Source organism: Psychrobacter sp. SCQQ22 (assembly GCF_015864605.1).
GTDB classification, from domain to species: Bacteria; Pseudomonadota; Gammaproteobacteria; order Pseudomonadales; family Moraxellaceae; genus Psychrobacter; species Psychrobacter fozii.
In genome coordinates, this window is sequence record NZ_JADYWZ010000005.1 from 115,343 (window position 1) to 173,013 (window position 57,671).

Genomic DNA, 57,671 nt, shown 5'->3' on the forward strand with positions numbered 1-57,671 from the left:
AAGTGCTTTTGACTTTTTGAAATTTCACTTCAATTCTCAGCGTAAGATTGTAATCACTTATCTCGCTATCGTCATACTGAGATTCTGAGTTTTTTATATAATCTAAAACTTTCTTTTCACTTGAATTCAATGCCACTCCAGGAGCATCATCAAAATTTCTAAAAAAAGATAAAGGCATCAAGTAAAAATTATATTGCGCTAAAATGTCACCGAACCACGTAGATACTAAATGAAGATAGTTTTGAAGTGAGGCGCTTCCTAATTCCTGAACCTTCATCGATAAAAGAAGGTCATTGTTAACAAAATGGATTGAATTATCTCTAATTTCAGTAAGTGCTATAAGATTGTCACTTACTGCTCTATCAATCTTTACACCATAATCTTCAGTGACAACCCTATATGCTTCGAATAGATTAATAGACATTTCGTTACCTGACCTATTTCGCTTGGGTCGAAGAACTTTAGATTTTTTCCCACTCGTTAATGTTCTAAACTCCATCATATACAGTGATGTCATTTTGTTACTAGCTAGATTAAGTACTTTAGCTTTTAATAGAAGCTCCCATGAATTAATACATAAAACAGAAAATGTCTCCTCACGATATTTAAAGTCAGGTTTATTATATATTTCTATGGCTGAAAGCATAGCTGCAACAGACTTCTCTAGCATTAATCTAGACCTAGATTTCATAGGCTAATCTATCCTTAGAGTATTAATAGTTAAAAAAATACATCGCAATCTTAGCATGTATTGAAAAAACAGAACATATATCGAGATAAAAATATAGCTACAATAATAGCAGCTATCCTGCCATAACCGCTAGGTTCCATAAAATAGAAATACAACTTCATTCCTTAGACCCAAACAGCGATATCAAACCATCTGCTATTATTCCTCGCCAAGAAAAGTAATCATGCCCTGCACCATACTCTTCATAACGAGCGTAATATCCTTTTGCCAATAACACATCACGCAGATGACGATTGGTTCCCAATATACCATTGCTACTACTTTCCCCACGAGCTGTTTCAAACACGCCAGCACTCATAAAGAAACGAACGGGTGCCTTATCCATTCTTATGACTTCAGACGCTACAAAATGCTTATCATCTGCTGCCTGATCTTCTGGCTTCCACCAAAAAGAACCAGACATAGAGATAACATTGCCAAATATATCAGGATGACGTAGTGCGATAGTCGTGGCAGCCAATCCGCCATAGCTCGACCCTGCAATGACCGTTCTATCCTTTGGTATCGCTACTGGCAACCGTTTATTTACTTGCGGCACCAGCTCATTGGCCAATACATCTGCAAATACAGGATTGGCAGGCAATTCACGCGCACGAGCATCACCATCAGGATTACTGATAAACACCGCCGTCACCGGTGGAATCTCACCTTCTTCGATTAAATTATCTAATATCGTTGGCAATCCAACCGTATCGATATATGACTCGGCATCAAAGATATACAACAACACCGCATCGTCTCTATTGTTCTGGCTGTCATCAATAGCAGGAGAATAGATAGTGATGTCTCGGGTATTATCTAATATGCTACTGGTGAATTTAAAAGTAGAAAGCTCACCTTTGGGGGTTTCTTTTTGCACATCTAACCAAGGATTTTTTGGTGCATCTTTCAATGTGACAGTTGATTTTGTCGCGTACTTATCAATTGCTGAATGAGGCCATGGATGATGATTATAAGGATCTGCCTGAGCCACAGCTTTTATGGCAATTCTACGGGCACGCCCAGACAATGGTAGTTGAGGCACATTGGGTGCTATTTGATAAGATAAATGCGTGTTGTTTGGCACAATAAAGCTTTTGTACCATGTATCAGAGTCCGCCAATCGTTGCAATGCATCATGATTATTGGACGGGCCACCCATTAGCTTGATATTACGATAGTCGCCTCGCGCCAAAAACGTCATCAAGGTGCCCGAAGGTGTCTCTTCGATAAGCGGCGTACCTAATGCTTCTACATTTGCCCAAAAACCATCACTACTTTGTCCTTTTTGCAGTGATTCACGTAATGCCGATACTTTTGGACTGAGTAGCGCATCAGAACTTTCTAAATGACTTTCTAAAGAACCTTCTAAATCCTGCTCCGCTAAACTGACACGTTGTTCAAGCACTATCTGATATTCACCTATGCCAGACAGTCGCCATATCTCTGCGCAGTTTTCGGCCACTGAATAGAATTTTTGCTTGCCAGTTTTATGGTCAATCAAACGGCGCGATAATTTTCCTGTGGCATCGATGATATCCATCGTCATCGTATTATCACCACTGTCAACATATCCGGTCAGATAGTCACCCTTGTCACAGGGGACATTGATATCTAATGACTTATGCTGTGGCTTAGACTGTGACTGAGTGTGTGGCTGTGGCTGTGGCTCGATATTATTCTCGCTGTTGGAATAACTTAGCTCACCTTTCACAGGACTTCCCACTTTTAACACCGCTGTCTCCAAACCAAATGCCGAAAATGATGTTGAATATAACAAACAAGTAAATCCTGCTATCGTCCATTTATTAGAGAAAAATCGTGTGTATGGCATTCATTGCTCCTTATTCTATTCACTGACAAACATCTAACCTCCACCGTTATAAGATGTTAGGGCGTGTCATCAATTCAAACGAGTGCCCTCTAAATGGGCTAAAAATAGCTAAATTTTGCCAAAAATCGTCAAATATCTGGTTAATATCCCGATATTATCTGCACTATTTTCCTCGTTTGACTGCAATTTATCTTATTTTGATCATCATTTTTAAAATGAGGACACATCCTAGCAAATGATACAAAGCTGAAATACTACCTTATTTTCATTATTAATGATATTGAAAATCATTATCATTTAAATATTTATAAACTGAATACCTAATAATGGCTTAACATTCTCGCAAACCTTTGAACCTAAAATTTTGTAAAAAAAAGCCCCTCTGACTCAATAATAGTCAGAGGGGCTTTCGAACAGATATTACGACTAACTAGATATCAAACTCAAGTGCTCTATCGCCATTCTCGTCTTTAATACGAGTTGGCAAACCAATCTTATTCAATAGATTGATAAGTGGCTTAGCATCAAGCTCTTCGATGTTGACCATCTTGCCTGCGTCCCATTCACCGGTAGCAACAAGCATAGCGGCCGCGACAGGTGGCACACCCGCAGTATAAGAAATACCTTGGCTGCCCATGGCTTCAAAGGCTTCTTTATGGTCAGAGACATTGTAGATAAACACTTCGCTATCCACGCCATCTATCTTGCCTTTAACCTTGTCACCGATACAAGTTTTGCCAGTATATTCCGCTGCTAAAGAACTTGGATCTGGTAGTACGGCTTTCACCACTTTTAGCGGGATAACTTCTTGCCCTTCAGCCGTCATAACAGGCTGCTCAGACAACAAACCTAAGCTTTGAAGCACAGTAAAGACATTGATATAGTGCTCACCAAAACCCATCCAAAAGCGAATGTTTGGCACATCTAAGTTGGCTGATAACGAGTGAATCTCATCATGTCCGCTTAGGTAGCTGTTTTGCATACCAACCACAGGCAAATCATCCGTACGCTTCACTTCAAACATTTTATTTGACTGCCACTTACGATCTTGCCAAGAGTAAACCGTACCTGTAAATTCACGGAAATTAATCTCAGGATCAAAGTTAGTAGCGAAATATTTGCCATGGCTACCAGCATTGATATCGATAATATCGATGTCTGTGACTGAGCCTGCATCCATCATGTCATAGCCAAGACGCGCATAAGCGTTGACCATACCAGGATCGAATCCTGCACCTAAGATAGCGGTGATTTGATTGTCCGCACAGCGCTGCTTACGCTTCCACTCATAGTTGTTATACCATGGCGGCGTCTCACAGATCTTACGAGGATCTTCGTGAATAGCCGTATCAATATAAGCAACTTCCGTTTCGATACAAGCTTCTAACACACTCATATTCAAAAAAGGTGAGCCAACGTTGATGACGATTTGGATGCCTGTGTCTTGTATCAGCTGTATCAGCGCAGGGATATCCATGGCATCGATTTGGTGCGTATGCAAAGTCGCTGGCTGCTTGAAGCTGTCTTTCTCTTGCACACTTTGAGCGATGGCATCACACTTATCTACCGTGCGTGAGGCAATATGAATATTGCCAAGCACGTCATTATGCATTGCACATTTATGCGCAACTACTTGAGCGACACCGCCTGCTCCAATGATGAGCACGTCTTTTTTGTTGGTTGTAGCTTGTTGGTTTGTGTTCAATGAACAATCCTCCTTTGTGTCCCTGTCGATACCATTGATAGCGGCTATGCAAAACAGAAACGAGTGAATGATATGCGTGAATTAAAAAGGAAGACCGAGGAAAACCCACGCACCCGTCGGGCAAATACCATTTTTTACCAATGGATATTTGCCCGAGGCGATTATAACAATTTTTTAATCTCTTTTTGGCAAAAATTCATGAATAAACATCAATCTTATTAACAATGTAAGCATAATACTAGCCAACACTCATTTCTGAATGTTAAGACAAGCTCGCCTTATATTCCTGATAATCAAACTCACGCTGCACATCAATCGAGCCATCAAGACGGCGAATGACGATAGCTGGCATGTTAACACCATTGAACCAGTTTTTCTTAACCATGGTATAACCTGCGGCATTGCCAAAAGTAATCTGATCGCCTATCTGTAAATTACTTGGCAAGTCATACTCACCAAAAATATCCCCTGCCAAACAAGAACGACCATAAATGAGCGTACTGTCTACCTCACTGTCGAGAATAGGTTCTGACGTCTCAACCACTGAATGACCGATAGGAGCGACATCCATTGCTGTATTATTAATAGCGGCAATAGGTGCTGACTCGCGGTAAATCAGTAGATCAAGCATATGCGCCTCGATAGACGAGTCAACCACGGCAAGATGCTTTTCATTGTGCATGGTGTCTAATACGGTCGTGACTAGCGAGCCAGCACCATGAATGCTCGCTTCACCCGGCTCCAGATAGACTTGCACGCCATATTGTTCGCTAAATACTTTTAACCTTTCAGCAAGCTTTTCCAGTGGATAATCAGGCGCAATAAAATGAATACCACCACCTAAGCTTATCCACTCTAATTGCGCAAGGATATCGCCAAATCTGTTTTCAATATCTGCCAGACTTTCACTAAATGCTTCAAAGCTATCATTTTCACAATTGTTATGAATCATAACGCCAGTAATGTCACCAAGTACCGCAGTGATTTTATCTTTGTTATGCTCACCCAAACGGCTAAAAGGACGAGCAGGATCAGCGATAATAAACGACGAATTACTGGTTTTTGGATTTAAACGCAGGCCGACAGGAATATCTTGCGCACGTGCCTGCTCGCCAAAAGCATTAAGCTGCGAGATAGAGTTAAAGATGATTTTATCCGCGTATTTTAATACTTCAGGGATTTCATCTGCACTATATGCCACGCTGTAGGCATGCGTTTCTTTTTTGTCTTTGCTACTCGCATCATCATTATTGCCAAAAGTCTCATAGCCCAGACGGACTTCATTCAGTGACGATGAGGTAGTACCATGTAAATACGGCTGCATAATATCGAACACGCCCCATGTGGCAAAGCATTTCAGTGCTAATAATGCCTTTGCACCAGACAGCTCGCACAGTCGTGCAATGATTTGCATATTGGCAAGGATGGCCGCTTCATCGAGTAAGTAGTACGGCGTTGGCACGTTGATAGACTGGCTGGTAGATTTGGTAAAAGTTGGATTGGTAGACGATGTATTCATGATGGTGCACCCGATAGCATTTGATAACAGTAGCGAATAATATTTTTCGCTATAGTAGACTAAATTTATCATGATTAGAATAGTTTATGGCACTTTCAACCGACTACTCCACCTCGTCCAGTCAAGCCAACTCGGCTCAATTGGATCCAAAAAATATTGATCTGGCCCATCTAGATCCTAATGCGCGGGCCGTATTGGACTTTTGGTTTGATACAAACAATGAGCAATATTGGTTTGCACAAAATGATAATTTTGATAGACAAATAAAAAATAAATTTGGCGATATCTGGCAAGCAGCCAAACAGGGTGAATGTGCGACTTGGCGACTTTCAGAGTCATCATTAGACAGTAATAGCTCAATCACGGCTTTGGCTGGACGCTTGGCAGAAATTATCGTATTGGATCAATTCTCACGTAACTTATGCCGCGGGCAAGTCGGCGCTTTTTCTCAAGATGGTATGGCAGTCGCTTTAGCACAAGAAGCCAGCCAGCAACCCTATTTTGATACGCTACCAATGGCATGGCGTAAGTTCATTATCATGCCGTTTATGCACTCTGAATCGGCAGTCATCCACGAGCGCTATCTGCCATTATTTGAACAATTGGATGATGCGTACACTTTAGATTTTGAGCATCGCCATAAGAATATCATTGAACAGTTTGGCCGTTATCCTCATCGCAATAACACGTTAGATCGTGAGTCAACTTACGAGGAAGAAGTATTTCTGCAGCAGCCGAACTCATCGTTCTAAGTATTTTTGACCATTTAAACTTTATAGTGGTTAAATTACAAGAGCAAAAAGCCACCTGCTTATAAATAAGTAGGTGGCTTTTTGCATTCCAACGATAATATATTTTATGCTTAGGCTATTTTATAGGGACAGTATGACGGTCAAATCTACTGCCCTTTTCAATACGCCTCCATTAGCTTTCTAGCGCCTTTCTGACAGGTGCAAAGCTACGTCTATGCTCAGATAATACACCATAGGTTTCAATCGCTTCCATATGTGCACGCGTTGGATAACCTTTGTGTTTGGCAATTCCGTATTCTGGGTACTGTGTATCAAGCGCATACATGGCTTCATCACGGCTTACTTTTGCTAATATACTGCCCGCGGCAATACTAGTATGACGAGCGTCGCCCTTCACCCATGCTTGGCAGTCGATATTAGCCTGTTCGTCCCCGCATTTAGTAAGCTTAGCAAAGTCCAACTCTGGACAACGATTACCATCGAACAACACCTCAACTTGTAACGGTTTAGCAGCATCTGCCTCGATTTCATGAGCCATGGCAAATTGTTGAGCAACCACTTCTATCAACGTTTCGGTACATAGGCGCATCCCTAGCATGGTCGCTTGCAAGATATTGACTTGATCAATCACTGCTGCAGGTATGTCAGCGATGACATAGCCGATTGCATATTGTTTCACCAACGGATAAAGAATGTCGCGTTTTTTTTCACTCAACTGCTTGGAGTCTGTCAATATAGACAGCGGCGTACCTGTGAGTGGCTGCTCCTCAATCAGTCCTGACCAAGCGGCAGGCAATATCGCAGCGGCAACATTGACGCTCCCGAGCAAAGGCCCACGCCCTGCTTCATCGATGCCAATCTGTAGCATTGGCTGTGTTAAATCTTGCTGTCTATCTACTGAATATTGAGTGAGAAGCTCAGAGACATTGAGTCGCCCGGACAAATGAATGGGGGCTGCCAATTGGATATATTGACCTTTAATATCAATGCTCTCGATACTCACTTTAATTGGTGTCATTGAGCTGTCGGTACTGTGTTGTTTACTCATAGCGATGCTGTGTCTTTTTATCAAAATAGTGAAAATGTAGCGTGCGTCAATCTGCGGTATTAGGCTTTATGGTCTTTTTGAATAAACCATTGCTCAACCACGCTATTGGCGGGGCTGTGATTGCTCTGCTGTTGCAACGATTGCTTAGTGGCTAAGAGATTATTTAGTTGCTCAGCATAGGCCCGCGGTTGCAGTAAGCGCATGAGCGTACGGCAAATATTATCCCCGCTTGCCTGCTCCTGAATCAGCTCAGGAACAATGGCCGTACCCGCCAAAATATTAGGCAGCGCCACATACGGCACTTTTACCAAGCGTTTGGCTATCTGATAGGTCAGCTTGTTTAATTGATAAACCACGACCATCGGCCGCTCTAGTAGCATTGCCTCTAGCGTTGCCGTACCAGACGCTAGCATAACGACGTCTGATGCGGCCATGGCTTGCTGACTAAACGTTGGCTGGCTGTCATCATATACCACGACTATCGCGGCTCGCAGCTGCTCTGAGCGTTGATCAATCACATCTTGGACGATATATTGATGATTCTGATCCACTGTTGGAATGATAAAACACAGCTTTGGATCTAGTAGTATGAGCCTTTGAATACCGTCTAGCATCAACGGTAAAATAGCGGTTATCTCTCCGCGTCTAGAACCTGGCATCACACAAATAAGTTGGCTGACGTCATCAAATCGCTCAATAAAGAACTGCTGCAAGCCATCATTGTGCCAAACCAGCTCACTGCGGCGCTGATTAATCGGTGTCTCTAGTAATGTCTGATCAATAGTGCGTAGTAGCGGATGACCAACACATATCGCTGGGTGATTATGACGCTCATAAACAGGTAGCTCAAAAGGAAATAAGCACAGCACCAGATTGGTCGCCGCTTTAATATTATGAATCCGTGACTCGCGCCATGCCCAAATAGACGGACTGACATACTGCACACAAAACACACCTTTTGGCTTTAGCTTTTTAGAGACTCTAAGGTTGAAATCAGGGGCATCAATACCGATGAACCAATCAATATTAGCAGCTTTGAATGCGCTCAACAGCTCACGGCGGGCTTTAAGTAAATCAGGCAGTTGGCCCATCACTTCCACCAATCCCATCACGGCCAAACGCGACAAAGGAAAAATACTTTGTAGCCCCTGCGCCTCCATCATGCTACCGCCCACACCTATCCAAACAATATCATCACGCAAGTTGTTCATTTGTTGCATAAAATCTGCACCCAAACTGTCACCTGATACTTCACCTGCGACGATACCTATCACTAATGGCGTCGATTTTAACTCAGGTGTCTGCTCTGTGAGTTCAGTATGTTTATCAGGCGTAGAAAAATCTGTCATGACAAGCTCTCGATATTAAAAAACACAATGTTATAAAGAATAAAAAATAATTATTATGAAATAATACTTGGGAAATCTACACTAAAATACGGTGATTAATGAGTATTCTCAGCACGCACTATTTTAGCGTCCTATCGTTTATGTTGTCATCATACGTGACGATGATATAAATAGCTAAGTTAGCTGATAAAAGTAGCGTGATATACCTATGAAAAATGACTCAAAATTTCGGTCAATTTTTCATTATGGATAAGAATATTAAGCAGAAATCTTATGTCTATTACACCCAATACAAGACTGATAATAAACAAGTATAACTAAGTTTTGTTTTTATCATTCCAGTTATGAGTCAATAAACTCGCCGACTACCCTTGTCAACAGCCCGTTTTGTCCGCATAATGATTATTCCTATAAATTAGCTAGACGATATAATCATGACGACACCAGCTACCCATAATGCAGATATTGATGACGTGAACATTGAACAATTCATCCCCCTAATCACTCCAAACGAGCTCAAAACTGAGCTGCCTTTGTCAGAGAAAGCGTATGACACGGTTTTGAAAGGCCGTAATACTATTCAAGACATTTTGGATGGCAAAGACAAACGCTTATTTGTGGTCATTGGCCCTTGCTCTATCCATGATATCAAAGCCGCCCACGAATATGCCGATCGCTTAGCCATATTGGCAAAAGAAATCGAAGACAGCGTTTTCGTTGTGATGCGTGTCTATTTTGAAAAGCCGCGTACCACTGTCGGCTGGAAGGGTATGATTAATGACCCTGATATGAACGACAGCTTCGATATCGAAAAAGGTCTACGTACGGCCCGTAAACTGCTGATTGATCTGAACGAAAAAGGTTTGCCTTGTGCGACTGAAGCATTGGATCCAAATACGCCGCAGTACATGCAAGATTTGATTAGCTGGTCAGCGATTGGCGCACGTACCACTGAGAGCCAAACTCACCGCGAGATGAGCTCTGGTCTATCGTGCCCAGTTGGCTTCAAGAATGGTACTGATGGCGGCATGACAGTCGCAGTCAACGCTATGCAAGCTGTAAAAGCGGGTCATAGTTTCTTAGGTCTATCATCAGATGGCAAAGTCTCTATCATCAAATCTAAAGGCAACCCTTACGCGCACGTGGTATTGCGTGGCGGTAATGGCAAGCCTAACTATGATCAAACGGCTGTCTCTGAAGTTGAAGATGCGCTGGCTGCAGGCAAAACCAGTAGCAAAATTATGATTGACTCAAGTCATGCCAACTCAGGTAAAGACCCATATCTACAGCCTATGGTCATCAAAAACGTCGCTGAACAAATTCAGAACGGCAACAAATCAATCATCGGTATGATGATTGAGAGTCACCTAAAAGGCGGCAATCAAAAACTGACTGCTGATTTGAGCCAGCTTGAATATGGCAAATCTATCACTGATGGTTGCTTAGATTGGGACAGTACCGTCGTTGCGCTACACAATCTACGTGACATGGTAAAAGACGTATTGCCTAACCGCTAATCGTCATTGGCTTATAGTTAATAACTATTGAGCCAAGCATAAAAAAATCCCGTCCGACATAATAATGTTGGACGGGATTTTTTTATGCTTTCAATTCAGTCACAAGGTCATTTAACCTACTCGCTCGCTGCACCTAACACACTATTTAAACTCTCAAGCACATGCTTAGATGAGACTTGCTGCTGCAACTCAAGCAACTGATCATGCGCTATCTGGCGATGTGATTCAGCCAAAGTATTCCAACGTGCCAGCACTTGCAGCAAACGCGAGGCCAAGACAGGATTGGCATCATCTAGCTTTTTGATCACGCCTGTATAAAGGCTCAACCCTTCTGCTGTCCACAGCGCTGTTGGCTGTGACGTAAAGGCACTGATGACCGAGCGTACACGGTTGGGCGTATTCCAATCAAAATCAGTATGAGCAATCAACGACTCGATAGTATCAGCCGTGACAGTATCAGCGGACGCTTGCACACTAAACCATAAGTCGATAACCAAATCATTGCTGTTAAAGCGCTCATAAAAATCGGCTAAATAAGCATCAGCACTTGCCACTTGATGATTGACCATCACTTTTAGCGCACCGAAACGCTCGGTCATACAGCTGGCATTGTCATACTGCTGCTGCGCCCATACTGCTGCATCTTCAATTTTGGCCGTTAATGCCATGTCTAACACCACATTACGTAGCGCACGAGTACCACGTGCCTCAGGGCTGTCTTTATAAGACTGCATCGGTAGCTGTTTATAAAGCACTGCCCACTGATCTTTTAAGGTATCTGCTACCAATTGATACAAGCCTTCACGTTGCGCTTTCACCAATGCTGGATCGTAATCTTTGTGAATCGCAGACGCCAACTCTTGTGCTGATGGAATATCGAGCAAACGTGCTGCCAACATCGCATCTTCAGCTGCCAATTCAGGTAATGTCTGAGCCAGTGCGCTTAGATAGACTTGAGGACTGCTCTTCGATCCTTGACCTTGTAGCAGGATACGATTGACGAGCATCTGCGTTACTTGCCAGCGGTTAAAACCATTGGTTTCATGCTTAAGCAAGAATGCCAAGTCTTCATCTTGATAATCATAATTAAGCTGTACTGGCGCACTGAAATCACGCAGCAACGAGACTACTGGCTCACTAGACACGTTTTCAAAGGTAAATGATTGCGTTGCTTGATCGAGCAATAACATACGCTCGGCGATGATGTCGCCAGAGTCTTGATCAAACAGTGCCGTCGCTACCGGAATAGGTAATGGTTTTGGTGCAGAAAAACCACTGACATGGCGAGTTTGCTGACTAAGCGTAATGGTTAATGTCTGCGCAGCTCTATCATAGCTTTGATGGCCAGAGACCACTGGCGTGCCTGGCTGACGATACCAATCTATGAAGTTTTCAATCTTGCTATCAGTGATACTCAGCGCAGATAAGAAGTCTTCAACGGTCACAGCTTGCCCATCATAACGGCGAAAATACTCGTCAGTACCCTTGCGGAAATCATCAGGCCCTAACGTATTCGCAATCATACGGACAATTTCAGCGCCTTTCTCATAGACAGTCGTCGTATAAAAGTTATTGATCTCAACGAAACTCTCAGGACGTACAGGATGTGCAAGCGGCCCTGCATCTTCTGCAAACTGATGCGCGCGCAATGTAGCGACATCATCGATACGCTGTACAGCACGCGACTGCTGATCTGCTGAGAACGATTGGTCACGGTAAACAGTAAAACCTTCTTTTAGACACAGTTGGAACCAGTCACGACAGGTGATGCGATTGCCTGTCCAATTATGAAAATACTCATGGGCGATGATAGCTTTCACACTGAAGCTACGTGAGTCAGTCGTTGTCTCTGGGCTAGACAATACGCAGGCCGTATTAAAGATATTTAGACCTTTGTTTTCCATCGCGCCCATATTAAATTGGCTAACCGCAACGATCATATAACGATCTAAATCGTATGGTCGGCCATAATTGACCTCATCCCACTCCATGGCATCTTTTAGCGCTTGCATACCAACATCGCATTTATCGATATCGGCAGACTTGGCATACACTTCAAGCTTAACATCTCGACCTTCGCTCGTCGTATAAGAGTCTGTCAATACGTCTAAGTCAGCGACGACACAGGCAAACAGATAGCTTGGTTTGTTAGTCGGATCATGCCAGATTGCATAATGGCGGTCTGGCGCATTTACCAACTCACCAAACTCAACCAAATTACCATTGGCCAATAACGTTGGGTAGCGCTTATCTGCTTCTAGACGTGTGGTAAATATCGCTAGCACATCGGGACGATCTGGATAAAAGGTAATCTTGCGAAAGCCTTCAGGCTCACACTGGGTGACAAACATGGTATCGTCACCACTACCTGCCATATATAGACCTTCAAGGGCAGTATTGGTCTGCGGACAGATGCGAACTTGAATCTCTAAAACAACCTCATCAGGTGCATTCGATATTGTCAGCTTGTCATCGTCTTGCTGGTAATGCTCAGCAGTCAGTATCTCGCCATTCACACTAATAGAAATCAACTCTAACGCTTCACCAAATAATACGATATCTCCTGCCGTTTGACGTACCATTTTTAGCGTACTGTCTACCTGCGCAAACTCTTCAAACAACTTTATATTCAAATCAACCGTTTCGACATCAAAGCTTGGTTTTTTATAGTCCTTTAGGTTGATTTTACTCGGTGCTTGCGGTGGCACGTCTGGCATATCAGCATTGATGATTTGAGCATCAGTTTCAGCAGTAGACATATAAATTCCTATTATTTTTTATGATATAAATATACAAATGGTATTGGTACAAGAGCTTGTTAGACTTATAACTAAATTGACCTGAACGGCCAAATTTCAAGTGCAGGTCTAAAGATTATAGCATTCAGAAGAAATGCAGATGTATATGTGGTACTTCAAGCTAGGTTAAGACAACTTGTGTTAATCAACCATTGGATAATGATGCTTAAAATGATTTAATAGATTCACTACTGATCACTATTTAATTAACGGCCTATTATATGACAAAGCATACTGCCCGTCGTTCAGACATTACTTTACCATTACTTATAGATTACGTTGATGCCCTACTACCATCGTTAGTAACGCAAGAAGACACACCGGAAATGATTGAACAGCTCAACGATATCACTGAGTTATTATGGGTGGTACAAGACAAAAATGCACGCATGGCATTAAAGACAGAACTAAAAGAATATCTCAGTAATAAAGACAGCAATAATGAAATGGAACAGGTTGAAGCGCTACAGATAGTAACGTTATCAGAGCTTACACAGCAGCAACTGCCTGAACGGTATGAGCTCGCCTGTTTTTGGTTACCTGCATTGTCATCCGAGCTACTACAGCAATATATTCCACTACTGATGCGCTATCGTGATCTGTATGCTGCGCATCTGCTCATCGCACTTGAGAGCAGCATAAGCTTGCAAGCTTATGGCTTTACACCATTTGATATTTTGAATGAGCAACCTTCAGATATTAGCTTAATGGACCAAAAAAATTCGCCCGTAGCAACAACAGCCACTCTCTGGCAGTTTAATTTATATGACTATAAACAGCTACCAAATTGGCTCAATGCTGATTACTGGGCTAACCCTGAAAACTGGGGTAAGCATCGGTGGTAGTAAGCCTCATATCTATATGTAAATTCTAGAATTATTTACAGTAAAACTAATTACATAAAGTAACATTTAGTATATTATAGATAGCAATTGCCCAAGTTTTATCCTAAGCAGTTTAAAAAAACAATTTAATTAAAATTTTAGGAGCTCAGCATGTCAACTAACTTTTCTAAGATCGCCGTTCTAACTGTATTAGCAAGCGCAATCGCCATTACTACAGGTTGTGCTACCAAACGCACAAACTCTGAAGTTGTGGTTGCCCCACTAGGTATCCCAGGTGGTCAAGCTGGATATAATGGATCTGTTTCTATGAATAACTCTAGCGCAGTTATTGCTGGTGCTGAAAACCTACAAGCCGTTGTATATTTCGGCTATGATAGCAGCGAAATCACCGCACAATCAGCCAGTGTTTTGAATCAACATGCAAGCCTACTTAGCTCAAACCCATCAGCGGGTGTCGTTATCGCTGGTCACACTGATGAGCGCGGTAGCCGTGAATACAACATCGCATTGGGTGAGCGCCGTGCTCAAGCAGCGCGTAACTATCTTGCGGCCCAAGGTGTGTCTACAAATAACATCCGTGTCATCAGCTATGGCGAAGAACGCGCTGCTGCTGCTGGTAACACTGAAGCTGATTATGCACAAAACCGTCGTGCTGAGCTGTCTTACTAAAAGTCGTACAACCAATCAGAATCAGACAAGCTTAACTTGATTCATAAAAGCCCAGTAATATTGATATTGCTGGGCTTTTTACGTATTACTGGGGCGTGTCTTCAATTCACTCGATAGTCATCTAAATGGGCTAAAAATGGCTAAATCTTGCCAAACATCGTCAAATAGCTGGCTAATATCCCGATATTGTCTGCGCTATTTTTCTTATTTGACGGCAATTTATCTCATTTTTATCACCATTTTTGAAATGAAGACACGCCCTAAACAAAAAACAAACTCATACCAATCGATATAACTCATGATGCCAACCTTACGCCTGACGCATATTCAATTTACTCAGCTACAGCCTATGACGTGGTGTGCCACCGCACAGGTGAGTGAGTATCCACGCCTCAAACATCAAGATTTATGGGGCAAGTCGTTGGGGAGACCCATTGATCACGCTACATGTATAGGTACTGATGAATGGTACAAACGTAGTTGGCAATACCGCATACCACCAGATGATTTATCAGTGCGTGATATCGCTCGTGCCCAACGTCAGCGACAGCGTCAAGGCGTGCGTCTGTTGTTACAGCAGTTTCTGGATAAGCTAGCGCTCAGCGATACGTTAGATGAATCCGCATTCCCGTATCGCCTTGTCAAAAGTGGACATTACGTATGCTTCAGTCATACAGGTGGCAAAAGCAAGGCAGTCAATAAACTGTTAAGCAGTATCGTCACCGTGGTGATTAGTCCTCATCGCCCTATAGGTGTGGACGTAGAGGTCAATAATGTTGCATGGCATGTGGCAAAGCGATTTTACTCAGACAATGAGATTTCAATCTTGCAATCATTACCCGTGATTCAACGTGACACGATCGCCAAGTTGCTATGGCAGATAAAAGAAAGTTTTATTAAAATCCATCAATACAAACTGGCTCAAGGTCTAGGAATAGATTATTCCTATCTTATTGATGACTTAATAGATGCCAGTAGAGAGCCGTCAGCTTTAACCGTCATAACTGACCATAAGTCACCTTATCAAATTGCCGTTTTATCTATACAACAGACGGTCGTTATTTTTTAGATAAGTGATAATTATATTAATTTAGATGGCGATTACTGTTTTAAACAACGACTGCTACTTTATTTTAGACAAAAAAACGACCCTAAAAAGGGTCGTTTTTTTGTGCTTACTTTTCTTCTAATGACAGTATTTAAACTGTGATTAGATTAGAAACGGTAAGTTGCACCAACTTTAACAATTGGTAACCACTCTAACCAATCTTTATCTTCAAGCTCTTGCTCAGCTTTTTTAGCAACATCGCCTGCAGTAGTTGTTTGAGTATCACCATTTGAATCTGTATAGCTAACTACACTGTCTGCATTCACAGCTCGAACAGTTGCGTCAGTTTTACCCATGTAAGCTGCGCCGATTTCACCAAATAGACCGAAGTTATTTGTGATGTTAGGACGGAAACCGATAGTACCATAAGGCGCTAGCTTGTTACGGTGCTCGATAGTACCTTCAAGAGTACCAGTTTGAGCAGCATTGTATTGCTGGCCGTCAACTTTAAAGAAACCACCATCTGCATTAGCAGTTACATCAATATCGTTGTCAGGTACGATGATACCAGCACCAACTGTGAACCAGTTACCAGTAGGACGTAATTGTACGCCTAGGTAAGGGTTGCTGAAGTCTGCGTCAACATCATAGTTAACATCGCCAGCATCGAAATCACCGCCGAATAGGTCAGCGACATCGCCACCTGCCCAACCAGCTTGCAATTCAGTATTCTCATTTAGTGACCAACCGATGTTAGCACCATAACCTAAAGTACCAGCTTCAGCACTTACAGATGCTGGATTAATAGCGGTGTTGAATAGCGTTTTAGTGCCACCAACGACAGCGCCAGTAGTATTACGGACAGCACCAGCAGTTTTACCGATAACACCAGTGTTAGTAGGTTCTGCTTCATAGGCGACAGCAACTGGCTCAGCTTCATAAGCAACAGCAGTTGGCTCTGCTTCATATACCATTGCATCAGCTTCATCAACAACGATAACTGGTTCAGCAGCGAAAGCAGCAGTTGATGCCATGACAGCAGCAGAGATAGCCGTTAGTTTAATAAATTTCATCAATATTCTCCTAAAGAATGGGATAACTCGCCCGTAAAAAAATGATAATTCAGATTTTGATATCTATCATTTTTGTTGAGGAGATTAAAACAATTTTGGCTTTAAAAGTCATCCCTATAGATGCGCTTTTTATTTGCCATTATGTAAAGATTGCATAGGTATTGTAATAATTACTACACCAATCCGTAAAACTTCGAGTTTCTGTTACACAACACTCTTACAGCTACTGAATAGCGCAAACATTGATATTGGACAGCTTAATGTTTATGTAAGGGTATTACAAAATATGTCATTATAGTGAACGACCTTTCCATTAAACTCAGTGGCGGTTATATAGCTTATTACTACAGTTTATTGTACTTTGTGAGTTGTTGTAGCCACTGTTGCTTTAAATAAGTTTTTAGACACATGCGTTTATCATACAATTGTTTCTATATAGTATGAGCAGATAGCGTGCCTAAGACTTGTCTAAGCTTGATATTGTGCTAAATTAGAAGTAGTTAAGAATGTGTGATAAATCTACGTATTCACTGCTACCTATCTGATTGATTAAAACATTGTGATATTTCCTACTGTACTATTTTTATTATTGAGCCATCCATATGCCTAAAGTATCGTCGATTACCCGTGTGTTAGAGATTATCGAAGCCGTGTCTTATGCTTCTAAGCCTCTCTCTCCACTTGAGCTGTCACAGGAACTAGACATTCCTAAACCAACCATGCATAGATTGATCCAAAATTTGGTTGATGAGGGTTTTGTGACCGTCGATATTGGAGGTGGCATCATTCCTGGAAAACGAGTACGCAACTTAAGTGTTGAGCTGTGGCAGCAGCGCCAGTTCTTTAATGAACGACAAATGGTTTTGCATAAATTAGTAGAGGAGGTAAAAGAAACTTGCGGGATCGCAATTCCCTATTATATGGACATGCTCTATACCAACCGTGCACAAACCGCTCTACCGCTACAGATTTATCTGCCCGTAGGTGCCAAATCACCAATGTGGTGTACCGCTACTGGTAAGCTGTATTTGAGTCAGTTATCTGCTACCAGTCGCAACAAGATACTGCAAAGTCTGCCGCTAGATAAGTTCACGAAAAACACCATCACCGATATCGATGCGTTAAACAAAGAGCTAGATCATATTGCTGAAATGGGTGTGGGTATCGACAACGAAGAGTTTATCTCTGAAATGGTAGCTGTGTCTGTGCCTATACTGGATAAAAAGTCGCGCTATCTGGCCTCACTATATATTCATGCACCAACCGTACGCCTATCTTTGGATGAGCTGCTGACACATGTGCCACGACTACAAGCAGCGGCACAAGATATTCAATCGCTGGTATATGAGCTACAAAGCTAAAGCTGTGACCGTTAAATGACTATAATTAAATGGCTATAATCGAATGACTATAAAAAGGCCTGCACTAAGAGATTAGCGCAGGCCTTTTTATATGGTTGAACACATCTCTTATAATGTATAGCCGTTTAGTAGTTCTTTGACTGTATTAAACATACTATTTTGGAGCTAATACCATCCACAAAAATTAGAGAAGCAAGGAAAACGAGTGCAAGTACGACGCATTGTAGACTAAACAAGCTTGACACCGCTAATCGTACTTTTGGGGATTGGTGCTAAGAGAGTACCGAACTGTCATGACGCGCCATGATACTAGAAAAATCTCTATCGCCATTTTCGACTGTATGCGCTTCATATAACTCTGCAGCCTTAGCACCCATCGGCGTATCAACGTTTGTATTCTGAGCGGTTTGTAAAGCCAGATTGAGGTCTTTTTGCATCAGCTTACTCATAAAGCCACCTTGATAACCGTTGCTCGATGGTACGTTCTCCATGACTTGCGGGTAAGGATTGTACACTTCTAATGTCCAGTTACGACCTGAGCTTTGTAGCATAATATCTGATAGCACCTTGGGATCTAAACCATTTTTGACGCCCAAATTAATCGCCTCTGCCGTCCCTGCCATCAAGATACCTAATAGCATGTTATTACAGATTTTAGCCACTTGTCCGGCACCATGCTCGCCAGCATGAAAGATGTTTTTGCCCATGACCGCTAGTATTGGCTCCGCTTTTGCAAACGCGTCAGTACTGCCACCCACGATGAAAGTCAGACTGCCTGCGATAGCGCCGCCCGTACCACCAGAGACTGGCGCATCTAAGAAGTCTATACCCAGCTTGCTTGCTGCCTCTGCCACGGTCCTTGCATCAGCAGCAGCGATGGTACTGCTGTCAATCACCAATGTGCCCTGTGGTAACTCTGCCAGTAGACCATTGGTGCCATCTTCACCTAAATAGACAGAGTGAACATGCTTGCCAGCAGGCAGCATGCTGATGACGACTTGTGCATTGCTTGCAGCAGCTTTAGGACTGTCTGCCACACTGGCACCTGCTTGCTGTAGACGCTGGGTCGCATCCTCAGACAAATCATAGACAGACAATCCATAACCTGCTTTTAACAAGTTCTCCGCCATTGGCGCGCCCATATTACCCAGCCCGATAAAAGCAATGTTTGGCTTCGCACTGCCATTATCCGTAGTATTTACATCCTTTGTATTCATCTCATCATTCCTTGATGGTTATATAGTCAGCATGGCGCACGCTTGTGTTTTGTGTACGTCATGCCATTATGTCGTTCAGTGTGGTATGTCTAGTTCAAATACCAATCAAATGGATAATTCAAATGGTTAGCGCACAAACTGGTTGCCTGCTGCTTCAGTACCCAACCAACCGTCTAAAGGGTGCTCACCTGTCGCATAAGGATTTACAAAATGCTGTTGGATATATGCCTGCCCTTCTGCATTGAGACAATCAGCTAATGAACGCGACCACTGCGGATTTCTATCTTTATCAATCAACAGCGCGCGTACGCCTTCTTTAAAGTCAGGATTGGCTGCACAATGTACCGCCACATTGGTTTCTAGATATAAAACTTGCTCTAGCGACAGGTCAGCAACTTTGTGATAAAGCGCATAGGTCAAAGCGACGGTAACGGGACAACCATGTCGATAAGTGGCGACTGCTCGCTGCGTCCAACTGTCTGCTGCAAAGTCTGAATGTAAGGTTGCTAATGACTCATCATTTTGCAATATGGCATCGATATCGTCCAAGCCGCCACTATTCATCAACTGCTGGATAGGTTGCCAATATTTTGCTAAATTGCTAGCAGGCAATTCGGCGACTGATTGCGCGGCGAGTGCACGGCTAACGATACTATACGCACTATTGTTATCGCATTTGTCCATACTATTAACGGCTGGTTGCCAATCACTCTGTTTTAAACTTTGTATAACAGCATCATAGTCACTACTAGCGACGGCATACTCTGCTAGATTGGCCAATAGCGCATCATTACCATTACACATCGCACCTGTTAGCCCTAAGAACAAACCTGTTTTGGCAGGCATATTCTGCAAAAACCAACTACCAGAGGCATCAGGGAATAGTCCGATAGTCACTTCTGGCATCGCAAAGCGGGTACGCTCAGTGACCAGACGATGGCTACAACCTGCCATCAATCCCATACCGCCGCCCATGATGATACCGTCACCCCAAAGAATTATTGGCTTGGCATAAAAATGCATCTGACGATAGAGGCTGTATTCATGACTGAAGAACTCTGTTGCATAAGGATTCGGTAACGGTGCACTGGTCGACATACTGTCATACAGTTTACGAATATCACCACCCGCACAAAAAGCCTTATCGCCTGCGCCTTTCAACACCAAAGCGACTATCTGTGCATCACTTGCCCATGCATCTAACTGCTGTGCTAATAGTTTGCACATATCAACACTCAGCGCATTGAGAGATTTGGGGGTATTAAGTGTCATGACGCCAATCAAATGACCACAATCTGTCGATTCAGTGTTGAACAATACTGGCGCTTCTTGCTCTGTGACTTTTTGATTATTATCTGTTGTTGTAACTGATGTCATGGCGGCTGTCATAAAAAGTACCTGCAAAAATTAAAATGAATAAAGTGACTGTTAGCACATCCTACCTGCAGTCTATTTATTTTGCCAATTCGGTTTGCGCTTCTCTAAAAACGCTTGCACGCCTTCGCGCTGATCGTTGGTATCGAACAACTTCACAAACGCTTCGCGCTCATGGATAAGGTTTTGTGCAGGTGGAGTATTTCTCGCAGCTTGGATAAGCGCTTTAGAATAACTGACGGCAACAGGAGACTGTTTAGCAACTTTTTTCGCTAATGCTTGTGCCACTTTTAACCCTTCTCCTTTGGCAGCAACTTCTTCGACCAGACCAATACGCAACGCTGTCTCTGCATCAACGCGCTCACCGCATAAAATCATACGCTTTGCCCAACCTTCGCCAACGAGCCAAGGTAAATTCTGTGTACCACCCGCGCATGGCAGTAATCCCACACCAGTCTCTGGCAATGCCATCTGTGCATGCGCTTCTGCGATACGAATATCACAGGCCAACGCACACTCAAGTCCGCCACCCATCGCATAGCCGTTGATGACAGCAATACTGACACCACGATACGCTGATAGCGCTTCAAATGCTTCGCCAAAAGCAATTGCCATGCTGATGGCTCGACCTTTATCACCATCTGAAAAATTGTTTAAATCAGCACCCGCTGAAAAGAACTTCTCGCCGTCACCATGAATAATCAAAGCATAAATATCATCATTGGCATTCAAGTCAGTCACTAGCTGTTTGAGTGCTGGCAGACTGTCCATCGTCCACGTATGAGCTGGTGGGTTATTCAATGTCACCGTAGCAGTATGACCGTCAATCGATAACTGAAGATTGGTATAATCCGTCATAAATAATCCTTTATTTTATCTGAATTGGGTATGTTTGATCGGTTAGCCATTAGGGCGTGTCATCAATTAGATGGAGAAAATACCCTAATACAATTAACGTAATTGATCCAACGCATCGTCCTGTAATAGCTGACGCGAGACGATCACTCGCATAATCTCGTTGGTGCCTTCCAAAATCTGATGCACACGCAAATCTCGTACATGGCGCTCAAGTGGATACTCATTTAGATAGCCATAACCACCGTGTAGCTGTAAGGCTTCATTCGCAACATCGAAACACAGATCAGTGGAGAGACGCTTTGCCATTGCGCAGTAGGTAGACGCTTGAACATCATTGTTATCCACTTTGCTCGCTGCTAGATAAAGCATTTGTCGCGCGCTAATGGTCTGGGTCAACATATCAGCAAGTTTAAACTGTACAGATTGTAAGTTAGCAATCTGGCTACCGAATTGGCTACGCTCTTGCACGTAATTGGTCGCGGTCTCTAGTGCTGACTGCGCCGTACCAACCGCACAGATACCAATGTTGATACGCCCACCATCTAAACCCTTCATCGCAATACGAAAGCCTTGGCCCTTCTCGCCTATCAAGTTCTCTACTGGAACTTTCACATCCTTAAAACTAATCGTGCGTGTTGGCTGCGCTTTCCAGCCCATTTTATGCTCGTTTTTACCATATTCGATACCAGCACTATTCGCATCTACCACAAAAGCCGAAACGCCCTTTGCGCCTGCGCCGCCTGTACGTGCCATGACGACTAAGACATCGGTAGACCCTGCGCCTGAAATGAATGTTTTCTCTCCAGTTAGTACATAATGCTCGCCTTGCTTATCCGCTTTGGTACGCAGAGAAGCTGCATCAGAGCCAGCATTGGGTTCAGTTAAGCAATAACTACCCAACCACTCTCCGCTCACCATGTTGGGTAGATACTTTTTGCACAAAGTATCACTGCCATACTCACCGATCATCCAAGCAGTCATGTTATGAATACTCATATAAGCCGCAACGGCAGTATCACCCCATGCAAGCTCTTCAAACACCATCGCAGAGTCTAAGCGTGGTAATCCCAAACCATCATATTCTGGATTGGTATACAATCCTAAAAATCCGAGCTCGCCTGATTTTTTGATGACATCGACTGGAAAATGCGAGGTGCGATCCCATTCTGCTGCGTGTGGTTTTAGCTCTTTTTGGGCAAACTGCCGAGCGGTTTGGCGAAAGGCAATTTGGTCTTCGGTCAATGAAAAATCCATGAGATCATCCTTGTGCGTGCATCGCAAATATGGTGTAGAGAACTTTATAAATCGTCAGTCTAATATTGTTCATATAGTATTGGCTATACAGTATAGCAGCAGCATAACGACAATCATAAAATCAGGCTTGGCTGAAATATGCCCTAAACAGAATTGTCGCTATACCGCAAACATGTCGAACGAACGATTAAATTGAAATGGTGGTATTGACGCCGCGGCTAGCCTCATCATCAAACCAACGCGCAGTAACGGTTTTGGTTTGAGTATAGAACTGCACGGCTTGCTTGCCATAAGGACCAAGATCACCAAGCTTACTAGCACGTGAACCTGAGAATGAGAACATTGGTAGTGGCACAGGAATCGGTAAGTTAATGCCAATCTGACCGACTTGAATGTCTTGTTGGAATTTATGTGCGGCGGCACCTGACTGAGTAAAAATCGCCGTGCCATTACCATGTGGATTGGCATTGAGCATCTCAATCGCTTCATCAAGGTCGGCTGCACGCATGATACACAATACTGGCCCAAAGATTTCTTGTTGGTAAATCTGCATGTCGCTTGTGACATTATCAAAGATAGTCGGGCCGACGAAGTTGCCTTTCTCATATCCTTCAACGGTAATGCCTCGACCATCTAAAATCAAACTGGCACCCTCTTCTACTCCAGTACCAATCAAGTGCTCGACACGGGCTTTTGCGGCAGGAGAAATCAGCGGACCTAGGTCTTTATTATGCTTACCTGCTGATACGACCAACTTTTCTGCTTTGGCCTTAATGTCATCAATCCACTCACCTGCAGTACCGACCAATACCACCACTGACAGCGCCATACAACGCTGACCGGCAGCACCAAATGCTGCGCCTGCTAACTGATTAAGCGTCTGTTCTTTATTAGCATCCGGTAAGATAACACCGTGATTTTTTGCACCCATCATGCACTGGGCACGCTTACCAGATTGACTGGCACGCTCATAGACGTGTTTGCCAACAGCGGTAGAACCGACGAAAGAAACGGCTTTGATATCAGGGTGATCACAAATAGCATCGACGGTAGCTTTTCCGCCATGTACAACGTTTAGCACGCCTTCAGGTACGCCAGCTTCAATTGCTAACTCAACCAAACGCATAGTGACCATCGGGTCCTGCTCAGACGGCTTAAGAATAAAAGTGTTGCCTGTGGCAATCGCCATTGGGAACATCCATAGTGGAATCATCGCCGGGAAGTTGAACGGTGTGATACCTGCACACACGCCTAGCGGCTGCCAGATACTATAGGTATCAACGCCTGATGCGACGTTTTCAACGAAGTCACCAATCTGCAAGTTTGCAATACCTGCTGCATGCTCGACCACTTCTAGACCACGGAATACGTCACCGCGAGCATCTGCAATCGTTTTGCCTTGTTCAGCGGTCAAAATCCCTGCCAGCTCGTCCATATGCTCGCGTATCAATGCTTGATACTTTAAGAAGATACGGGCACGTGTGGTGATAGGTGTTTTGCGCCACGTTTGAAAGGCGGTCTGGGCAGCGGCAACTGCTTGGTTGATTTCATCGTCAGTCGTTTGTGGAACTTTTGCGATGACTTCTTGTGTGGCGGGATCGGTAATATCAATCCATTCGCTAGTATTAGAATCGACGAATTGACCATTGATGAGCTGCTGAACGTGGTGCATAAGATATCCTTATCTTTTTTGCAAAACTACCATATAGCGGTATAGTTAATCCTCTATAAATCAGATACGGTGTCAGCCTCGCTTAGTCTACTATTTGTAGTACTTTCACTCGGCTTCCTTGTATCCAAATTATATTGAACAAACTATATTTTGTATTGATAAAAAATTAAGAATTCATCAATAACTACCAAACATGGATAATTTTAAAATGATTTATTATGTATCGTTATTGACTATAACAATAAATCAATTTTAGGGTCAAGCGCTTTATTAAACTTTTATGTTAGGTTGTATTCAACAGTAAATATTATGGAAAATTTAAAACTAAAAAAGCCCATGATGATTCATGAGCTCTTGTACGATATTGAATGGCATTATTGATCAGCAATCAATAAATTTGTATTCCGCATTAATCAATAATCTTTCATAGACTGCTTAATTGCATCAATCGCAGGTGGATTATCGAGTGTCGACATATCCCCTGTTTCCTTCCCTTCTGCCAACGCACGAATGGCACGGCGTAATATTTTACCCGATCGAGTCTTTGGCAACGCTTGCGGGAAATAAATGGCCGCCGGTCTTGCAATACCGCCAAGGGACTTGACCACGGCACCGATGATTTGCTGCTCAATACGGAACCGATTTTCAGTCGTTGCCACTTGCTCATGATCTCTCAGCACACAAAATGCAATAGGCAATTCCCCTTTCAACTGATCTTGAATACCTACAACCGCACACTCTGCCATCTCTGGATGCATGCTAATCGCCTCTTCAATCTCTTGCGTACCAATGCGATGACCAGCGACGTTAATCACATCGTCTGTGCGTCCTAAGATATAGAAATACCCATCCTCATCAGTCACTGCATAGTCGGACGTTGAGTACTGCTGACCATCAAACAAACCAAAATAGCTACTGACAAATCGCTCATCGTTGCGCCATACCGTGGTCAGACAACCCGGTGGCAGAGGCGCCTTGATTGCAAGTAAGCCTTTTTCGCCAGCAGCACAGGGCTTACCTGTTTCTTCATTGATAACTTGTGCATCATAGCCATACATTGGATAACCAGGCGAGCCTTGCTTATGCGGTTTATGATTGAACTTTGGCGTATTACTTAGAATAGGCCAACCAGATTCTGTCTGCCAATAATGATCTAAAATAGGAACACCCAGATGCTTAGTTAACCAGTTGGCTGTTGATTCATCGAGTGGTTCACCTGCTAAAAAGAACGATTTAACGCTTGAGACATCGTAGCGTGTCATCCAAGCTTCATCTTGTTTTTTGAGCATGCGCACACCCGTCGGTGCGGTGAACAAAATATTGACCTTGTTTGCCTCGACAATCCGCCACCAGATACCTGGATTTGGGCGATGTGGTAATCCTTCATACATAACACTGGTCATGCCAGCTAATAGTGGCGCATAGATCGTATAAGAGTGTCCAACGGCCCAGCCAATATCAGATATCGCCCAAAACGTCTCTCCTGCCTTACCGTCATAAATATAATCCATCGATGTCGTCAGTGCTACGGCATGTCCGCCTGTATCGCGTTGCACGCCTTTTGGCGTACCCGTCGTTCCAGAAGTATAGAGAAGATACGATGGCGTATTGGACTCAAGCCAAACAGGCTCAACAATCGCATTGGCTTCACAACTGACACGGCGCTCGGTTGCATAGTCCACATCGATATCCTGTGGTACAAATGGCAATACGCCTCGGTTGACGACCAGCACATGCTCAGGCTTCACGTTAGCTTGTTCGACCCCTTGATTGACGAGGCTTTTATAGTTAATGACCTTACCACCGCGCAAACCTGCATCCACCGTAATGACCATTTTTGCTTCGGCATCATCCATACGGATCGCCAAGTTATGTGCAGCAAACCCACCAAACACGACCGAATGCACCGCACCGATACGAGCACAGGCCAACATGGCGTAAGCCGCTTCCAGAATCATCGGCATATAAATAATGACGCGATCGCCCTTGCCGATACCATGACGTTGCAATACATCCGCAAAATAATTGACTTCTTTATACAAGTCATTGTACGTCAAACGGCGCTTGGTATAGTCTGTATAAAACTCGACGTTGTTGCCTAGGTCTTTAAACGAATCAACGACGGCGGGGAATGTTTCGATCAGTTCTTGGTTAATCTCTGATGACAACCAAATGAATGCGTCTTGCTCTGCACGCTCTTCGAGGTGGCGATCCACACAGTTATAACAAAGATTGGTCTCACCGCCAACGAACCACTTAGCGAAAGGCAAATTACTGTCATCGAGGATTTGCTCAGGCTCTTTATGCCAGTAGATACGCTTGGCTTGCTCAGCCCAAAACTGCTCGCGATTATTAATGGAGTCGTGATAGATATCAGCAAAATTCTGAGTGGTATCGGATGGCGCTTGAGAGTTTTGAATAGAAACGTGATTGCTGCTTTGATTAGTACTTTTATTGGTGGCTTGCTCGCTCATAATGGCTGTCCTTAGCGTAAACGATGAGTAATAAGATACTACTTTATAATATAATACCATTCACAAAAATTAGAGTCGCAAGAAAAACGAGTGCAAGTACTACCTGTCGTAGACTAAACAAGTTTGACACCGCTAATCCTACTTTTTGGAAATTGCTATAAGCTCTTATTGTATATTCTCATAATACAATACTGGCTATCCTTGCCAAAACTAAAAAACCGATACATTACGTATCGGTTTAAAATGTAGCAGAGCTAATGATAAAGGTCAACTACATAAAATTATACTTCGGTCTGATCAGCATACATCTTACGCATGACTTTTTTATCATGTTTGCCAACGGAGGTTTTTGGCAGATCATCCACAAACTTAAACTGACTGGGCACGCCATACTTAGGAATCATACCTCGCTCTACCGCTTTTTCAGCAATGGCTTTGATATCATCCACATTCGTATCTTGCGCATCAGGTTTTAGAACTATCAAGGCCAATGGACGCTCACCCCACTGTTTATCACGAACACCAATGACTGATACATCCGCCACGGCTGGATGCAGTGATAAAATGGTCTCAATCTCCAATGATGATATCCACTCACCACCTGATTTGATCACATCTTTTAGACGGTCGGTAATACCAATGCAACCATCAGGACGTATGTAAGCGATATCTTGGGTATGCATGTAGCCATTTTCCCATAGCTCCTTACCCGCATCCTCATTTTTCAAGTAGCTTTGGGTCAGCCAAGGCGCTCGCAATACTAACTCGCCTGTATTTTCTTTACCGGTACCAACCGATTTATTGTCTGTGCCCCAAACTTGGGCCTCGACCATGAGTACAGGCTTGCCAGTCATACAACGACGCGCGATATCTTCATCATCAGACATCTCAGACTCATTGAGACTAAATTCGGTCAAGCTAATAAGCGGCGCGGTCTCTGACATGCCATAACCAGTATAAACTTCGATACCTTGGCTCATGGCTACTTTTGCCAAGCCTTCTGTCAATCGTGAACCACCAATGATCATTTTTAGGCCGTTAAAGCTCGCACCACGATCCTGTGCTTCTTTGAGCACCATTTGTAAAATCGTTGGTACGCAATGAGTGATACTGACTTTTTCATTAATAATCAAATCGAGCAAGCTGTCAGGGGCGTAACGTCCTGGATAAACTTGTTTCAAGCCCACCATCGTCGCGGTAAATGGAAAGCCCCACGCATGAACATGGAACATCGGCGTCATAGGCATATAGACATCACCATAGCTAACACCCTGCTTATCAGGGAGCATGCCTAAGGTCGCGGCTTCCGCTAAGCTGTGCAATACCAATTGACGGTGGCTAAAGAATACGCCCTTTGGATCGCCTGTTGTCCCTGACGTATAAAAAGTCGTCGCAATGGTATTTTCATCAAAGTCAGAAAACTCAAACTCACTATTAGCAGCTTCCAATAATGCTTCGTACTCACCTTTTACACGATTTTGGCTACCACCAAAAACGCCTTCATACGACACCCCATCATCATCAAGCCAAATGATGTGTTCAATGCTAGAGTTCTCAAACTGATAATCTTTGACCAATGGCGCAAACTCAGAGTTCAGCATCAGTACTTTAGGCTTGGCATGATTGATGGTATAGAGGATTTTATCTGGTGACAGGCGAATATTAACGGTTTGCAAAATATACTCTGACATCGGTACCGCAAAGTACGACTCCAGATAGCGATGACTGTCCCAATCCATCACTGCCACCACATCACCAGCATTAAGCTCTAGATCAGCTAAAACGTTGGCCAAGCGATTGATACGGCTAAACAGCTCTTTATAAGTGAAGCGTTTTTTATCTGCATAGACAATTTCTTGATCTAGCGATACCGTCTTAGCACGGTTTAATAGTTGCTTTACCAATAGTGGATAATCGTAAGCGGACGGCGCACTATTATAAATATTTGACATAAAATTGACTTCCTTGTTGATCAGAGATAAAGCGTTAACGACTCGCATTCTAAAAGTATTTTAATAAATTATATTTTTATGAGCAGCCATTACTGTTGCTCCATTTTTACTAATAGTATTTAAAAAACGCCATCATCGATAGTAAGAAAAAACCCATACTATGTAAAGTATACACGCATAAACACTATGACACTGAGCGTTCGTTTATTCTGGTTTCACGCCTTATCACGTTATGTTAGCGAGCCTATAGATTAGTAGCCCTTAGATTGGTAGACTTTAGATTAACATCACTTAATTATTAGCCTTTATATTAAGCGGCACGTGATTTGGTCTTTACCATACCAAAACTGGCAACGAGCAATGCTAAAACCTGTACAAACACTAGCAACCATACCGTTAGCGACCACTGCCCACGCGCATAGACGATGCCGCACAGCCATGCCCCTAAAGTCCCACCCGTATAATAGCCCAGATAATATAAACCCGATGCGAGTGAGCGGCCTTTCTTCACATTGACCGCGATATAGCTAATGGTCGCCGCTTGGGTAACGAACACACCTGAGGACATGATAGCAAGTCCTACCACCACACCCCATAATGGCGTCACGAGTGTCAACAACACGCCTATCATAGAGATAAAAATAGCAACTCGAACGGTACGTGCTGACCCAAATCGACGTAACAGGTTGGTCGATAACGGTGTAATAACGACCCCTATCAGATAGACCGCAAAAATATTGGCCAGTGCACCCGTACTCAGCTCATAAGGCGTATTGGCCAGATGTAGGTTAATAAAGGTAAAACAGCCCACTAGCGAGAATAACACACACGCCCCAAGCAGACAGGCTGTCACGACATAACGGTTGGTCAAATGCTCTCCAAGCGTCTGTATCGCTGCTCGAAAGTTAGGATTGGCCACAAATTGCTGTGATGATGGTAGCATTTTTCCGACCCACATCGCGCCGACCAGCGTCATCCCTGCCATCACATAATACCCTGCACGCCAGCCAACGATCTCATGCAAATGCCCGAGCAAAAACCGACCAAGGAACCCGCCTAATACACAGCCTGACACATAGAATGACATCAGATCCGTCACTGCTCGCCCTTCAAACTCCTCACCGATATAAGCAATCGTCACGACCGTAATACCTGGCACTGACAATCCTTGCATGAATCGCCATAACCCTAGCCAACCAATACTCGGACTCTGTGCGATTAACGCCGTTGGTATCGCCAAAAACAACAGCGCCCCAACGATAAAGGGCTTACGCCCCACTGCATCAGAGAGCATACCCAAAAATGGCGACATAATAGCAATCGCCATTATCGTCGCGCCAACGATCATACCTGCTTGTACTTCGGTCGCTGAAAAGTCCACCATTAATACAGGTAGCACGGCTTGAATAGAGTACACCTGCAAAAAAGCAAACATACCAATCAAGCCAATCGTGAGCTTTAGCACCCACGATGGTGAACTGGTTTGAGGAGATAACAATGGGGCATTATTTTGAGTCTGACTGACAGTATTATTCACAAGGATGCTAACTATATTAGGCGTCATGTGGCTGACGTGAGTGATAGAATTAAAATAGAGTCAATTCATTATAAACAGGTTACAGCGTCAACTTCGCTTGAGGGATGACATCTACCTCTGCGCTTGGTTGCTTTGTACCACAATTAAATTGAATTAACCCTATAAACGTCAGCAATGATAATTGCTTTAGGTTTGTAACGACAAGCACATTATGGTATCACAGCCAATCATACGTGCTGATATCAAAATCTAATACAAACAAAAAACGCCATTAATAACAACGTTAGGACATGTCCTCAATTCAAACGACATTCATCTAACTGGGCTAAAAATGTCTAAATTTTGCCAAACATCGTCAAATAGTTAGTCAATATCTCGATATTATCTACACTATTTTCTCGTTTGACGGCAATTTATCTCATTTTTATCTCCATTTTTGAAATCAGGACACACCCTAATCAAAGTTTCACCTTTGTAACAGACTTTGAGTGAGCAAATTGCCATAATCATAAAGCGCTATATAAAGTAGCTGTATAAAATAGCTATATAAAAATAATCTTATAAATTTAAAAATTAATCATTTAAGGAAGCAATTGATGAGCGATAAAATTCATAATTTAGGATCGGGTTTTTGGAACATACGCGGATCATTTCGCATTGGTGGTGTACTAAATATCGGTACGCAATGCTCACTAATAAAGCTAGCATCAGGACGCTTTATCTTCTTGGACAGTTATGCCTTAACAGGTGACGTTCGAGACGAAGTGATGGCATTGACCAATAATGGGGAAAATGTCGAGGCTGTACTGAACGTACATCCATTCCACACGGTACATTGTGCACAGATGGCAAAAGACTTCCCAAAAGCAACCTTTTACGGCAGTAGCCGACATCATAAAAAAATATCAGAAGTACAATGGGCAGATGATTTGGTCGAGAGTGATGCGGTCGCTGAACGCTATCCTGAGCTTAAGTTCTCTATGTCAGAAGGCGTCTACTATATCTCGCCTAATGAGATGATTCATGCCGGTTCATTATTGGCCTATCATCCTGCCAGCAAAAGCTTGCACGTCGATGATACCTTTATGAGTCCGCCAACAAAGTTACTAGAGGCGATATTGCCTGAGCTGATACTACATCCTACGACCAAAAAAGCATTGAAAAACGAACCCAGTGCTGGCAAGGAATATTGTGACTGGGCTACCAATCTCGCCCATGAATGGCGTGACACTCAGAACTTTTGCGCGGCGCATTCATATTTGGTCCAGTTTAAAGAAGGCCAGTTTGAAAAAGCACTACTAAAAGCGATTAACAAAGCCCGTCCTAAGTTAGAAAATGCTTAGCTTCTCACAGTTAAAAGTTGAAAAACAGGCTAGATAGGTCATCATTCCAATCGAAAACTACCCAAATGAACTAGAACGAATTTATTCCTCAAAGAAGAAGCTGCCATTTTGGTGGCTTTTTTTAGGATATTACTTCTGACTTAAAGTCACTATTTGCTAAGTAGACATAAATTTGTTATAAAATCCTACTTTCAGATAACACATAATAATCTTAATACAAGAAAATCAACTGTAGGCTTTATATAATTGCGGCATACGATTTTTACGCCGTATCTATTTGATTTTTAAGGTACTATAACTTTATTCAGGCCTATAATATGAATTGTCATTATTTAGCGTTTGCTACCGTAGCAGTAAGCACCCTCGGTTTTTCTGCCTGCACCTCTCAACATCAAGCTTCAAAAGAACAGCTGACTGACACTAGTGCGGCCGTAATGGTATCGCAAGATAGTCATAGTGTTCATCATCCTAAGTGGTCATACGAAGGTAGTACAGGTACTGAATATTGGGGTGACATCGAAGGTGCTAGTACCTGTAAAACTGGGAAACAGCAGTCGCCTATCAATATTACAAAAGTGACTGCCAGTAGCACAGCCACACCCGTCATGGATTATGCTAAATCTACTGACATTCGAATTCATGACAATGGCCATACTGTTGTTTATACACCGACGACCGAAAATAACGCTATTATATTAGACAATGAACGCTATCTATTGAAGCAGTTTCATTACCATACGCCAAGCGAACATCAATTCGGTAGTCAAAACTATCCAGGCGAGATTCATTTTGTTCACGCTAATAGCGAAGGCAATCTTACGGTAGTAGGTGTCATGCTGAAAATTGGTGAGGCCAATAACATGCTGCGCGTGTTGCTAAACGGGACTGAAATCACCACCCAAAATGATGACGAATTTACGGCTAATGATGTTGATTTATCCACCTTAGCACCTGTCATGGCTACTTTCTATCATTATAGCGGCTCGCTAACAACACCGCCTTGTTCAGAAAGAGTCCAATGGTATGTCAGTAAGCAACCTTTAACGTTGACTAGCGATCAGTTTGAGATTATGTCTGATTTATACGAAGGTAATAACCGCCCTATTCAGCCACAAGGCTCGCGTAAGGTAGAACAGCTTAGCAACTAAACTAACCATCATTAATATAATTAAATCAATATAAAAAATATACCGTTAGGGCCTGTCATCATTACCTCTAAATAGGCTAATTGATGATACACCCTAGATAATTATCCACACCATTCCCAAAACCATTATCGAAACAACAAATCTTTCAGCTCGTCTTCATTATTAATAATATCTGCCAATGTATAGCGCTCAAGGACGGTAATAAAAGCCCTTAATGCTTCAGAGAATACACTCTTAAGTTGGCATACTGGCGTAATCACGCAGCCTATCGGTTTATCTGTCTTTTCTTCGATGAAGGTAACTGGCAAATCTTTTGATTGAGAGCCTTCACCTTTACTCACTGGTACGGCAAAGCACTCTACCAAATCAAAATCAGGCTCTATTTGTTTAATCAATATACCCAAATTAATCTCTTTAGGTGCACGTGCCAGTCGTATGCCTCCATTTTTGCCACGCACACTTTCTATATATCCTAACTGACCCAGCTGATGAATAACTTTGGTCAAATGGCTTTTGGAAATGTCATAGCTATTGGAAATGTCACTGATATTAGCGAGCGTGTGCGGCTCCGGTTTGACCGCCAGATAAATCAATGAGCGCAGTGCATAATCACTATAATTGGTCAATCGCATTTACGAACACTCCCATTCTAATTCTCATTATTAATCATTTAACCATTAGCTGCTTAACCACTATCTACTTAACCAAACAGGCCATCCGGTCTAGGGCGTGCCAGCATCGGTAAGTAGCTGATGCAAAATAACACAAAGCAAGCAATCCATGCACCTTGAGCAATCATAATCCATAATAAGTAATGGCTCATATCTACCAAAGGCAATAGCACGCGACTGACAAACACCAAAACCATCAAACCATACATCAAAGTTGTCGTTTTGGGTGGATTATGAATACTTCGGCCAGTATGCCCAAGCGATACCCGTGTCATCATCGCTACCGTCATCATGCCAATACCCGAAATCGCGAGCCCATGTACCGCCAAACTATGAGAGTAACCCAACCACGGTTGAAATGCGTACAGCATAAAGCTCAAACACATGCCTAAAAACGCAATATACAACGACCAAAGCAGCGGCTTTTGCCAAATACCACGATGATACCAACCTACTAGACGAATGATGTTAACGATTGCCACACCGAGCGCCGTTATAGTCAGTAAATATGGATGAGGATAAAACAGATCAACGATAAAAAAGGCTAAAAATAATAATAAGCTTGCGATATCTTGTACTTTACTATTATACAAGGTGACGGTTTCTGCAACGCCTTTAGCGTTAGTCGTACTAAGACCTCGTTCAATAAAGAATGGTACCACGCGGCGACCAATGGTTAATACTAAGCCAATGATTAAATAAAATCCCAGATACATGCCTGTCTTCATGATGCTCATGTCTGCATTGATAATGCCCCAATAGCACAGTCCATTACCTAACATTAATAATGCCAATTTTGCTAAGATGCCCATCTGCTTATATTGCTTTACTTGCCATACTGCTCGGAAAATAACGAAGGCCATTGAGGCAATAAACAAAAAATCAAACACTGCGGCGGCGTATAGCAACAATGTGCTATTGCCCGCCACCACTATGCCCACGCCAAAAGCGATCCAGCTAAACCGTGCTAACAACCAACAGACAAAGATACCTAGCAATTTGTAGCCGTGCGGCATCATCACCCCTGTCCACGTCTTGACCGCCGTTAATAGAAACCCTGCGACCACTGCCAATGCATAACCATAAATCATCTCATGGCCGTGCCAATACAAGGGGTTTAATACCTGCGCGTCTATATCTGTATGCCCAGTGAACACAAAGGCCCATAACACCATCGTGACTACCGCGAATAATGCAGCAGCACTGAAAAACAAACGGAAGCTCAAATTAAGAATTGGGTGTGGCGAGCTTGGCGGCTTACTGGGTAGGTTAATAGATTGCATAGTGATCTTCTTAGAAAGTATTAATAAAACTGACCTTAAAGATTCATTTTATATGAATGTTATGTGTTACGCAACGTACTTAGCCAGCTATAGTCGGTGAACGACTAAACCGCTACGGCGTTACCCTCCTTAGATGCACTACTTGTACAATCTGCAGTCGGCTGACTTGTACCCATTTTAGAGCTCTTTGACTATATTGTATTGAAAAATAGTTTTGAGAAATAAAAAAGCCACCCATGTGGTCGCTTCTTATTTTTGGAATACTTAGGACATGCTGAGCGAGAAAGGCTATGAAAAAATGACTTAAATTCATCAGTAAATTTAAGGTGAGCTCAGTACATAATCATCAGTATTATCACCTTGCCATTTATGAATAAAGCTACCACTCGGATCATATTGCTGAGTTTGTTTGGCCAAATTAAACTGTCGGCAGCCTCTTGGATCAGCACCCACGCCTGCCAGATACTGCCAATTACCCCAGTTGCTAGCAACATCATAATCGATAAGGTACTGCTCGAAATGAGTCGCCCCATAACGCCAATCTAAACCCAACTCATGGATGAAACAGCTAGCAACTATTTGTCTGCCACGATTGGACATATAGCCCGTTTGCTTTAGCTGATTCATGCAGGCATTGACGATAGGATATGGCGTAGTACCCTCTTTCCACTGCTCCAGACGCCCTTTATCAAAGCCTGTCGTTGGTGACTGTTGGGCAATACCCTTGTACCAAAACAGCTTCTGCTGATGGGTCATGGCATACCAATAAAAATACTCACGCCACAGTAGCTCAAACCATATCCAGTAAGTGGATTCATTAGCCACCACTTCACGCTCATAATGACGCAAGCGGTTCAGCAGCACGTTGACCGAGAGTGTACCATTTGCGAGCCAAGCCGAGAATTTAGTAGAGTATGTCCAGTCATCCAGCGCATTGCGCGTGGTTTTATACGTACTAGGCGCATCAGAATTGAAATAATCGTTCAAATGGCTGATAGCATTGGTTTCTCCACCTTTAAACTCAGAAGGCAGTTGCACATCAAGATGACGTTTGTTGAAGAATAACGAATGGCTATCTGTTGTACCCTTTATTAAATTGTCTGGCATGGGTGGTAGAGATTCTGGCGCTGGACTAATAACTACGTCTGTTTTGGCATTTAATAAATCATGCTCTGATTCGACTTGTTTACGAAACTGCGTGAAGCTTTTAGGTAACGCTTCCATCGGCAAAGACGCAAACAACGTATTGGTTACTTGCTCATGCCAGCGCACCTGTGGATACTTACGTTGCAAGAAACTATAGGCTTGGTTTTGATTATAATCTGCCGTTTGACTGACACATATATCAGTGACCTGCTGCTGATCGATAAGCTGACACAGCTGCGTAAAGGTATCCAATGCGGTCGATGATGTATGCGGCGTTAGATGCAACAATCTATTGCCAAGACGTTGTAGCGATTCATCCAAATCAGACAGACTCTCAGATAAGAACTGCTGACGAGCATCTCCTATTCGATCGAAGTCGTAAGCTTGATCTTTATTTGTCTGACCAATGATATCCACTAAAGCATCCGCATAAACAAGTAACAGCTGCCTATGGTTGTCTTGGGCCAGCATTGCTGCTTTTGCCAATGTTGCATTATCATCTATACGCAAATCATTATAAAATAGTACCAACACTGCTTCTTTATCCGTTGGCTTCTTTGTTAAACTATCTAATTGCGGATCTGACATGTTTTCGACTCCCTAATTGTACTCATACACTTATTAGCTCAGTCCAAACTATAATATTTTAGAATATGATATACGGTACAAGGTATGTTAAATATCTCACTTAAATGTTTGTTATAGTCAAATTCATATAAGTCCGCTATATCGTTGACCTCGCCAGCTATATTAACGTATCAATATCACTGTAGATTGATGATACCTATCTGCGTTATTCTAACTATAAGCCTGACTGCCTACATGATTTATTCCTAGGAGAATAATATGACTGAAGAAAACGCACCAGAAGAAAAACGTAAGCTCATCAACAAGTTTTTGATGAGACTAACGAAAGATCAACCACAGATGTATTACGCCACGACATCCGAAATCTCTCGCAGCATACATACCATGATAAAAGAGCATACCAATCGCCTATCAGTAGAAGAGCAAGCACTTGTCAGGCGTATCACGATTGAAGAGATTGAAGCCCTACTTGGTTTTCATCATAAACAGAAAATTTAAATAAACGCGTGGTGTTTCGAGAATATAAACATTGATACCTACTAATTTTAGACAGTACACCCATAAAAAAGACCGCTATATAAGCGGTCTTTTTTATGGTTCAAATATCAGTTTACAACATTTAAAAGTTAAGCTCTTAGAATGGATATTCGCGTGGCTGATGCTGTACAGAGATCCAATGCAATCTGGTGAACTCTTCTAGTACCCACTCGCCATTGAAGCGGCCAATACCTGAGTTTTTCTCACCACCAAACGGCGCATTACTGTCATCATTCACTGAGATATCATTGATATGCGTCATGCCAGCTTTGATACCACGGGCAAAACGTAAGCCTTTGGCTAAATCTTGCGTGAATACGGCACTTGATAGACCATACATAGAGTCATTGGCAATAGACAACGCATCGTCTTCATCTTTGGCACGAATAATACCGACTAATGGGCCAAACACTTCGTTACGTGACAAATCCATCTCACGTGTGACATCAGTGAATATATGTGGCGGTACTACTTGACCCTTTATCTCACCACTTAAGATCATTTTTGCGCCTTCTTCTTGCGCTTTAGCAATTTTGTCTTTTAACGACTTAACTTGTTTTTCATTGATAATTGGACCAACTGCTGTTTCCATTTTGTCAGGGTCGCCAACTTGCAAGGTTTTGACATGCTCAAGGAAACGCGTCACGAAGTCATCATATAGTGCGTCTTCGACAATAATGCGGTTGATCGCAATACAGATCTGACCTTGGTGCAGGAACTTACCAAAGGCAGCCGCTTTTACTGCTTGATCGATATCAGCATCTTTTAATACGACAAATGGGCTATTACCACCCAATTCAAGGGCAACTTTTTTGATATAATCGCCACCGTTGGCCAGTTCGCCAATGTGCTTACCAACTGAGGTTGACCCAGTAAATGATACTAGGCTTGGCGTTTTGTGTTCAACAATCGCATCACCTATCTCGCTACCTGAACCCACGACTACGTTGAGCAGACCTTTTGGCAGACCTGCTTCTTCAAATACTTTTGCAAGTAGCAAACCACCTGTCACAGGCGTGTCACTAGCAGGTTTTAGCACCACTGCATTACCAAGTGCTAAGGCTGGTGCGATAGAACGCTGGGTCAAATGCAATGGGAAGTTCCACGGGCTGATGACTGCAACAACACCAATTGGCTCACGGTAAATGAAGTTTTCTTTATCAGGGGTATTAGATGGACGAATCTCACCGTGCACACGATTAGGGAAAGTCGCAGCTTCAAGGGTAATCGCACGCGTTGCCCCAAACTCAACCATGGCTTTGATACGGGTACTGCCCGACTCTTTGATTAGCCAATCAACGATTTCTTCTTGACGCTGGTCTAATATATTAACAGCGTTGTACAGTACAGCAGCACGTGCCGCTGGTGTTTGCTTGGCCCACTCTTGCTGCGCCTGACTAGCAGCTTCATAGGCTTCATTGAGCTGCTCTTCCGTCGCTTGTTGAATTTTTACGAGCTCATCGCCGTTGTATGGGTTTGTATTGGTATTGACGCTATCGTCTTTACCTTTTTGCCATTCACCTGCGATATATTGCAAATGAAAGTCACTGTAAGCACTGGTGTTGGTATTATTCGCTGACATAATGATCCTTATTTTTACTTAGTTATGTTTAAAATTTGGTTTTAAAGACAGTTTTAAAATTATTATCGAAATATTGCATGAGAAACTTACTTATAAAAGCTTATTTATAAAAAATCGCTTATAAATGGCCTCTTGTAAACAGCATCTTGCAAGAAGTGCCTCTAAACTCATTGTTAAGCGATATATCAGTCTAACGATTTGACTGATAAACGTCCTAATGACTAGTGAGCCTAAAACGTACCTTGATAGACGACTGGTCTAATGCTACCATAGCTATTAATAAAACAAGACTACTTTGCCCGTAAATATTGTTGATGAAACGTAACGCACATAAATAAATATTATTAGAATACGTCCTCAATATGACGCTTAAATGAATATTAACCACTCTATTACTATGAAGTTCCAAGGAGAACATCACCTCTATGTCTACTATTACAAATGCACCACCCGTACCTATTGCTACATCAGATACTAGAGCTCACTTGCTCGAAACTGGCTATCAACTCATCGCCAAAAAAGGCTTTACTGCCGTTGGTCTTAAGCAAATATTAGACACAGCGGGTGTACCTAAAGGCTCTTTTTACCATTACTTTGCGTCCAAAGAAGCGTTTGGTGAAGCGATTATTCATCATTACTTCAGCCTATATAAAACACGCCTAGACGTCATCGGCACGCAAAACGTTAGTGCACAGCAAAAGCTATATAACTACTTTCAAAATTGGTACGACACTCAGCAAAACGGCTGCGATCATGAAAAATGCTTGGTAGTTAAGCTCAGTGCTGAAGTAGCGGATATGTCAGAGCCTATGCGCATCGCGTTAAATGCAGGCTACCAACAAACTGTCAACTGGCTTGGTGATCAAATCAAAGCTGGCTGGATAGATGGCTCTGTACCACAGCCTGATAACATTGCTGCTGAGAGTATAGCGAAGCGTTGGTACTTTGCATGGCTTGGTGCTAGCTTAATTGCCAAAATCAGCCAGACCAATACCCCACTCGCAGAAGTTTGGCAGATGACGACGTCACAACTCGGACGCTAGACGCGTATTCTCCATTCGTAAATGACTATTCCTACATTAAAACCCTACGTTAGATAAATCATTGGTGTCTTAAAAAGCACACCAATGATAATCGCCAGCAATGAATCATTCTTAGTCTCTTGTAATTCTAGTCTCTTGACTGGTTTCTTGAATACCTCAAGCTATCAAGGGTCTAAGAACGATTCACATTCTAATACACAATCCTCATAACTCTTAAACTCCTACTTAACAATCAAGTTATGAGAGACTTTTGTAAAAAACACTAGACGACTGGTCTAATTGATGTACAATGCACGCAAATGTAAGAAACGAACTTGCCAATAAATAAATTTGCAGCTCGCACACCCAATCAATATTTAACAAAGTTTAGGAATATTATGAACAACTTCCAATATTACAACCCAGTACGTATCGTTTTCGGTGAAGGTCAAATCGAGCAATTATCAGATCTAGTCCCTACTGATGCCCGCGTCCTTATCACCTATGGTGGTGGCTCAGCGCAACGTAATGGTACATTGGACGAAGTAAAAAACGCCTTGTCAGCGAGCGGTAACCGTACCGTATTCGAATTCGGTGGCATCGAAGCCAACCCAGAATTCACCACGCTATTAAAAGCAGCAGACATGGTGAATGAGCACAACATCGACTTCTTACTAGCAGTTGGCGGTGGTTCAGTGATTGATGGCAGCAAATTTGTTGCATTGGTATCATCACTGACTGAAGAAGATGGCACTGTGTCACGTGAACAAGCGTGGGATGCATTGACTAGCTATTGTAGAGACATCGATTCTGCGGTTGATTTGGGTGCGGTACTAACCATTCCAGCAACTGGTTCTGAGATGAACTCGGGCGGCGTTATTAACTATAGTGAACGTCAAGCAAAACTACCGTTTGGTAATGCACTTGCCTTCCCTAAATTCTCAATTCTAGACCCAATCAAAACACTTACATTGCCTGAACGTCAAGTAATGAATGGTGTGGCTGATGCATTCGTTCATGTGATGGAACAGTATCTAACCTATCCTGTGAATGCTAAAGTCCAAGACGCTTTTGCTGAAAGCCTGCTCAAAATCCTTATCGATGAAGGCTTGGTTGTTAAGCAAGATCCAGAGAACCTAGAAACCCGTAAAAACATTATGTGGACGGCGACAATGGCATTGAATGGTCTGATCGGTACTGGTGTACCACAAGACTGGACAACTCATATGGTTGGTCATGAGCTGACATCTCTACACGCGATCGATCATGCACGTACCTTAACTATCTTATTGCCATCAGTGATGCGTGAGCTAAAAGAAAGCAAAAAAGAAAAATTGCTTCAGTATGCATGTAACGTATGGAACATTACCGATACTGACCTAGATGACGACGCCATCATTGAAACTGCCATTGTCTATACTGAAAACTTCTTCCGCGAACTTGGCTTGCCTGTTAGCCTAGAAGATGCCGATTTGACTGAAGCAGCGATTGATCCAATCATCAAGCAGCTTGAAGTGCATGGTATGGTCAAACTTGGCGAGCATGGTACAAACGACTTAGAAGTATCACGTCGCATCCTACAACGTGCTATTACTAGCAAAGCGTCTTAATAAGTAACATCGCCGTAATAAGAAATACATATAGTTATGCTATTTATAGTAGCTACTCAGCAATGGGTAGTTACTACATTCAACATCAGATTCAATATCAGATTAGACATCACATCAAAGATAAAAATCTTTAAACAAAGAATTTTGTACAAGAAAAACCTTTCATCGAAAGGTGCAAAGAGTGTAAATATAGACACTTAAAATCAATAATTAAAAAGGATAATAATATGAGCTTTGATAATACTCAAAACCAACAACAAAATCGTCAAATCAAACTGGCAAGCCGTCCTCATGGCACACCAACCAGCGACAACTTTGAGCTTGCTACTAGCGATATCCCTACCCCTAACGACAAGCAAATGCTCCTACGTACCGTTTACCTATCACTTGACCCTTACATGCGTGGCCGCATGAGTGATGCAAAGAGCTACACCGATCCACTACAAATTGGTGACGTCATGACGGGCGGCACAGTGGCACAAGTGGTCGAATCTAATGTCGATGGCTTTGCTGAAGGTGACTTGGTTGTATCAGGTTCTGGCTGGCAGGACTATAGCGTCAGCGATGGCGAGGGTGTCCTAAAACTAGATAAAGATATGCCTCATCCTTCTTATGGTCTTGGTGTACTTGGTATGCCTGGATTTACTGGCTACATGGGCTTAACTGATATCGGTAAACCACAAAAAGGTGAAACTTTAGTAGTAGCCGCAGCAACTGGTCCTGTCGGTGCAACAGTTGGACAAGTGGGTAAAAAGCTTGGTGTACGCGCAGTTGGCGTGGCAGGTGGTGCTAAGAAATGTGCTTATGCTGTCAATGAGTTGGGTTTTGATGTTTGTATCGATCATCATGCCGAAGACTTCGCCGAACAGTTAAGCAACGCTTGTCCAGATGGTATCGACATCTATTACGAAAACGTTGGCGGTAAAGTGTTCGATGCGGTATTACCTCTCTTAAACGCGCATGCCCGTATCCCAGTATGTGGTCTAGTATCACAATATAACGCCACTGACTTACCTGACGGCAAAGACCGTTTAGGTATGCTAATGGGTCAAGTATTGGCCAACCGTCTAACGGTCAAAGGTTTCATTATCTTTGAAGAGTATGGCGACCATTACCCTGAATTCTTAAAAACCATGGGTCAATGGGTTGAGTCAGGCGATATCAAAACCAAAGAGCACCAAGCAGATGGCTTAGCACAAGCACCGCAAGCGTTCTTTGACATGCTAGAAGGCAAAAACTTTGGTAAAACAGTCGTTAAGGTTGCTGACGTTAAATAGTTTATGGTGACTCATAATCGCTATAACTACTTAACAACATAAATACTGACTTTAACAACTGACTATTAAGTCTCAAACATAGATACTGTTAGCAGTCATCATTTACTACTACAATTTTAAGATGGTTGCTACTTATCTGATAACAGAATTTTTTCTCTATCCACACTAATTTTTAAAACTAATGAATAATAAATAAGGATAACTATGAATATTTTAATGGTACTAACGTCACATGACCGTCTCGGCGATACTGGTAAAAAAACAGGTTTTTGGTTAGAAGAATTTGCAGCACCTTACTATGCATTTATTGATGCAGGTGTGAATGTCACGCTAGCCTCTCCTGCTGGCGGTCAGCCACCACTCGATCCTAGTAGTGATAATGAAGACACGCAAACCAAAGACACATTACGTTTCAAAGACGACACTGATGCTCAAGAGCATCTTGCTACTACTAAAAAGCTCGCTGACATGAAAGCAGAAGACTTTGATTCAGTATTCTATCCTGGTGGTCATGGCCCATTGTGGGATTTGGCAGTGGATGAAAACTCTATCAATCTGATTGAGACTTTCGTTAAGCAAGACAAGCCTGTTGCTTTTGTTTGTCATTCTCCAGCAGCGCTCAAAAATGTGAAAATTGATGGCGAATACTTGGTTAAAGGCAAAAAAGTGACTGGCTTTACCAACTCAGAAGAAGACGCCGTTGGTCTTACCGATGTCGTGCCATTCTTAGTAGAAGATGCAATGATCGCTAATGGTGGTCATTATGAGAAAGCAGCTGATTGGGCATCATTTGTGGTAGAAGATGGTCTATTAATCACAGGTCAAAACCCAGCCTCTTCAGAAGAAGCGGCTAAACGCTTACTCGCTAAGCTTAAAGGTTAATACTATGATTCGTTTGCATCATCTTAACCAATCACGTTCGTTGCGTATTTTATGGCTTCTAGAAGAACTAGGCGAACCTTATGAGATCGTGAGTCATCAACGTGATGCTAAGACGCATTTGGCGCCTGATAGCTTAAAAGCGGTACACCCTCTTGGTAAGTCACCGGTCATCGAAATGGATGGTCAAACATACTCAGAGTCTGGTGCCATTACTGAGCTATTGATCGAACGCTTTGCACCAGATCGCTTGCGTCCTGCACCCGACAGTACTGACTATGGTCATTACTTGCAGTGGATTGACTTTGCTGAAAGCTCGCTCATGTTGCCACTTATGCTTGAATTGTTTACCAAAAAAGCAGGCATCGAGGATAACGAGTTTTTGAACGGTTATATCGAGATAGAAAAGACCAGATTGTTTAAGTATCTAGATACGTCGGTCGAAGGTAAGTCGTTCATCGTGGGTGACCAACTCAGTGGTGCAGACTTTATGCTATCGTTCGACTTAATCATTCTTGCTCAACGTCAGAAACTAGAAGATTATCCGCATATTAAGCAATATGCAGAGCAGTTGGCGAGCCTTGATAGTTATCAACGTGCCATGCGCCTTGAAGCTGAACATGACGAATCAAAACAAGCCTAAACGCACGCCATAGTAAACGTTTTATAAAAAGCATGATAAAATAGCTCAAGTCTATCTTGGGCTATTTTTGTTGTTTGTTCCTATAGTCGATTCAATTTAAAAGTAGTACAAGGCAACCGAGTGTAGATGTAATACTTCAAGCGAAGTTAACGCTGTCATACTTTGGTAGTGGAATGACTATACCTATAAAACATATTCTATTGTACGACTATACCGTTGACAGGCTTTATTAATTTAAGCTTAATACAATCAACCGTCCACCTTCAAAGACAGTCATTCATCCATGAGTACTGAGTATCAATTCAAGCCCCACGAACAGCCAATGATGGTGGGCTCTCCAGCCAATCCTGATCATCCTGCACGCCGCAAGGTTTTTTACCTGATTATTGGTATTATTATTGGGGTGACTGCCAGTTTTCAAAATGGTTTGCTGGTCGCGAACCTGACTCAAATTCAAGGTGACCTTAGCCTAACGCCTATGGAAGGCGGATGGATATCGGTTGCCTACAATATGACCAATGCTTGTATCACCGTATTGTTATACAAGATTCGTCAGCAATTTGGCATGGCATTATTCAGTAAAATCACCCTGTTTTTTTTGCTACTAGCAACCAGCATGCAATGGTTTGTAAGCAGTGGCTTGATGACGGCTGCTGATGGTATGTGGCTTGACCCGTATTACTTAGAGATTATAGCGCGTGGTTTAAGCGGTATGGTGGCCAGCGGTATGACCATCTTAGGATTGTTCTATTGTTTGCAAGGTATGCCAACCGTCAAGCGTACTAGCGGTCTAATTTTGGGGTTTGGCTTGGTGCAGTTTGGTATTCCATTGTCACGAATCATCTCGCCCTACCTCACCATCGACGGTCAACTTGAAAGCTTATTTCTATTTCAATTTGGTTTGGCACTGATTTGCTTTGGGCTGATTAATATATTAGAGCTACCACCAGGCAATACAGAAAAAGTATTTGAAAAACTGGATTTTTTAAGCTTTGGATTTTTTGCAAGCGGTCTGGCTGCATTGTCTGTCGTTTTAGTACAAGGTAGGATTTTATGGTGGACGACACCTTGGCTTATCTATCCACTTATTATTGCTATCGTCGGGATTAGCATCGCGCTATGGATTGAAACCCATCGCAAAAACCCAATGCTACAAGTGCGCTGGATGCGTAGCCGCAATATTATTGCCTTTATGATTACCGGCGCTGTCATGCGAATTTTGCTATCTGAGCAAAATGTCGGTGCGGCAGGATTACTTGCCAACTTAGGCTATGGTGGCGATCAGCTGATTACTTTTTATGCTGTCATATTAGCCGCCAGTGTATTGGCTTTGGTCATTAGTATTTTTAGTACCAATCCAATAGATTTACGCCGACCCGTTATTTTTGCGGTGGCGTTGATTGCCTTAGGTTCTTGGATGGATACTAGCGTGTCTATTAATTCAGCACCTTATATGTTTTATATCAGCCAGTTTTTGATTGCATTTGCCGCCGTGTATTTTATGGGGCCTTTAGTTTTTGAAGGGTTTTTGCGTGCTATTGCTAGCGGTCCTGCCTATATTATTAGTTTTTCCGTTATCTTTGGCATTTCACAAACGGTAGGCGGATTGGCGGGTGCAGCCGCTATTCAAGCATTTACCACGGTTCGTACGCAGGTTTATTATGCAGATATGGTCAGCTCACTCAATTTTGGTGATCCTGAGCTGGTGGGACAGATAGCCGCTGCACGCAGTACTATATCTACACAAATGACGGACGCCACTCAAACCAATACGGCTGCCGTGCTGCAAGTTCTACAAGGTATTCAGCGCCAAGCCACTGTTTCTGCTTATGGTGATTTGTTTTTCATCATGGCCCTTCTATCGACTGGTGCTACCGTTATTTTACTGCTCAATTATTTTTACTATCGTTATCATAAACGTAACCCATTGGCTAAAGAGCTAGCCGTTATCGCCAAAATGCGTGAACCAAAATAAGATATTTTTAACATCGCTAAAATTGAAGTAGCCTTTTCTTATATAAGTATCAAATTATCTATCATATTAATCCAAACACTTAGGAGCGCGTCATGAGCCAAGAAAAATCCAATGACCCTGACCAAAAAACTCAGACGCCAGCCGACAGCCTGTCTTCTAACAACCTATCTTCTAATGACTTATCTTCTAATACTGGTGAGACAGCAAGTGCTCAAGACAACGAGACCCAAGTTGCAGAAAAAGTAATGGAGAGTGGCGCTGATAATGAAACACCCATGCCACCAACCGAGCCTATTCCTTCTGCTTCAGGATGGAACCCTAAGAAAAAAACGTTTTTTAATATAGGGGTTTTTATTGTCCTCATCATAATTGGTGTATTTCTGATTCTTTATGCTTGGAAACTGCCGCCTTTTACCCCAACGGTACAGCAAACCAATAATGCCTTTGTAAAAGGTCAAACAACCATTATCAGCTCACAAGTATCTGGCTACGTGACCGATGTTGCCGTAGAGGATTTTGCTAATGTGAAAGCAGGTGACCTACTGGTAAAGATAGACGATCGCACTTTTCAGCAGCAGCTTGAACAAGCACAGGCCAATATCGAAGTGGCGTTAACCAATCGATCCAGTAATGCGCAAGACACTCAGTCTAGCCAAGCTCAGATAGAAGCGCGTGAAGCCGATTTATACAGCGCGAAAGTCAGTGTTGATAGTGCACGCGAAGATGTCAAACGCTATCAAGGACTGGATGCTATTGGTGCAGTCTCAAAAGCGGAGGTAGCACATACCAAAGCAGAACTTGCCCAAGCGCAGGCAGGCGTACAACAGGCTGAAGCCAACCTACAAGCTGCACAGCAAGCTAGCAAAAAAACCAGCGGTAGCCGCTCATCACTTGATGCCAATATCCAAAATACTGAAGCCGGTGCCAAGCAAGCCAAAATCAATTTGGACAATACTATTATCACAGCTCCCGAGTCAGGTCAATTAAGCCAAGTCAGTGTAAAATCAGGACAATACGTTAGTGCTGGTACACAGCTCATGTATATCGTACCGAAGGGCGTGTGGATTATTGCCAACTTCAAAGAAACACAAATCGCGAATATGACAATAGGCGAACCTGCGACCATCCATGTGGATGCACTGGGTGGTGCTAAGTTTCATGGACGTATCAATAATATCTCGCCAGCAACGGGCAGTGAGTTTAGTTCATCAGCAGCAAACCCGACTACTGGCAACTATATTAAAATTGCTCAGCGGATTCCGGTACGTATCGATTTAGATGAAAACCAACCGGAACTGGCCAAACTGCGACCTGGTATGTCAGTTTCTGTCGATGTGGATACTGAAGCAAAGTAAATTCTCACATTTACTATTCGACACTTGCTATAAGTGCGAAAAAGCCCCGCTAGTAAGTTGTTTATAACAACTGCTAGCGGGGCTTTTTATTATCGCCACATCAGTTATGGCAATAAGCGTTTGGTATTCCAACTATCGCCATTTTCTTGAGTATATACAATGCGGTCATGCATACGGTTAGCACGGCCTTGCCAAAACTCAATCTCATTGACCGTAATCTCATAGCCACCCCAAAAGACTGGCGTTGGCACTTGAGTGTCTTCTGGATAATCTGCTTGTAGTTGCTCAAAACTTTGTTCCATTACTTTACGATCAGCAACTTCACCACTCTGTGGCTGGCTAACCCATGCACCCACCTGACTATCGTGTGGACGCTTTTGGAAATAAGCTGCAGATTTTTGAGCATCTATCTTAGCAATGCTGCCACTGATACGGATTTGACGCTCAAGCTCATGCCAAAAAAACAGCACTTCAGCATTAGGATTCTCGGCAATATCTTGTCCTTTAGCGCTTTCGTAATTGGTATAAAAGACAATACCAGTATCTGTAACTTCACGCATGAGCACGATACGTACGCTAGGCTTATTATCAGCACCGCAAGTAGCCAAACTCATCGCATACGGCTCTTGCACTTTCTGCTCTATCGCTTCATTCATCCAAGTATTTAACAACTCAAATGGTGATGTAGGTACTGACTGTTGATCAAGCGCGCCCTTTTCATATGACAGACGTTGATCGGTAAAATCCATACTCATGGTCATTCCTTATTTTAATATTGTTGCCTTATTATATGAACTGATCTTAACCCAATACGGCTTTGATATGATCAGCCAAGTCATTTGCGAGCACATCACATTCTATTTCATCATCTGATTCGACCATCACTCGAATCATAGGCTCAGTTCCTGACTGACGAATCAGTAGACGGCCTCTACCTTCTAAAGTAGCCTGCGCTTTCTCAAAAGCGGTAACCAATTCCTCATGCTCAAACGGATCTTGCATTTGTGACAGACGCACGTTGACCAGTTTTTGTGGCAACACTTCAAACCCCTCGACGAGATCACTGAGCGCGCGCCCACGTGCTTGCATCACAGCCAGTACTTGTAAGCCTGCAATGATAGCATCGCCAGTACGGCTCTTATCTAAGCATAAAATGTGGCCAGATGGCTCACCACCCAATATCCAACCATTCGCTTCAAGCTCATGCATCACGTAGCGATCGCCTACTTTGGCACGCGTAAATGCAATGCCATCTGCTTTTAGTGCTAGCTCTAAGCCCATGTTACTCATGAGTGTACCAACCACGCCTTTAGCCTTGGACTGACCTTGGGTAGCAAGCACATATAAGATGCCATCACCGTCGACCAGATTACCAGCCTCATCGACCATCACAATACGATCACCATCACCGTCTAATGCGATACCAACATCTGCCTCGTGCTCAACTACTGCTTTTTGTAAGCCCTCAGGATGAGTAGAACCACAATCAGCATTGATGTTGAGTCCGTCTGGTGTATTGTTGATGGCAATCACGTTAGCGCCCAATTCACGCATAACTCTTGGTGCCACACTGTAGCCTGCACCATTGGCACAATCTACGACAACTGTCAGATGGCTCAAATCATACTGATAAGGAAAGCTGCCTTTACAGAATTCGATATAGCGACCTTTGGCATCGTTGATTCGATTATTTTTACCCAACTGTGCTGGATCAAGAATAGGCATGACCAAATCATTGTTATTATCACTAACATTGCCACCGATACTCATAATAATTTTTAGCTTATCGTTAATAGCATTTTGCATCTCATCAGTCAGCTTTTTGCCATCCCCTGAAAACAGTTTGATACCGTTATCATAATAAGGATTGTGTGATGCAGAAATCACTACGCCCGCATCAGCGTTAAAACTACGAGTTAAATGAGCAATGGCAGGCGTTGGTAATGGGCCAAGCATATGAACATCGACACCAGCGGCGTTAAATCCTGCTTGCAACGCCCCTTCGATAACGTAGCCTGAAAGACGAGTATCTTTACCGATGACCACACTAGGTCTACGCGCAGGATTGTCATTGTTCTCTATCAATACCTGACCAGTGACATAGCCTAACTTCAAAATAAAATCAGGCGTAATCGGCAACTCACCAAACTTTCCACGGATACCATCAGTGCCAAAGTAGCTCATTATATATGCTCTCCAAGTCTAAAAATTAAAGGCCCAACGTGTACGCAGGCGATAATACTATTATAATAATCTGTTTATGTATGTTACAAAAAAAAACAGCCAACAATAACAAGGTATTGTTGGCCGTTTTTATCTCAAAGTCAAGGTAGCTCTGCAAACCAGCTTTCGCTAACGTAACACAAAGTTGTCAAAAACTACCTAACTTACTCGATAGTTTGGTGCTTCTTTAGTGATTTGAACATCATGAACATGCGACTCTTTCATACCTGCCGACGTCACTTTAATGAACTGTGGATTGGTACGCATATCTTCGATGGTTGCAGAGCCCGTATAACCCATTGATGAGCGTAAACCGCCAACCAACTGATTGACGATACCAGCGACTGGGCCTTTATAAGGAACACGGCCTTCGATACCTTCTGGTACCAGTTTTTCCACACCATCTTTAGCATCTTGGAAGTAACGGTCTGACGAGCCGTTTGAGCCTGACATCGCACCAAGACTACCCATACCGCGGTAAGCTTTGTAGTAACGACCTTGGAACAATTCAACTTCACCTGGCGCTTCTTCTGTACCCGCCATCAACGAGCCTACCATGATGCACGAGGCACCAGCGGCGATGGCTTTGGCCATATCACCTGAATAGCGAATACCACCATCAGCAATCAATGGAATGCTGTCTTTTAATGCACTAGCGACGTTATCAATCGCTGAGATTTGTGGCACACCAATACCTGCAATGATACGCGTGGTACAGATAGAACCAGGGCCAATACCTACTTTCACGGCATCGGCGCCTGCGTCACGTAACGCAAGTGCTGCATCGCCTGTTGCAATATTGCCACCGATGACTTGTACATTTGGATAGTGCTTTTTGATCCAAGCAACTTTATCAATCACGCCTTTTGAGTGACCATGTGCGGTATCAACAACGATAATATCGACGTCTGCTGCAACCAATGCTTCAACACGCGCTTGAGTATCTGCACCAGTACCAACAGCAGCGCCAACACGAAGACGGCCTTGCTCATCTTTACAAGCATTTGGATTGTTTTCAGCTTTTGCAAAATCATTAACGGTGATAAGACCTTTTAGGCGGAAATCATCATCAATAACGATCACTTTTTCGATACGGTGTTCATGTAGCAAACGTTTGATATTTTCGTTGCTCTCACCTTCATGTACCGTGACTAGCTGACCTTTTGGTGTCATGATTTGGCTAACTGGTAATGACAGATTGGTTTCAAAACGCCAGTCACGATGCGTGACAATACCAACAACTTTATCCGTACCTTTCTCTACGACAGGTACACCTGAGATATTATTGTCTTGAGTCAAGCGTAGTAATTCACCGATGGTCATCTCTGGATGCACAGTGATAGGATCAACGACTGTACCCGCTTCAAACTTTTTGACGCGGCGTACTTGTGTGGCTTGCTTGGCGATATCCATGCTCTTGTGCAAGATACCCATGCCACCAAGCTGTGCCATAGTGATGGCCATTTCAGACTCAGTGACCGTATCCATAGCCGCAGAGATCAGCGGTAGATTTAGCGTAATGTTTTTGGTCAAACGGGTAGAAAGATCGGCAGTTTTTGGCAAGACTTCAGAATAGGCTGGCAACAATAAAACGTCATCAAAGGTTAAGGCTTCATCGACAATTCGCAACATACAGACCCCTAGTGGTGGTTATTTTGATGGGTGGGATTTTAGCAATAAACCAGCGAAACAAAACGCTCGAAAACTGCAAGTGATTGACGGATCATAAGTTTGCACAAATATAGTGCAGTCTTACGCTTAACCACTTATTTATCCCTTAAAAATAACGCCATATTATAACAAATAATGAGACGAATCGCATGCTATATTTGTCAGTTTGTTTTACACAAGTAAGTCTATGTCGATGACGGTCATGCTTTGCATGGTTAGTGGCTCTATTTTGATACCAATAACTTTCTTTTACGGCTTATAGCTCTCTTTTGTAACTATAATTGATTTAGTTCAAAAGAGAATCAAGGAAACCCAGTGAAGATATATATGTGATACTTCAAACAAGGTTAACGTGGTCACTCTTTTACAGAGGATTGACTAGATTGGCTGTCTGTTAAAGTAAAACGCTCTGTCGGTAGATACTTATTTTGCTGCTTATACAAGTAACCTAGCATCTGCTCACGTATCTCACAGGCTAACGTCCATGCTTCTATAGGACCTACCGCTGAAACAGCACCGCGCAGTTGAATGGTGTTTTCTGTCACCTCCACGACAAATATTTCAGGCTCCGTTTTGTTATCCCAAAGCTTGTTGTCTTTGACCATCGAGATAAACTGCTGACGAATAGCGTCAATATCTGCACCATAATCAATATATAAGAAAACAGGACAGGTCTGATGTACTTCTGTATGTGACCAGTTCTCCACCCTATCAGTGATCAATTCACGCATTGGCACAATTAATCGACGCTCATCCCATGTTTTTAGTACCGCATAAGTGTAACGCAAGTCTTCAACGGTGCTAAAATTGCCATCCATTATCACACTATCGCCAATCCGTACTGGCTGAGTTACTGCCACTTGTACCCCTGCGATAATATTACCCAATATTGGCTGGGCGGCGATACCAATGACCACACCTGCGATGCCTGCTGAAGTCAATAAGGTCTTACCAAGGCCTTCCATATTGGCAAACTCACTAAGTCCTATCCAAAAGCTCCCCAAAATCATAACAAAGATAAAGACACGGCGGAATATCGAGACATAAGTACGGCGGCGACGCTCCTTATCGAAATGCTCTTCAGCCAAATTCTCAATCTGCATGTCTTGATAACGGTTGGCAAAGAAGTTAATAATGCGAATACCTAACCACATGGTACTGAATACCAGTCCAATCCAAATAAGGGGACGAGTGGATGAGGCAACTGCATCTAGGTAAGGAAAACCGCCAGAAACTAAGGTGAAAACGAGTGAAAAACTGATCGTAAAGGTCAAAGGTACCGTCAGTTTATTAACCAAATCTGCTACGCCATTGGTGCTACCAACATACATGCTGTACTTTTCATCATCGATATAATGATTGATGATTTTTTCAGTGCCTTTACTGAGTAGCCAGCCCACACTCATGGTTAATAAGAAAAACAGTATGAGCGCTGAAAACTCCCATAGCGCAATCCCGAATGTCTTTATTTTTAACCAAATAGGCAAATAACGTTCAAACTCAGCGGGATGATATTGCTCATAGAGATTATCAATATTGCCAACCGTCTGCGCAGAAAACACCCAAATAGGCGCTCCCTCACCTACTCGCACTCGCTGCAAATAGATAGGAACACGGCGCTCTCGATAATCAATGTATCCAAGCTGAAGAGAGCGTCTAGCAATGCCCATGACACTGCTAGTATTACCAAGTGGTGGCTCAATCAGACCGTCGGGACGATCTGGCATGTCGTCGAACACGTACAGCTCTTTTTCAGATAATAGAAAGTCCAGTCGCTTTGTCAGATCAAGCGCACGGCCACGTTGGCTTTTCTCATCAATCAAGTTCATATTTAACGCATAAGCGGCCAAATCGTACTGCTGCTTCATTACTGCTGATTGAAAAAACTCTAAGGCTGCAAGCGGCGTTTCTAAATTGGGTGGCTCAGACAATGGTGGCAGTCCGACATTCAGCTTATCGAGTATGTAGTAGCTCTCACTATACTCTCCTGTCAGTGCTGAGTCCCCTTGTAGCCTGCCTGCCTGTTCGACCGCACTACGCTCAGTAGGGTCAAATATTTCTTCTACTACACCAGAGAGACCAACACTATCCTCTCTCATATCATTGACTTTTTGAGAAGCATATTCAGCGAGATTGTCAGGTGTGCTTGATGACTGGGCGCTATCTTGCTCACTTGCGCCTTGTTCGCTTGCAGCCTGCGCATTGTCATTAATTGCTGCACTAACAGGTAGGCAAACAGCGCTAATCACAAGAATAAAAAAAGCGAGTAGCAATGACCGCAGGTTATAAACCTTCACGTCAGACGCGGCATTATTACGCTTATTGACATCCATACTGACATCAGTATTAGCAAACACATCAGTGGCTATACTATGGCTACTAGCAGCTCGATTTTTGAGGGTATTCATAGATTAACGGCCAGTAATTTATGTGAGAGTCGCATACAAAGGCTGTCCTTCATGAAGATGATTCTTATATTTTGTTAAGTCTACAAAAAAAGCCAGCTTAAAGCTGACTTAATTTATGACTATCTGTATGGGTATTCTGTAACACAATTACTTTAAGCGCGGCGCCATGTCGTACCAGCACGGCTGTCTTCGAGCTCAATACCAGCTTCTTTTAATTGTTCACGTATCTCATCAGCACGGGCAAAGTTTTTGTTGGCTTTAGACTCTGCACGTTCAATGATTAAACCATCGATAGCCGCATCCGTTAAACCATCATCTGCCTGTTCACCAATCACAGCTTGCAAGAATTGCTGTACTGGCTGCTGTAGAATATTGAGCACTTGCGCCAATGCCTTTAATTGCTGAGCTGACTGCCATGCGGTGTCTAACTCTTCAGCTTTAATGGCTTTGGTGATGTCACGTGCCAGCCCAAACAAGACACTGATTGCGGTTGAGCTATTAAAATCATCATTCATCGCTTTGATAAAATCTTGCCCAGCTTCACTACTGTAGGCTTCAGTAGTCAACGCTTCATCAATTATGAGCGTCTCACCCTTTAACTGTTCTGCCAATTTTAGAACGTTATAGAGCCTGCTTAGGCTATTATGTGCTTCGTCTAATGCACTGTCCGAGAAATTGACTTGGCTGCGATAATGACTTGATAATAAGAAAAACCGCACTGTTTCAGGTAGGTACTTTGCCATTACATCGCGAATGGTAAAAAAATTACCCAACGATTTAGACATTTTTTCGCCATCGACGTTAATAAATCCAACGTGCATCCAGTTGCGTGCATACTCGCAGCCAGTTGCAGCTTCAGACTGAGCAATTTCGTTTTCGTGATGCGGGAACTGTAAGTCGTGACCACCGCCATGAATATCAAAGGTGCTACCTAGGCATTTAGTCGACATCGCAGAGCATTCAATATGCCAGCCTGGTCGTCCTTGTCCCCATGGTGACGCCCACTGCGGCTCATTAGGCTTTGCGGATTTCCATAGTACAAAATCAAACGGATTGCGCTTGTCATTTTCGACATCGACGCGTGAGCCCGCCTGCATATCATCGAGGTTGCGCTTGGATAATTTGCCATAATCGGCAAAGCTATCGACAGCGTAGTAAACATCACCATTGTCGCCAGCGTACGCATAGTCGCCTGTGACCAGCATTCCAATCATTTGCTGCATCTCATCAATATGATCCGTCGCACGCGGTTCAGCGTCTGGCATCTGGCATCCAAGCGCCCTCGCATCTTCATGCATGGCTTCGATAAAACGCTGCGTCAGCGTACCAATCTCTTCGCCATTTTCGCTAGCACGCGCGATAATTTTGTCATCGATATCCGTAATATTACGCACATAGTTAACGTTATAGCCCAATTGTGCCAGCCAGCGTACCGCCATATCAAATCCGACCATCACTCGCGCATGACCAATGTGACAATAATCATAAACGGTCATACCGCACACATACATGCCTACTTGCCCTGCTTTGAGTGGTACGAACTGGCGTTTTCCGCCAGTCAATGAGTCATAAATCGCAAGCTGAGACATCGCATCGGCAAGTGGTGTGGTCATAGTAAAAAAGCCTTTTAATATAAATAAAATTGATTAAATAAAAAGTAAAAACATTGCCTGCGTTTGATTAACAGGCAATATAAACCACTGTCGTCATAAATATAACGACCGTGATATAAAACTTAACCCATTATCTTAGCGAAAACAGTCATAAAATACTACAATGAGCGCGCAACTAACACTATTCCATCACAAAAATGATTAAGGATTTAGATATGGGCAATCGCTTGAGTAAAATATACACACGTACTGGAGATGACGGCAGCACAGGTATGGCAGATGGTAGCCGTCTCAGTAAAGCTGATGACATATTCAACGTCATGGGTGATATTGACGAGCTTAACTCACACATTGGTCTGGTGCGCGCCCAGTTACAACGCAATAAAGGCCAATCTATCGCAAAGGAATTTTCTGAAGGCTTAATCATTATTCAGCACTTACTATTCAATATCGGTGGTGAACTGGCTATGCCAGAATATGAAGGGGTCAATGCCACTCATATTGAATGGTTAGAGCAACAGATTGATGCCATGAATACCACCTTGCCACCGCTAAAAGATTTTATCTTACCGACAGGTTCCGTATTGGTTAGCCAATTACATGTCGCGCGTAGTGTGTGTCGCCGTGCTGAGCGTCAAGCAGTGCTATTACAACAGCAGCGTCCAGAAGCCATTCGCCGCACCGCAGTAAGCTTTATCAATCGCTTGTCTGACTGGTTGTTTGTCGCTGCTCGTTTTTGTACCGACCCCAAGCAAGTCTCTGAAGTACTATGGGACAGTCAGGTATTAAAAGATTTTGCTGAGAAAAAATAGCGGTACGTGATTATTAAAATATAAAGAAAAGCCCGCAACCTTAACGCTGCGGGCTTTTCTTGTGCTTATCATCTAATCATTTATTTAGGCTAGCTAACTGATTAGTAAGTAGCAGTGCTGTCTTCGATGATTATCATATCAATAGATTCATCTTTAGGTACTTCTTTTGGTTTTGCTGGCGTTTTAGGCTCAGACGTAGCCGTTTGATTGTTCGCTGCTGGACTGCTCTGACTTTCTGCTGGCTTATTGATGGTTGGCGGCGTCGCAGGTTCAGCAGGACGAGTCGGCTCAACCGGCGTTACTGCTCTAGGCTCACGAATTTGTGCTGGCTGACTGTTGTTTTCCTGAGTAGCAGCGCGTTGGCTTTCCACTGCTGACTGGAACACAGAGCCTGCCATTACATCAGCAACGATGGTCATTAATGCTGGTTGTCCGGCGATACGTGTACGTACCTGGCCACCTTGAGTGCCTACGACATAAGTGAAAGCGTCATCAACGAGCATGTTGTTATTAATACGAATGTTGTTTTGTGCTAAACGTGACTGCAAGCTTGGCTGATTATTGGCCGCTTGTACTTGACTAGCCTGATACAAATCTGCACTTGGTAGCGTCATGCTAACGCTTGCCTGACAAGTCGTCATACCATTTGCATTGGCTTGTTGCAATACCGCTGCGTTCTGTACATCAATCACAATACCGCTCATTTTATCCGTGATAGCACCGCTAGCAAGATTGATCTGAGCATCGTTTGCGTAGTTGGCAGCCAGCGTTTGCGCTTGCTGATTGAGCGTATTCTTTAGAGCCGATTTGAGACGATCTTGTACCATTGGATCATCACAGCTAACGGCAGTGGCTGACGTGTTTTCAGTAGCGGTCGAATCCTGTTCTGTGAGCTCTGCTGCCTCAGTGCTGTCTTCTTTCTCTGAGCGATCACAGCCTGCAAGCGCCAAACTACATACGATACCGATTCCAGCGACTTTCTGCCACTTGCTTAAACTCTTATTTGCTACGCTCATATTGATTCTGCTCCCAATTTACTAATTCGTACCGCCACTGAAGGACAGTGATTGATGTTCAAACCGCAACTCTAGCTGCCATAGGTCTGAAAACCAGATTATTATACGGTGTTTGGATGAAATGGTCATTAGTGTAGCCCATGGATATACAAATAACGCCCCACATAATGGGTAAAACCTACACTTGGTTGCAAAAACATAACAAATACATGCCTATGAACTCCATGTAAGTGCTTTTTTAAATTATTACCGCTGGCAAACAAAAGAGAAAAAACTATCAACT

The 57,671-nt window shown here is 43.0% G+C and carries 43 protein-coding genes (1 of these 43 cut by a window edge); 17 read left to right on the forward strand and 26 right to left on the reverse strand.

Annotated features, from left to right (window positions below; all coding sequences use genetic code 11):
- From I6E84_RS08420 to I6E84_RS08435, 4 genes are all read right to left on the reverse strand, one after another.
- On the reverse strand, positions 1–691 hold the 5' portion of the coding sequence (locus I6E84_RS08420) for a DUF3644 domain-containing protein (protein WP_110923764.1). Its footprint begins 302 nt before the window's first position; only the first 691 of its 993 coding nucleotides appear in the window; the start codon lies at positions 689–691; its stop codon lies beyond the left edge, outside the window.
- Between the two features lie 157 nt (positions 692–848).
- A complete protein-coding gene (locus I6E84_RS08425; RefSeq protein ID WP_197217437.1) occupies positions 849–2,564 on the reverse strand; it encodes an alpha/beta hydrolase-fold protein in 1,716 nt (571 codons plus the stop codon).
- A gap of 430 nt (positions 2,565–2,994) precedes the next feature.
- Complete coding sequence (locus I6E84_RS08430) at positions 2,995–4,269, reverse strand: saccharopine dehydrogenase family protein (RefSeq protein WP_197217439.1); 1,275 nt, start codon at positions 4,267–4,269, stop codon at positions 2,995–2,997.
- A gap of 262 nt (positions 4,270–4,531) precedes the next feature.
- A complete protein-coding gene (locus I6E84_RS08435; RefSeq protein WP_197217441.1) occupies positions 4,532–5,788 on the reverse strand; it encodes a carboxynorspermidine decarboxylase in 1,257 nt (418 codons plus the stop codon).
- A gap of 86 nt (positions 5,789–5,874) precedes the next feature.
- Here I6E84_RS08435 and I6E84_RS08440 point away from each other — a divergent pair, with 86 nt between their 5' ends.
- Positions 5,875–6,540, forward strand: coding sequence for a DUF924 family protein (locus I6E84_RS08440; RefSeq protein WP_110923761.1), 666 nt, complete (start codon positions 5,875–5,877; stop codon positions 6,538–6,540).
- 172 nt (positions 6,541–6,712) lie between these two features.
- Here the strand turns inward: I6E84_RS08440 and I6E84_RS08445 are convergent, their stop codons facing one another.
- Positions 6,713–7,588, reverse strand: a complete 876-nt coding sequence (locus tag I6E84_RS08445) for a ribonuclease HII (RefSeq protein ID WP_197217443.1) — start codon at positions 7,586–7,588, stop codon at positions 6,713–6,715.
- Between the two features lie 59 nt (positions 7,589–7,647).
- A complete protein-coding gene (gene lpxB / locus I6E84_RS08450) occupies positions 7,648–8,937 on the reverse strand; it encodes a lipid-A-disaccharide synthase (protein WP_227681389.1) in 1,290 nt (429 codons plus the stop codon).
- Between the two features lie 434 nt (positions 8,938–9,371).
- On the opposite strand from lpxB, the gene I6E84_RS08455 reads away from it, so the two are divergent.
- Positions 9,372–10,454 (forward strand): 3-deoxy-7-phosphoheptulonate synthase, encoded by a 1,083-nt coding sequence (locus I6E84_RS08455; protein WP_110923758.1) that lies wholly within the window; start codon positions 9,372–9,374, stop codon positions 10,452–10,454.
- 116 nt (positions 10,455–10,570) lie between these two features.
- Here the strand turns inward: I6E84_RS08455 and pepN are convergent, their stop codons facing one another.
- Positions 10,571–13,213, reverse strand: coding sequence for an aminopeptidase N (gene pepN / locus I6E84_RS08460; protein WP_197217445.1), 2,643 nt, complete (start codon positions 13,211–13,213; stop codon positions 10,571–10,573).
- Between the two features lie 260 nt (positions 13,214–13,473).
- Here pepN and I6E84_RS08465 point away from each other — a divergent pair, with 260 nt between their 5' ends.
- From I6E84_RS08465 to I6E84_RS08475, 3 genes are all read left to right on the forward strand, one after another.
- Positions 13,474–14,097: a DUF6231 family protein gene (locus tag I6E84_RS08465; RefSeq protein ID WP_197217447.1), complete on the forward strand. Its 624-nt coding sequence runs from the start codon at positions 13,474–13,476 to the stop codon at positions 14,095–14,097.
- Between the two features lie 150 nt (positions 14,098–14,247).
- On the forward strand, positions 14,248–14,766 hold the full coding sequence (pal, locus tag I6E84_RS08470; protein ID WP_110923755.1) for a peptidoglycan-associated lipoprotein Pal: 519 nt from the start codon (positions 14,248–14,250) through the stop codon (positions 14,764–14,766).
- Positions 14,767–15,064: 298 nt separating this feature from the next.
- Positions 15,065–15,835, forward strand: coding sequence for a 4'-phosphopantetheinyl transferase family protein (locus I6E84_RS08475; RefSeq protein ID WP_197217449.1), 771 nt, complete (start codon positions 15,065–15,067; stop codon positions 15,833–15,835).
- A gap of 146 nt (positions 15,836–15,981) precedes the next feature.
- Here the strand turns inward: I6E84_RS08475 and I6E84_RS08480 are convergent, their stop codons facing one another.
- Positions 15,982–16,887, reverse strand: coding sequence for a hypothetical protein (locus I6E84_RS08480; protein ID WP_197217451.1), 906 nt, complete (start codon positions 16,885–16,887; stop codon positions 15,982–15,984).
- A 602-nt stretch (positions 16,888–17,489) separates the two neighbouring features.
- On the opposite strand from I6E84_RS08480, the gene I6E84_RS08485 reads away from it, so the two are divergent.
- The gene (locus I6E84_RS08485) at positions 17,490–18,248 is read left to right on the forward strand and encodes an IclR family transcriptional regulator (RefSeq protein WP_110923752.1); all 759 of its coding nucleotides are present in this window, start codon (positions 17,490–17,492) and stop codon (positions 18,246–18,248) included.
- 272 nt (positions 18,249–18,520) lie between these two features.
- Here I6E84_RS08485 and mmsB read toward each other — a convergent pair whose 3' ends face one another.
- The 8 genes from mmsB to I6E84_RS08525 all read right to left on the reverse strand — a co-directional run bounded on the left by mmsB (position 18,521) and on the right by I6E84_RS08525 (position 30,613).
- A complete protein-coding gene (gene mmsB, locus I6E84_RS08490; protein WP_197217453.1) occupies positions 18,521–19,465 on the reverse strand; it encodes a 3-hydroxyisobutyrate dehydrogenase in 945 nt (314 codons plus the stop codon).
- A 126-nt stretch (positions 19,466–19,591) separates the two neighbouring features.
- On the reverse strand, positions 19,592–20,842 hold the full coding sequence (locus tag I6E84_RS08495; RefSeq protein ID WP_227681391.1) for an enoyl-CoA hydratase/isomerase family protein: 1,251 nt from the start codon (positions 20,840–20,842) through the stop codon (positions 19,592–19,594).
- Between the two features lie 72 nt (positions 20,843–20,914).
- Positions 20,915–21,697: an enoyl-CoA hydratase gene (locus I6E84_RS08500; RefSeq protein WP_197217455.1), complete on the reverse strand. Its 783-nt coding sequence runs from the start codon at positions 21,695–21,697 to the stop codon at positions 20,915–20,917.
- A 93-nt stretch (positions 21,698–21,790) separates the two neighbouring features.
- Entirely contained in the window at positions 21,791–22,951 is a 1,161-nt protein-coding gene (locus I6E84_RS08505) for an acyl-CoA dehydrogenase family protein (protein WP_197217456.1), read from the reverse strand.
- Between the two features lie 187 nt (positions 22,952–23,138).
- Entirely contained in the window at positions 23,139–24,623 is a 1,485-nt protein-coding gene (locus I6E84_RS08510) for a CoA-acylating methylmalonate-semialdehyde dehydrogenase (protein ID WP_197217457.1), read from the reverse strand.
- 413 nt (positions 24,624–25,036) lie between these two features.
- Positions 25,037–27,097: a propionate--CoA ligase gene (locus tag I6E84_RS08515; RefSeq protein ID WP_227681393.1), complete on the reverse strand. Its 2,061-nt coding sequence runs from the start codon at positions 27,095–27,097 to the stop codon at positions 25,037–25,039.
- Between the two features lie 281 nt (positions 27,098–27,378).
- Positions 27,379–29,049, reverse strand: a complete 1,671-nt coding sequence (locus I6E84_RS08520) for a fatty acid--CoA ligase (RefSeq protein WP_197217458.1) — start codon at positions 29,047–29,049, stop codon at positions 27,379–27,381.
- A 310-nt stretch (positions 29,050–29,359) separates the two neighbouring features.
- Complete coding sequence (locus I6E84_RS08525) at positions 29,360–30,613, reverse strand: MFS transporter (RefSeq protein ID WP_227681395.1); 1,254 nt, start codon at positions 30,611–30,613, stop codon at positions 29,360–29,362.
- A 569-nt stretch (positions 30,614–31,182) separates the two neighbouring features.
- On the opposite strand from I6E84_RS08525, the gene I6E84_RS08530 reads away from it, so the two are divergent.
- Positions 31,183–31,929: a hypothetical protein gene (locus tag I6E84_RS08530; protein WP_197217459.1), complete on the forward strand. Its 747-nt coding sequence runs from the start codon at positions 31,183–31,185 to the stop codon at positions 31,927–31,929.
- A 317-nt stretch (positions 31,930–32,246) separates the two neighbouring features.
- Complete coding sequence (locus I6E84_RS08535; protein WP_197217460.1) at positions 32,247–33,077, forward strand: carbonic anhydrase; 831 nt, start codon at positions 32,247–32,249, stop codon at positions 33,075–33,077.
- 125 nt (positions 33,078–33,202) lie between these two features.
- On the opposite strand, the gene I6E84_RS08540 is transcribed toward I6E84_RS08535, so the two are convergent.
- The 3 genes from I6E84_RS08540 to I6E84_RS08550 all read right to left on the reverse strand — a co-directional run bounded on the left by I6E84_RS08540 (position 33,203) and on the right by I6E84_RS08550 (position 36,765).
- A complete protein-coding gene (locus I6E84_RS08540) occupies positions 33,203–33,709 on the reverse strand; it encodes an Rrf2 family transcriptional regulator (RefSeq protein WP_197217462.1) in 507 nt (168 codons plus the stop codon).
- A gap of 68 nt (positions 33,710–33,777) precedes the next feature.
- Positions 33,778–35,031 carry an NnrS family protein gene (locus I6E84_RS08545; RefSeq protein WP_197217464.1) on the reverse strand — a complete coding sequence of 418 codons (1,254 nt, stop codon included), beginning with the start codon at positions 35,029–35,031 and terminating at the stop codon, positions 33,778–33,780.
- A 321-nt stretch (positions 35,032–35,352) separates the two neighbouring features.
- On the reverse strand, positions 35,353–36,765 hold the full coding sequence (locus I6E84_RS08550) for a DASH family cryptochrome (protein ID WP_197217466.1): 1,413 nt from the start codon (positions 36,763–36,765) through the stop codon (positions 35,353–35,355).
- 258 nt (positions 36,766–37,023) lie between these two features.
- Here I6E84_RS08550 and I6E84_RS08555 point away from each other — a divergent pair, with 258 nt between their 5' ends.
- On the forward strand, positions 37,024–37,263 hold the full coding sequence (locus tag I6E84_RS08555; RefSeq protein ID WP_110923741.1) for a hypothetical protein: 240 nt from the start codon (positions 37,024–37,026) through the stop codon (positions 37,261–37,263).
- 136 nt (positions 37,264–37,399) lie between these two features.
- Here I6E84_RS08555 and I6E84_RS08560 read toward each other — a convergent pair whose 3' ends face one another.
- The gene (locus I6E84_RS08560) at positions 37,400–38,884 is read right to left on the reverse strand and encodes an aldehyde dehydrogenase family protein (RefSeq protein WP_197217467.1); all 1,485 of its coding nucleotides are present in this window, start codon (positions 38,882–38,884) and stop codon (positions 37,400–37,402) included.
- Between the two features lie 425 nt (positions 38,885–39,309).
- Here I6E84_RS08560 and I6E84_RS08565 point away from each other — a divergent pair, with 425 nt between their 5' ends.
- The 7 genes from I6E84_RS08565 (at position 39,310) to I6E84_RS08595 (ending at position 47,645) form a co-directional block, all read left to right on the forward strand.
- Entirely contained in the window at positions 39,310–39,927 is a 618-nt protein-coding gene (locus tag I6E84_RS08565) for a TetR/AcrR family transcriptional regulator (protein ID WP_197217468.1), read from the forward strand.
- 377 nt (positions 39,928–40,304) lie between these two features.
- Entirely contained in the window at positions 40,305–41,516 is a 1,212-nt protein-coding gene (locus I6E84_RS08570; RefSeq protein WP_197217469.1) for an iron-containing alcohol dehydrogenase, read from the forward strand.
- 227 nt (positions 41,517–41,743) lie between these two features.
- Entirely contained in the window at positions 41,744–42,793 is a 1,050-nt protein-coding gene (locus tag I6E84_RS08575) for an NADP-dependent oxidoreductase (RefSeq protein WP_197217470.1), read from the forward strand.
- Between the two features lie 204 nt (positions 42,794–42,997).
- A complete protein-coding gene (locus I6E84_RS08580) occupies positions 42,998–43,675 on the forward strand; it encodes a type 1 glutamine amidotransferase domain-containing protein (protein ID WP_197217471.1) in 678 nt (225 codons plus the stop codon).
- Positions 43,676–43,679: 4 nt separating this feature from the next.
- Entirely contained in the window at positions 43,680–44,315 is a 636-nt protein-coding gene (locus I6E84_RS08585) for a glutathione S-transferase family protein (RefSeq protein ID WP_197217473.1), read from the forward strand.
- Between the two features lie 283 nt (positions 44,316–44,598).
- A complete protein-coding gene (locus tag I6E84_RS08590; protein WP_197217474.1) occupies positions 44,599–46,290 on the forward strand; it encodes an MFS transporter in 1,692 nt (563 codons plus the stop codon).
- 92 nt (positions 46,291–46,382) lie between these two features.
- Positions 46,383–47,645 carry an HlyD family secretion protein gene (locus I6E84_RS08595; RefSeq protein ID WP_197217475.1) on the forward strand — a complete coding sequence of 421 codons (1,263 nt, stop codon included), beginning with the start codon at positions 46,383–46,385 and terminating at the stop codon, positions 47,643–47,645.
- Positions 47,646–47,749: 104 nt separating this feature from the next.
- Here I6E84_RS08595 and pdxH read toward each other — a convergent pair whose 3' ends face one another.
- The 5 genes from pdxH to cysS form a co-directional block, all read right to left on the reverse strand.
- Entirely contained in the window at positions 47,750–48,394 is a 645-nt protein-coding gene (gene pdxH, locus I6E84_RS08600; RefSeq protein WP_197217581.1) for a pyridoxamine 5'-phosphate oxidase, read from the reverse strand.
- A gap of 52 nt (positions 48,395–48,446) precedes the next feature.
- Positions 48,447–49,829, reverse strand: a complete 1,383-nt coding sequence (glmM, locus tag I6E84_RS08605; protein ID WP_110923731.1) for a phosphoglucosamine mutase — start codon at positions 49,827–49,829, stop codon at positions 48,447–48,449.
- Positions 49,830–50,027: 198 nt separating this feature from the next.
- Complete coding sequence (guaB, locus tag I6E84_RS08610) at positions 50,028–51,500, reverse strand: IMP dehydrogenase (protein WP_110923730.1); 1,473 nt, start codon at positions 51,498–51,500, stop codon at positions 50,028–50,030.
- Positions 51,501–51,895: 395 nt separating this feature from the next.
- The gene (locus I6E84_RS08615; RefSeq protein WP_227681397.1) at positions 51,896–53,947 is read right to left on the reverse strand and encodes a mechanosensitive ion channel family protein; all 2,052 of its coding nucleotides are present in this window, start codon (positions 53,945–53,947) and stop codon (positions 51,896–51,898) included.
- Between the two features lie 152 nt (positions 53,948–54,099).
- On the reverse strand, positions 54,100–55,560 hold the full coding sequence (cysS, locus tag I6E84_RS08620; RefSeq protein ID WP_197217476.1) for a cysteine--tRNA ligase: 1,461 nt from the start codon (positions 55,558–55,560) through the stop codon (positions 54,100–54,102).
- A 215-nt stretch (positions 55,561–55,775) separates the two neighbouring features.
- On the opposite strand from cysS, the gene I6E84_RS08625 reads away from it, so the two are divergent.
- On the forward strand, positions 55,776–56,372 hold the full coding sequence (locus tag I6E84_RS08625; RefSeq protein WP_194196722.1) for a cob(I)yrinic acid a,c-diamide adenosyltransferase: 597 nt from the start codon (positions 55,776–55,778) through the stop codon (positions 56,370–56,372).
- Positions 56,373–56,473: 101 nt separating this feature from the next.
- On the opposite strand, the gene I6E84_RS08630 is transcribed toward I6E84_RS08625, so the two are convergent.
- Complete coding sequence (locus I6E84_RS08630; protein ID WP_197217477.1) at positions 56,474–57,388, reverse strand: hypothetical protein; 915 nt, start codon at positions 57,386–57,388, stop codon at positions 56,474–56,476.
- Between the last annotated feature and the right edge of the window lie 283 nt (positions 57,389–57,671).

Coding starts and splice junctions, on each gene's coding strand:
- I6E84_RS08425 (WP_197217437.1), bottom strand. CDS start 2,564: ATGCCATACACACGATTTTTCTCTAATAAATGGACGATAGCAGGATTT.
- I6E84_RS08435 (WP_197217441.1), bottom strand. CDS start 5,788: ATGAATACATCGTCTACCAATCCAACTTTTACCAAATCTACCAGCCAG.
- I6E84_RS08440 (WP_110923761.1), top strand. CDS start 5,875: ATGGCACTTTCAACCGACTACTCCACCTCGTCCAGTCAAGCCAACTCG.
- I6E84_RS08445 (WP_197217443.1), bottom strand. CDS start 7,588: ATGAGTAAACAACACAGTACCGACAGCTCAATGACACCAATTAAAGTG.
- lpxB (WP_227681389.1), bottom strand. CDS start 8,937: ATGACAGATTTTTCTACGCCTGATAAACATACTGAACTCACAGAGCAG.
- I6E84_RS08455 (WP_110923758.1), top strand. CDS start 9,372: ATGACGACACCAGCTACCCATAATGCAGATATTGATGACGTGAACATT.
- pepN (WP_197217445.1), bottom strand. CDS start 13,213: ATGTCTACTGCTGAAACTGATGCTCAAATCATCAATGCTGATATGCCA.
- I6E84_RS08465 (WP_197217447.1), top strand. CDS start 13,474: ATGACAAAGCATACTGCCCGTCGTTCAGACATTACTTTACCATTACTT.
- pal (WP_110923755.1), top strand. CDS start 14,248: ATGTCAACTAACTTTTCTAAGATCGCCGTTCTAACTGTATTAGCAAGC.
- I6E84_RS08475 (WP_197217449.1), top strand. CDS start 15,065: ATGATGCCAACCTTACGCCTGACGCATATTCAATTTACTCAGCTACAG.
- I6E84_RS08480 (WP_197217451.1), bottom strand. CDS start 16,887: ATGAAATTTATTAAACTAACGGCTATCTCTGCTGCTGTCATGGCATCA.
- I6E84_RS08485 (WP_110923752.1), top strand. CDS start 17,490: ATGCCTAAAGTATCGTCGATTACCCGTGTGTTAGAGATTATCGAAGCC.
- mmsB (WP_197217453.1), bottom strand. CDS start 19,465: ATGAATACAAAGGATGTAAATACTACGGATAATGGCAGTGCGAAGCCA.
- I6E84_RS08495 (WP_227681391.1), bottom strand. CDS start 20,842: ATGACATCAGTTACAACAACAGATAATAATCAAAAAGTCACAGAGCAA.
- I6E84_RS08500 (WP_197217455.1), bottom strand. CDS start 21,697: ATGACGGATTATACCAATCTTCAGTTATCGATTGACGGTCATACTGCT.
- I6E84_RS08505 (WP_197217456.1), bottom strand. CDS start 22,951: ATGGATTTTTCATTGACCGAAGACCAAATTGCCTTTCGCCAAACCGCT.
- I6E84_RS08510 (WP_197217457.1), bottom strand. CDS start 24,623: ATGCACCACGTTCAGCAGCTCATCAATGGTCAATTCGTCGATTCTAAT.
- I6E84_RS08515 (WP_227681393.1), bottom strand. CDS start 27,097: ATGAGCGAGCAAGCCACCAATAAAAGTACTAATCAAAGCAGCAATCAC.
- I6E84_RS08520 (WP_197217458.1), bottom strand. CDS start 29,049: ATGTCAAATATTTATAATAGTGCGCCGTCCGCTTACGATTATCCACTA.
- I6E84_RS08525 (WP_227681395.1), bottom strand. CDS start 30,613: ATGACGCCTAATATAGTTAGCATCCTTGTGAATAATACTGTCAGTCAG.
- I6E84_RS08530 (WP_197217459.1), top strand. CDS start 31,183: ATGAGCGATAAAATTCATAATTTAGGATCGGGTTTTTGGAACATACGC.
- I6E84_RS08535 (WP_197217460.1), top strand. CDS start 32,247: ATGAATTGTCATTATTTAGCGTTTGCTACCGTAGCAGTAAGCACCCTC.
- I6E84_RS08540 (WP_197217462.1), bottom strand. CDS start 33,709: ATGCGATTGACCAATTATAGTGATTATGCACTGCGCTCATTGATTTAT.
- I6E84_RS08545 (WP_197217464.1), bottom strand. CDS start 35,031: ATGCAATCTATTAACCTACCCAGTAAGCCGCCAAGCTCGCCACACCCA.
- I6E84_RS08550 (WP_197217466.1), bottom strand. CDS start 36,765: ATGTCAGATCCGCAATTAGATAGTTTAACAAAGAAGCCAACGGATAAA.
- I6E84_RS08555 (WP_110923741.1), top strand. CDS start 37,024: ATGACTGAAGAAAACGCACCAGAAGAAAAACGTAAGCTCATCAACAAG.
- I6E84_RS08560 (WP_197217467.1), bottom strand. CDS start 38,884: ATGTCAGCGAATAATACCAACACCAGTGCTTACAGTGACTTTCATTTG.
- I6E84_RS08565 (WP_197217468.1), top strand. CDS start 39,310: ATGTCTACTATTACAAATGCACCACCCGTACCTATTGCTACATCAGAT.
- I6E84_RS08570 (WP_197217469.1), top strand. CDS start 40,305: ATGAACAACTTCCAATATTACAACCCAGTACGTATCGTTTTCGGTGAA.
- I6E84_RS08575 (WP_197217470.1), top strand. CDS start 41,744: ATGAGCTTTGATAATACTCAAAACCAACAACAAAATCGTCAAATCAAA.
- I6E84_RS08580 (WP_197217471.1), top strand. CDS start 42,998: ATGAATATTTTAATGGTACTAACGTCACATGACCGTCTCGGCGATACT.
- I6E84_RS08585 (WP_197217473.1), top strand. CDS start 43,680: ATGATTCGTTTGCATCATCTTAACCAATCACGTTCGTTGCGTATTTTA.
- I6E84_RS08590 (WP_197217474.1), top strand. CDS start 44,599: ATGAGTACTGAGTATCAATTCAAGCCCCACGAACAGCCAATGATGGTG.
- I6E84_RS08595 (WP_197217475.1), top strand. CDS start 46,383: ATGAGCCAAGAAAAATCCAATGACCCTGACCAAAAAACTCAGACGCCA.
- pdxH (WP_197217581.1), bottom strand. CDS start 48,394: ATGGATTTTACCGATCAACGTCTGTCATATGAAAAGGGCGCGCTTGAT.
- glmM (WP_110923731.1), bottom strand. CDS start 49,829: ATGAGCTACTTTGGCACTGATGGTATCCGTGGAAAGTTTGGTGAGTTG.
- guaB (WP_110923730.1), bottom strand. CDS start 51,500: ATGTTGCGAATTGTCGATGAAGCCTTAACCTTTGATGACGTTTTATTG.
- I6E84_RS08615 (WP_227681397.1), bottom strand. CDS start 53,947: ATGAATACCCTCAAAAATCGAGCTGCTAGTAGCCATAGTATAGCCACT.
- cysS (WP_197217476.1), bottom strand. CDS start 55,560: ATGACCACACCACTTGCCGATGCGATGTCTCAGCTTGCGATTTATGAC.
- I6E84_RS08625 (WP_194196722.1), top strand. CDS start 55,776: ATGGGCAATCGCTTGAGTAAAATATACACACGTACTGGAGATGACGGC.
- I6E84_RS08630 (WP_197217477.1), bottom strand. CDS start 57,388: ATGAGCGTAGCAAATAAGAGTTTAAGCAAGTGGCAGAAAGTCGCTGGA.